Below are 57,671 nucleotides of genomic sequence, written 5' to 3'. Positions count from 1 at the left end.
TCTTTGCGGTCAGGGCAGCCGTGACAAACCACTGCCACCTGGTAGCGGCGCATCACGCTCAGTGGCGATTGTCCGGTTTCCAAACTCCAAAGCGCCATTTGCAAGCGAATTTCAGGATCGTAAGGAATCCCGAGTTCGTTCATAAAAGCCCGAAAATCCCCGTGCATTTCGGGAGTTAAGTATTGGCTCATTTTCACCTTTACCACCCAGCCGTCAATTTGGTGAATAACAGTGATAAATTGCAAGGGAAGATGATGAGCCGTGCGTAGGTAATCCACGACTCTCAGAGTAAGGCTAGTATTGGCGATGTAGTAGAGGTATTCCATAACGATCCTTATGAGCCTTATGAGCAAAGCTGATGCTATACCTCTATCGTCGCGGACTCTACCCGCCACCACAAGGGGAAAAGCACCCGACTTTGAATGGGGGTTTTTACCCAATTTGTTACCCAGTTGACAGATCGATCGCACAGGAATTCACTCGATGACAGAGATGGACTGGTCTTTGGACGGCTATGACTACGAACTTCCGCCCTCGCGCATTGCCCAAAATCCCGTAGTGCCGAGGGACAGTTCTCGCTTGCTGGCTGTAGATTCTCCCAGCACCCAGCAACACCGGATTTTCCGGGATTTGCCAGATTTGCTGGAACCAGGCGACTTGCTGGTACTCAACAACACCCGCGTGCTACCCGCGAGGCTCTACGGGCACAAACCCAACGGCCCGGCTGTGGAGATATTGTTGATGGAAGAACGGCAGCACAACTGTTGGCTGGCTTTGGTTAAACCGGGGAAACGCTTAAAGTTGGGATCGCAAATTGAGTTTGATCCCATCGCCCCTGCCGATGAGAACTCTACCACAGCTCCTTGCTGTTGCCGAACCGATGCCACGATCCCCGATCGTCGTCGATTGACTGCAACAGTTATAGAGAGGGACGACGCAACAGGAGGACGGCTGTTGGAGTTTGACATCCCCACAGATGAGAATCTGGTGAAGTTTTTGGACGAATACGGCCACGTACCCTTGCCGCCCTACATCGACCATTCCCAAGCTTCAGCGGAACAGTACCAGACTGTTTATGCCGATCGGCTTGGGGCGGTGGCTGCCCCCACAGCAGGCCTGCACTTCACCGAAGAATTGTTCAGCCGCTTGGAACAGCGGGGAATCGAAAAAACTTTTGTCACCTTACACGTCGGAGTAGGGACGTTTCGCCCGGTGGAGGTGGCAGACGTGACGGCTCACAAAATGCACGGCGAATGGGTGGAAGTACCCGCCGCCACCGTTGAGAAAATCCGGGAAACTAAAGCCAGAGGCGGGCGGATCATTGCCGTGGGTACCACAGCAGTCCGAGCTTTAGAGGGAGCCGCCGCCGCGAGTGGCGATTTTTCCTTGCAACCTTTTTGTGGCCCGACCGATTTGTTTATCTACCCTGGTTACAAGTGGCGGGTTGTAGAGGGGATGATTACCAATTTTCACTTGCCCCGCTCTACTTTGATGATGATGGTGAGTGCGATGATTGGAAGGCCTCGGCTGTTGGATTTGTACCGAGAAGCGATCGAGCATCAGTACCGCTTTTATTCCTTTGGCGATGCCATGCTGATTTTACCCACAGCAAAAAAGGATTGATCGATCGGGCATCGGGTTCGCCCCATGCCCGGTATTCCGTTTCTATTCTTCCTCCTCTTCTTCATTGCCAGGATACACGAAGCTGTTGGAACGTCCAGTCAGAACAGATTTGCCCAGAGACAGAGCTTTCTGAGCTGCCACTACAGCTTTGCGCTTCCATGTGGCCTTACGCATATTCTTCTTGGATTTGGAGGTTTTCTTCTTAGGGACTGCCATGACGCTAAATACTTTCTGCTTATATAGACAAACAAACATTCTAGCCGATTTTGTCGGCAATGCTTACTCAAAAAACGGCAATAACTGCTCACCAACCAATATCAAGTAGTAGGGTGCGTCAGCGATTAGCTTCTGGAAAAATAGACAAAATCCCCTAGATCACGCACCCGCAGCAGCTAAAGTTCGTGAAAGTGGTAGATCACGACGCCAGTTACCGCATCGTTCTCGATACTCACATAATCCGTTTTGAGCAGTGCCGTGAAAGCCTCTTCCACTTCGGCAAAAGTAGCGCCGGTTGCCATCACCCCTTGGGTGACAGATAATCTTCCGTTCTTGGTATAAGCTGCCTTCAGGAGTTTAACCCCTAACTGGTCTGGAGTTTGCTTGGGATATGTCGCGGCGATCGCCCCGTTGCTGGGATATAGCGGTATACCTTCGCGAGATACGCCGAGTTTGCCCCTGAGACTGGCGTTGTGTTCATCCACCATGTTCGGCAGCAGCAGCAAGTCAAACAATTGCCCAAACCCAAACAAACCAAAGGTAAACAGCCACAGCAAACCACTACCAATCTTGCCGTTGTAGAGGCGGTGGAGTCCGAAGGGGCCGAAAAAACAAGCTGCCCATAAAAGGTAACTAACACCTAAATTGCTCATTTTCTGACCGTCCTGCCTGATTATTCTAAGAATTGGAGTCCCTGTATACATTTTGTACTTTCTATCTGGTCTTTGAACAGTTTGACACCAGCAGATATTTGTGCATAGTCCGAAGTTATTGTTTATTTACTACCAATTCCCCATGCCCCATGCCCCATGCCCCATGCCCCATGCCCAGTGAGTAATTTTGCGTAGCAATTCTTAACGCCAGCAACATATTTGCGCGGGCGAGAGCTTGGTAAACTGGAGGGCGTGGAAATTACAGCAGCTTAGACTTAGATTCCACACGGAGCGCCAAACCAAGCGCGCCGCCAGCGCTGGCCGGACATACACGATCGCGATCGTCCGCAGTACCCGACAATGGAAACAAGCGAGTAGTTATAAGCAGAAATCCAATAAAAATATGGTAGATTCCCTCAAAAAACCCACTTTTGAAGAACTGCGGCCGGGAGTGAAAGCCCCAGCCAAAGAAACTATTCTCACGCCGAGATTTTACACAACCGACTTTGACGAGATGGCCAAAATGGACATCTCGGTAAATGAAGCCGAACTAGAAGCAATTATCCAAGAGTTCCGCGTTGACTACAACCGCAACCACTTCGTGCGTGATGCCGAGTTCGATCAATCTTGGGAACACATCGACGGCGAAAAGCGCCAGTTGTTCATTGAATTCCTGGAACGCTCTTGCACCGCTGAGTTTTCTGGCTTCTTGCTCTACAAAGAATTGGCACGCAAGCTCAAGGACAAAAATCCAGTGCTGGCCGAAGGTTTCTTGCTGATGTCGCGGGACGAAGCGCGGCACGCCGGATTCCTCAACAAAGCTCTCTCGGACTTTAATTTGTCCCTGGATTTGGGTTTCTTGACAAAGAGCCGCAGTTACACATTCTTTAAGCCGAAGTTTATTTTCTACGCGACTTACTTGTCGGAAAAGATCGGTTATTGGCGCTATATCACGATTTATCAGCACTTAAAAGCCCATCCTGAAGACCAGATTTATCCGATTTTCCGATTCTTTGAAAATTGGTGCCAGGATGAAAACCGCCACGGAGATTTCTTTGATGCGGTGATGAGAGCTCAGCCTCAGATGTTGAATGATTGGCGCGCTAAGCTTTGGTGCCGTTTCTTCTTGCTGTCAGTGTTCGCGACAATGTATCTCAATGATATCCAGCGCGCCGGTTTTTATCGATCGCTCGGACTTGATGCTCGCGAATACGACATTGAAGTGATTAAAAAGACCAACGAAACAGCAGGCCGCGTATTCCCCGTGATGCTGGACGTGAACAATCCAGAATTTTATGAACGGCTGGATATTTGCCTCAAGAACAATCAGCAGTTGACAGCAATTGTTGCTTCTAATACTCCGAAATTCTTGCAGTTCTTCCAAAAATTGCCTTTGTATCTGTCGAACGGCTGGCAATTAGTGAAGCTGTACTTCATGAAAACAATTGAATCACCTTCAGTACAGGGCGTTGTGCGTTAAGTTTTGATTTTTCATCCTCTGTGACGGCGGTTCTGCGACAAGCAGAACCGCTTTTTTTTGGTATGATGTTAGATTAGTTTTCATTGGCGGCGTGCGATCGGGTTTCAAATTCAATTAAGGAACTTTATGAAGGAGTTAATTGTGAGATGAGGAATGAGTGATATGAGTTCGGGAAGACGCAACTCTTTTGCAGACTACAAAGCAGATGGACACAACTGGATCACCTTGACTGCCGGAGAATACTATCCCGATATATTGCAGGAGGCTTGCCAACTTTACGAACCAGTTTTAGTAATGTTTGGGCAATTACTCAGGACTTCTGAATCATCAGTGCGTCTATTTATACAGATTTCAGAGGTTCCCAGCACATGGATGCGAGTTCAACTTTTTAGCGTGTTTCGCAAGTATGTCAGCCCTGAGCTTCCCGTGGAAATGCTCAGAAGGAAAAAAAAGGCAACGGAAATTTGCAATCAGTTCGGAGCACGTTTTAGGTCTGTTCAAGAAGTTCAAGCTGCTTATATGACTCGTCCAATTCCCGATGAGGCAATGTCGGCTCTATTGTGGGAATACAAAAGTCGCGGAAAAAAAGGATACGACCTAACTGAAAGATTTTTCTCCTTATTCCGCTTACACTTTCCCTACTTGGCAATCAGAGGGCCAGAGCGAGCTGGAAAAGATATCCTGATGGGAAATGTCTTCGTCAACTATCCCAACCCGAAACGTCCTGTTGATTTTGTGATTTACGATATTAATGAAAATGACTTGCTCGCAATAGGATTGGCAAGATATGATTCTGATAGAGGCGGTGCACAAGAAGACGATCGAACAGGTGGTTATCGTAGTTGCGCTGATGAAATCCTCAGTTATACACAAAATCATAACTTAAGAACTAAAGTAATTTTTCTGAATGATGGGCCCGGTCTCTTACTCGGCTCGATGTGGGACGACTACGCCAATATTGAAAATAGCTGGCCAGATAAGATTATAGTATTGACACTGCGTATGGTTCCCCATCGGATTACAGTGGAATGGCTGCGTTCTTGAAAATAGGAGTGACAATGGCTACTGGTATTTCAAAAAAACAATCGCAGGGTCAAGCTGCATCTAATTTTAGTGAAAGCCAATTAAACAATACCTTGGATGCGTGCTTTTCATATCCAGGAAAAGTGCCGGCAAGTGAAGTTTTAGACACTCATCAAGCTGAATGTGTAAAACTGTGGTCTAGCAATGACCAGCTAAGTCTGGCAAATGAAAACCGTCTTTACTATGGTGATAATTTACCAATCTTAGCATCTTTACTTAAAGATAGTTCCGTAAAAGGTAAAGTAAGATTAATTTATATAGATCCGCCTTTTGCAACTAAAAGTGTGTTTCAATCGCGTTCTCAGACTGAGGCTTATTCTGACTTATTAGGAGGGAACAGCTATATTGAATTTATTCGTCAGAGGTTGATACTATTGAGAGACTTATTAGCTGATGACGGCTCAATCTATGTCCATCTTGATGATAAAATGGCATTTTATATCAAGGTGATTATGGATGAAATTTTTGGTCAACGCAATTTTAGAAATTGGATTACTCGCAAAAAATGTAATCCAAAGAACTACACAAAAAAGACTTACGGCAATGTTTCAGATTTTATCCTGTTTTATAGTAAATCAGATACTTATGTCTGGAATCGTCCTGTTGAAGAATGGACAGATAAGCGCGCCAACAAAGAATATGAATACATTGAAAAGGAAACTGGACGGCGATATAAAAAGGTTCCGATTCATGCGCCTGGAGTGCGAAATGGCGAAACTGGAAAGTCTTGGCGAGGGATGAATCCGCCACCAGGAAAGCATTGGCAATTTCCACCTCAAACACTAGATGAAATGGATGCTAGAGGGGAAATATATTGGTCTGCAACAGGAAATCCCCGTCGCAAGATATATTTGGATAGCAGTAGCGGGATTCCCGTACAAGATATTTGGCTAGAGTTTCGCGATGCTCACAATCAGAATATTAAAATTACAGGTTATCCAACTGAGAAAAACCGTGATCTAGTTAGTAGAATTATTCGAGCTTCATCAAATCCTGATGATTTAGTGTTCGATTGCTTTGCCGGTTCGGGTACGACTTTGAGTGTTGCTTCGGAGTTTGGGAGGAGATGGATAGGAATTGATAATAGTTCTGAGGCGATCGCAACTACTTTGCGCCGTTTTGCTAAGGGTTGCGAACGGATGGGCGATTTTGTCAGCCAGCAAACATCCCTACACCAGAATCCATCGGATGACGAGTCTCGCCAATTATCGCTTTTTAACTTAGATGAATCTATATTTCAAGCTGAGTCTCCCTTAGAAAAAAGCGAGATGATTAATAACTTTGATCTTTATGCAACTGATTCGTTTGCTGGGGAACTAAAAAATATTGTGAGGCAATGGATAGAATGGCAGTAGCAGCGTACAAAAAAAATCACAAAAAGCATTCTGCCACATCGCAAAAATTTGCTAGACAATTACCATATAAGATTTATCAGCAATTAATTAAACTTGATATCATAACTGTTTTCCCTAAAATTTATCGCCATTCCCCCTGAAGAGTAAAAGCCGCCCAATAATAAGGAGAACGCCACTCTTCCTGCTTCAACATTTCCAGTTGTGCCGCCCTTAAAGCCGCCGCTGGCGTTAACCCTTTTTGCAGCATTCCCTGATAGAAACTCGACATTAACGTAGCCGTTCCTTCATCATCCACATTCCACAAACTCACCACAACTCGCTGAGCCCCTGCATACATAAATCCCCGCGTTAATCCTACCATCCCCTCGCCTTGAACGATCTGCCCCATTCCGGTTTGACAGGCACTTAACACTACTAAATCGGCTGCTAATTTGAGATTGAAAATATCAGTAAGTCTCAGGAATCCGTTTAAGGGATTGCCCTTTTCATCTACCAGTGACAAGATGATTCCCGATAGTTCCGGGTTAGTGCTATTCGCTAAACCATGAGTTGCAAAATGAATGATTTTATATTGGCTTAAGTTCTGACTGGTTGCTGCGGCGCGGCTGGCTGCAAAATCCAAAGATGCGGTGCGAGAATTGGCTGGTACTAATGCTTGAATGATTTGAGCTTCTTGGCGTGTAAATTTTAAACGGCTCAACTGTATGTTATTGGCGCGGCTAGAGCGGCTTAAACCGAGATTTACTGATTCTATTGCTTGGGGATTGCCGCTATTAGACTGGGTTCTGACTCGTTCATCGTCACCGCTAAAAACTGGATCGGCGAGCATTGCTAAAGTCCGAGTTGGGGGTTGTCTGTCATTGTAGTTTTGTCTTAAGATTCCCAAGGTGGAAGCGGAAGGCAGCAGCACAATTTCATGGTCTACAATTAAAGGCGAATTCCGATTTTTACCGGGTGTTTCGGGGAGCGAGAGGGCGGCAAAGGGGAGGTAATTGAGAATGCCATCGCCAACTATCAGGAGGCGTTTTTGACCGAGTTGTGCTGCTACAGGTTGTAAAATAATTTGACTAAGCGTGTTGTTAGCTTCAGCAACTCGATCGGGAATGTTTCGGTAGCGCGGGTTAGTCACAGCATTGCGGAAATTGCGGGCGACTTTTTCGATGTCAACCTGTTTGGGCAATTCATAACTGGTGATACTGGTTTTAGTCACAGCCCAGAGATAGCTACGATGTTTCCCTAAAGAATACTGGAGTAAAATGGTATTGTCATCGAGGATTTGTTGTTGAATCTGTGCCAGCGTTAAAGGTTGCGGTTGGGTGAGAGTGGCGTACCGGGGACTGGTGGAGCGGATTTGGGCTTGAATGTCCTGATATTGTCCTAGTAAAGTTTGCCGTTTTTGGTCTAATTCTACTTTCTCTGCGGGGGTATGATTGGGGCGGCTTAGAGTTTCGATTCGGCGTGTTTCTAAGGCATCGAGTTGCTGTTGTAAATTGCGTTCTTGCTGCAATAATTCCGGGGCTACACCTTGGCGAATATCGGCGTTTGCTTCTTGAAGAAGTTCTAGGAGGCTGCGGGCACGGGAACTTTCGCTGGCTTCTAAGGCTTTGCGATCGTAACCAGAGTTGGGATTGGTTTTGTGCAGTTCCATTAACAGATCAATGTATAACTGGTAATAGTGTTGTACCGTGGCAAAGTATGAGATACGGAGTTCGTGGTTGGTAATTTTGGTGCGGAGGTTTTCGATGATTTTGATGGAGCTTTCAATGTCAGTGAGGGCTGCGATTAAATTGCCTCGATCGCCTTTGAGAATAGCCCTATTGTAGAGGGTGAGGGCTTCCCCAGGACGATCGCCCACAGTGCGAAACAGCGGCAGGGCTTGGTTGAAATATTCTTCTGCTTTCTCCAGTTTTCCCAATTCTGAGTAAGTATTACCTACATTGTTGAGGCTGTTGGCTTCTCCACGCCTATCGCCCGCTTTTTGTCTCAAATCGAGGGCTTGTTTGTAGTAGTCGAGGGCTGTTTGTTTTTCTCCCAAATCATAGTAGACTATGCCAATATTGTTGAGGATAGTGGCTTCCTTAGTCCGATCGCCCATAGCCCGGAATAAGGGAAGGGCTTGGTTAAGATACTCTTTTGCTTTCTGTTTTTCTCCCAAATCGTTGTAGGCTAAGCCGATGTTGTTGAGTGTGGTGGCTTCCGCAGTGCGATTGACCAAAGATTTGTCGCTGTTTGCGGGTAGGTTCGAGATGTTGCTGAGGTTGATACTTGCTTCAGGGCGATCGCCCATTTCCCGAATTAAGGAAAGGACTTGGTTATAGTAGTCGATGGCTTGCTGTTTCTCTCCCAAAGCATAGTAGAAGGCGCCGATATTGTTGAGGATGAGGGCTTGCATCTGGCGATCGCCTACAGTCTGAGACCCAGAAAGGGCTTGCTTGTAGTAGTTCAGGGCTTGCTGTCTTTCTCCTAATCTATTACTAATCAAGCCCATTATATTCAGCGTCTCAGCTTCCTTGCCCCGATTTCTAAGCATTTGATAAAGCGAACGCGCTGCATCAAACTTTTGCAATGCCTCCTGGTAAGATGCTGCTGTTTCCTGAGCCAATAGTCGCTTAGCTTCCTGAAGCAATCGCTCGGCTTCATCTGTTTTTTGATTTAATCGTTGTTTGTTTTTCTCAATTAATCGATCGGCTTCTCCATCCGGGATTTGATTCCTACTGACATCGAGGGTGGTCAGATATACCAATCCCGCTAAAGGTTTGATATCTGCGATTTGATTTCTACTGAGGTGTAGGGCGGTCAGATTTGTCAATCCCGCTAAAGGTTTGATATCTGCGATTTGATTGGATTCGAGGAAAAGCAGTATCAGATTGGCAAATCCCGATAATGGTTTCACATCTGCAATTTTATTGCCACTCAAATAAAGAAAATTCAACTCCGTCATTGTCGATAAAGGTGTCACATCTACAATTTGATTAGATGCGAGGGACAGCCCTGTTAGATTAGTCAATCCCGCTAAAGGTTTTACATCTACGATTTGATTAGCTTCGAGGAAAAGCTCTGTCAGATTAGTCAGTCCCGATAATGGTTTCACGTCTGAGATTTGATTGAATTTGAGGACGAGGGATCTCAGATTAGTCAGTCCCGATAAGGGTTGCACATCTGTTATTTGATTTACACTGAGGTTGAGCATTCTCAGATTGGTGAATTTTGATAATGGTTTGATATCGACTATTTGATTGTCAGCTAGGTAAAGTAGTGTGAGATTAGTCAGTCCCGATAATGGTTTCACGTCTGAGATTTGATTTGAAGTGAGGACGAGAGATCTCAGATTAGTCAGTCCCGATAAGGGTTGCACATCTGTTATTTGATTTGTACTGAGGTTGAGCTCTCTCAGATTGGTGAATTTTGATAATGGTTTGATATCGACTATTTGATTGCGAATCAGGGAAAGTTCTGTGAGATTAGTCAGTGCTGTTTGAGCGCGATCGCACTCTTGTGTTTTTGCTTTTGATAGCAACACCTCCACCGTATGTCTGGTTTCAGGGGTCAAATTCTCTTTGTTGGTACAGAAATCAGCAAAACTTTCAAATGTCTGGGGATTTGGCGCGGCGGCAGATCCCATCAGGATAGTCGCACCTACAGCTAACCCCCAACGCCCCCAAATCGAAAGTATGGGATTCATAAGCACTCGCTCAAAAAAGACCTAATTAGCTGCTATCATAATCTATCGCACCTTGTGATGCACCCTTTTCCTTCCTGCTTGCCAATTAGATCGGGAGCATTTGGTGAAACAATAGTCCCTCCTGGTTCTCGCTGCACTCTCCAAGGATTATTAGAAGCCGGGTTTAAGAAACCGGGTGTTTCCCAAAAACCCGGTTCCTCATGAAAAATTCGGTTTCTGCACAAGTCCTATTTTACGTTACTCTCAAGTGAAGAATTTTTAATTAGCGATCGCCCTCAAATTTAGTATCTATTATTGGCTGCTGTTTTATGAAAATCAAGAAAAAACAATTAAACCAATCGAATGTTATTTTTTCCCTAGCAATGCTCGGTGTCTTCCTCTTTTCCTTAAGTCTACGCTTTTGGGAACTAGAGCGATTTAACACTTTAGTATTTGACGAGGTTTATTACGCTAAATTTGCCAACGATTATCTCACCAAAACTCCGTTTTTCAACGCTCACCCGCCTCTAAGCCAGTACATAATTGCGATCGGAATTGCGATCGGCACTCACCTTCCCTTCGGCAAAACAGCCGTCAACAGTATGGCTGGCTCCCTGCTTTCCCCTTGGGATTACCGCTGGCTGAATGCTCTCACAGGTTCCTTTATTCCCCTAGTTGTGGGAGCACTAGCTTATCAGCTAGTTCCCCGCCGCACCTTTGCTTTTCTTGCTGCTTTATTGATTGCCTGCGACGGTTTGTTTTTAGTTGAGTCTCGCTACGCGCTGAACAACATTTATCTAGTTTTGTTTGGAATTTTAGGTCAGTTATTTATTTTAAAATCCGTAGAAGCAGAAGGCAAAAAGCGCTGGCTTTGGCTGGTTATTGCCGGAATAGGTTTCGGCGCATCTGCGGCTATCAAATGGAACGGATTATGGTTTCTTTTCGGTACTTATCTAATTTTAATCTGTGCTTGGACAGTTCGTTTTATCCAGGGTAACAGAGGAAATGAAGAACAAAGCCGCGAGGTAGATTCACCTCTAATTCCTGCCGAAAGTCCCGTACAAAAACTGACTAAACTCAATTTTATAGAACTCTGCTTAAGTCTAGCTATTATTCCTATTTTAGTTTATAGCATCTCTTGGATTCCTCACCTGCACTTTAATCCAACTCCCAATTTCTGGCAGATGCAAACGGAAATTTTGACTTATCACCAGCGGATTAAAAGCGGGCCTGATGTACATCCTTACTGTTCCACGTGGTACAGTTGGCCTTTGATGCTGCGCCCCATAGTTTACTTCTACAAAACTGCTAGCAGCAATGCCCAACCAGATCCGGTTTTGCCACCTTTACCTGAAGGTGCAACTCAGGCAATTTTTGACGTTCACGCAATGGGAAATCCCTTTCTTTGGTGGCTGTCAACCTTAGCTTTACTGCTAGTAATAGGAGTTTTAGTTCACCGGATTTTGGTGTGGCTGCAAACGCGCAGCGAGGCTTCTGTTGACACGATAGAACAGCAGCGGCCGATTTTGTTTCCGCCGACTGCTGAAATGTGGCTGGGGTTATATTTAATAGTTAATTGGGCCGCTAATTTGCTGCCTTGGGTGAAGGTGACTCGCTGCATATTTTTGTACCATTATATGGGCTGTTCTGTGTTTGCAGCTTTAGCACTTGCTTGGTGGGTTGACAGGTGGCTGCACAGCCCTCAAACTCGACTCCGAGGAATGGGGGTAACAATTATTTTTCTGGTTTTGGGTGCTTTTATTTTCTGGATGCCTATCTATTTGGGACTGCCTTTGTCGCAAATGGAATGGAAAATTAGGATGTGGCTGCCATCTTGGGTTTAAGTTAGAAATAATTCCTTTGTGAACGGGCAAGATGCCCGTTCCACAAGAAAATTAAGTTTTGTGGAACAGGCATCTTGCCTGTTCCTAACAAAGGTGCAAGATGCCCGTTCCACAAGAAAATTAAGTTTTGTGGAACAGGCATCTTGCCTGTTCCTAACCAAGGTACAAGATGTAAGTTATAACATTTATGACAAAGGTGAGTTAGCGAAAGCAAGCATTATTTTTGATAGAGTGCTCGATAAACTGGTTCACCCCGTTTCAGAGTAGCAATTTCTCTTTCAGTAGCCACAGGTAGGGGATTTTCGGCTAACCATTCGCCCCCATTTTGACGTTTAAAACTAGGGTGAGATGAAAAGCGATCGCACATTTCCCTTTCTACTTCCTCAATATCAGATTGAATGAAAACTTCACCGCCAACTGCGAGATAAGTTGCCAATTCATTCACTAATTCCTGCTGCACCACGCGCCGTTTGTGGTGCTTTTTCTTGAACCACGGATCGGGAAATTGAATGCTAACTTGCTGCAAAGTGCCAGCGGGAAAAGTTTCTAAAATGGGCTTCAGGGAACTATTCGCATTGCAAAACAAATAATGCAAATTTGTCAAGCCTTTTTCGTCCCGCCAAAGATTCGCCTCCTCTACTAGAGGTTCCCGAATTTCTAATCCTAAAAAATTCCAGTCTGTTTGGATTTGCGCCATGTGCCACAAAAACCGTCCTCTGCCGCAGCCAATATCTAAATGCAGCGGTAAATTTAAGTCGGCATAGATTTTAGTCCAATCCGGGGGACTTGCAGATGCTTGATATCTAATTGATAGGGGATTGACGTGTTCCCGCACTCTTACTCTTGCCAATTTTGCTGTCTCCTGAATGTATTTTTTAACCGCTGAGGAAGGCTGATTAACGTGGATTAACGCAGATAAATATTGATTTTTGCGATGTTGTTCAATACTTTTTAATTAATGAGCAATCTTAAATTGCAAAGGGACAATTTTAAATTGCTCATTATTGCACTAGGCCTCTGGTTCCATGCCTGCTGCTCTTAATTGTGCAGCTAGTCGATCGGCCCGCTGCCGTTCCCTTTCTACCATTTCTGCTCCCCACAATAACATCTCTCCGCTCTCATCCCACCACCGCAACCAATATCCGGTTCTTTCGGCCTTGGTTCCCTGCCAAACACCCAAAAATAACCCCACTCCTCCAATCCAATAACGATTGTTTGAATCCGGCTGCTGTACTTGATATCTTCCTGATGAATTCAACTGATAGACTTCGATAACTCCGGCGGCTGGTTCAAAAAGTGCATAGCTTGGCACTCGCAATACTTGCTCGTAAAAAAACCATTTTCCCGGCGGATAAGTTGGTTTTATCGAATATTCATCGTTGGGACTAGCTGACAAAAATTCCATCACAATCGCCGGGACTTCTCCTTCTAAGTTGGGGGTGTAACTGCGGCGAATTTCTGGACTAGAAAGCGGCTGGACGTTGCGGGCATAAAACCAATCTGGAGCTTTGATAACTAGCTTGCCGTTTAATGTAGCGCAAATTCCCATGTTTGGGGCAACTAATATTCCTGTTAAAATTAGCCCTGCGATTTCTAGGATTTCGCGCAAGGCGGCGGCTAGCAAGGGTTGGTCGATATTTTCCACAGGTTCCTCGTCTAAAATGAAGTCGTCTGGCAATTTTTCCCAGGTAATTTTTAATTCGGCTGTACTGATTGTCATTGTATTTCACCTCTAAATGAGATTACTGGAGTGCAGTTTGCAATACTTCGCGGTGAAAGAGCGATCGCCCTACAATAAATTTTATCCTTTCTGGCGATAATGCGTCGCCGTTGGCATAGTGTTCGATCCAGGTTTTGCTGATTAAATAAGGATCGTCTGGCAATTCTGATAATAAGTATCCCGGCATTTCTAGCTCTTCCATTAACTGGCTGACTTTCGGATCGTAGCTGAGGGCAAAACAGCGGCATTCTTCCGATGCTGCCATAATTAAACTGTGGTAGCGCATCCCGATCGCCATTTCGACTCCCCGGAATACTCCTTTCAATTTTCTCGGATCGTCTAAACTGAGGATGCGGCTCCTTTTTGGCAGGGCTTCGTGCAAATGTTGGGCAATTTCTAAGTCGTGAGACGCTTGAAAAGGCAGCAGCAAAATTAAGGTGCGAGTTGCTTTTTGAAAGTCAACTAAAGCTTGAGTTAAGATTGACAAACGCGCGGGAGTTAGTGTATAATGAGAACGCAAACAAACAGCAACTCTGGGCGCAGGTAAATCCCACAAACCCGACACGGGAGAATTCTCCAAAGCCCACACAGGATCGGGCGCTAAAGTAAAGGGAATTTGCCAATCCGCAAGTAAAGTAGCTGAACCTTTATCCCGCACGCTGACGGCGGTGCATCCAGCAAAACAGCGCTGAGATAACTTGCGAGTCATTTCGCGCTTCAAAGGCCCAATTCCCTGGGCCCAGGCAACAGTTTTTAAGCCCATCCGCTGCGCTAACCCCATCAAACCCCCATAATAGAAAGGGCTCGCAATGCTAGTAGCGTCTTGGATTAAACTACCGCCGCCCCAGATTAGGGCGTCGGAGGTGCGGAGTGCTTCGAGAACTTGGAACGCATTCATGCGATCGCGCGCAGCTACCCCGTACCGCTGATTTGTCTCGACAGGATTGCCAGACAGGACGATCGGCGTCACGCCATCTGGTAACATTTGCAGTAGCGATGCCAACAGCGCCTCGTCGCCGCCGTTGCCTTTACCGTAATAGCCGCACAAAATTGCTCGCATTTCTACTCTTTTCTTTGTTTGTGATGGAGGATCTAACTATTTTAGATTTTAGATTTTAGATTCTTTTGATATTTGAGATTTGATTTTACTACCAAAAAAATGCTACTGTCAGCAAGCTTCAAGGCTTTACGTCATCAGTCAGCTCAAATCGCAAATCTAATAAAATCTCGAATCGCTAATCTAAAATTGTATGACCAGCCCAAAAACAGGTACAAGCCCCGACTTAAGTCGTGGATGCTCCTAAAATTTTAGACCAAAGCTCAAGCTCCAAGATTCATCTGTGGAGTAAATCTAAAATCTAAAATCTAAAATCTAAAATCGACTGACTCATCATACTTTATATGACAGTTGCGTAAGTCCCGATCGATAAATCTTTCATCTTCGTTCACAATACAAAAAATGCACGCTTTGTCAATTCCCACCTGGATTATTCACGTCTCTAGCGTCGTCGAGTGGATTGCCGCCATCTGGTTAATTTGGACTTACGGCGAAGTCACTCAAAACCGAGCTTGGTGGGCCCTTTCCGCCGGAATGCTGCCCGCTCTTGTCAGCGCTATGTGTGCCTGTACGTGGCACTATTTTGACAACTCCCCAGCCCTAGAATGGATCGTTACCCTGCAAGCGGCGATGACTCTCTTCGGCAATTTTACTTTGTGGGCGGCGGCTTGGTGGATTTGGCGATCGGCTCAGCCAGCAGAGAAAATTAAAGATTAAAAAAAGGGAGAAACTAATTGAAAAATAGCACTATTTGCGTAAAATTGGCGGCCAGTTTGCTTTTGTTGACAGCCGGGTTTTTGCTTCCCAGCAAAGCCAGCAACATTCCCGTACAAGTCGCCCAACAACCTAACTGCAAAAATCCTCAAACCACGCTAGATTTGACACTCAAGCGGGCTGAAGCCGCTGACATTCTGCTGACAGAATAACTTGATTATTACTAAAGTCTGATTCTCGCTACGGTAGCCAAACACCGTCTACTCAGTCGGTCAAGTTTTACACCTAACTTACTGGCTACTTTTCTTTGAATATTGGCGGCACCGTGAAGATCCGCGTTAACTACAGTCCCGTCAGCAGAACGATACAATCCACGTTTAATTCGCCTTCCAGATGCTTTCCACCCAAGCGGTTTTTCACCGTATCTGGGTAGGGAATCTCCATCAAGAAAGCTAGCCTTGGAACTGTATGCTTCTTCTGTTTCAGTGAACCTAATGCCGTGCAAATTACCAAGTTGCTTTAAGCGCTCTTTTAATTTACCTAAAGGCATCTGAACAAACTTTTGATTGCTCAGTTGGCCCATATCAACATTGTATTTAAACCCTTGGTTCCATCCAATTACTAGATTACCAATACCGTGTTTCAAACAATGATCAACGATTAACTTTGCAACTTTGTTGACACCATCGCGCATTTGATGATTGCGCTTGCGGGTTGCGCGGTCTAACCAGCTATCCCAATAGCCTGTGGGCTTCCCTTCTTTCCTGGTTGCTACTTTTTTGTTCCAGAGTTGATTCATCGCCTTCATAGCGCGAGCGTCAATCAAGAAAGAATTTCCCAGCGTGTCAACACAAGCTGCCAAATTGTCGGCAGTCCCCAAATCAATTGATAATGCTTGACTACGATCTAAATCATGCTGCTGGCATTCTACTTCGTAAGACACTTCCAAGTAGAAAGCACCGTTTTTCTGGAGAATCGTGAACTCTTTAACCTTTGAGCAATCAATGTTTGACGGCATAGGTAGAAGAAATTCTGAAATCCCAAACCAGCGCCGAATTGTTAAGCCCAAAGAAAATCGCAACTGATTACCGACAATGGCTGGCTTTAATCCTCCAGAATTTGGGTAAGCTACTTTAAACAGTTTAGACCCCGTTAGGTAGTTCGGCGGTTTAGGTTTAAAGTGTAAATTACCTTGAAGGTACAAGTTTTTCAATTCCTTGAAGCTTTTAAATGCCTCCGTCACTGACATCAGAGTTTGCTGCATGGGTGTTGAAGGCAACGACTTAGCAACCATCGACTTAGAAATTGACGGTTCCAAAGACAAGTCAAATTTTCCTGTCAGCAGTTTTCCAGTTTTAAAAAATGTCTGGCGAGCGAAATATACGGCGCTATTGTATAGCTTTCCAGACTGCCGACAGAGATACTGCAACACGGCTTCAACTTCTTTGGTGGGAGACAGCAATACCTGCTGCACTCCCATTGTTTTTTTGATTCTAGCCACCTCTTTTTCCTGAAAATAAATTGATTTATGTAGTTTAGGGGATTATAGTGGACAAGTCAACTCATAACAACAAAACTTTATGTTGCCCCTTCCAGAATATCAAACCCACAACCACGTCAAGTTCCTGCTCAACTACCATTTCGTGTTCATCCCCAAGCGACGAAAAAAAGTTCTAGTCGGTAACGTAGCAACTAGACTTCGATAAATATTCTTAGCACTCGCAATTGAGAAAAATTGGGATATTCTAGCTTTGGAAGTGGCACCAGATCACGTACACCTATTTGTAGCGGTTAAGCCGATGGACACCCCTGCGCTAGTAATTAAGGCATTCAAAGGACGTTCTAGCCATCATTTGAGAGCTGAATTTCCAGAATTAAAAAAACTGCCGTCTTTATGGACGAGCAGCTATTTTGTTAGTACCGCAGGCAATATTAGCAGTGAAGTTGTTAAGAAATATATAGAAGATCCACACCATTCTGCTAACTAAGAAAGACACTCTTGACTGAAGTCCCCCGAGCCGCTTCCCACGAGCGGGCTAAAGCCACGCTCGTTTCCCGCATCCCCTATGAATTTTTATGAATGTCTGTTCCAGTCAAGAGTTTGAGGTGCCAGACAAAAAGCTCAATCAAGTCTATCACCAACTGCAAGCAAAAATCAGCAGTAGACAAAAGCAGAGATTGGTAAGGATTCCAGGGTAAACGCATCTAAATTAATTTGACAAAAGCCTGAATTTGTGCATTACTAAATAACTTAAAACACCTTCTTAAAATCATTAATTTTAACCCCACTTAAGCAGATTACATCAGAACCTTAAGATTTTCTAAACTTCTTAAAGCCGGATAATCTTTCTTCTTAGATAGGTATTAGATTTCGAGCATTAACTGGCCGAGTTTAAAATTTTAACTAAATAATTATTGTCCATTGCCGCTCGATATCGCTTCATTTTTATACTTTGTGCCGGAAGTTTTTTCTTGTTTCAGTAAATTTATTGCTAGCCGACGTAGAAGTGCAAAATTTTCGGGAGAGTTCTGTTTCCGAATCCGGCTTTCATCTTCACAAAATGTAACATCAAGCGTCCAATGTAAGCTATTTTTAATGCCCCAATGACTGCGGATCGCCCCAGCAATTCTCTCAGCATTACTGCTTAAACTACTAAGCGTAAAAACGAGCTTCCGTGGTGGTTTTATTCCACAATCGTCGTTCACTAAGTATCATCACAACTGTTTTTAATCCCGTCCATAATTCTTGATTATGCAGAGGGGGTAACTCGGATACATCCACAGTCCAGACTTGTCTTTTTTCCACTCGATGATGTCCGGATTCTACTCGTTCATAATAATCATACTTTTTGTCTAAATAATCGGCTTTTTTAGCTACTTCAAACCACTCTTTTACGGCTTTATAGAGTAGTTTTTGATTGCCTTTTAAGGCTAAAACATAATCTCCTTTTTTCTTGATAATCAGAGATGTTATGTCTTTTTGACATCCCATAGCATCGATGGTTATTACACTTCCAGCAATTTATAACATTTCTATTAATGCCGGAATTGCTGTCAGCTCGTTAGAGTTTTTATCGACTTTTTTTTGCCCTAAAACTAATTGATGAGATGAAGACCAAGCAGTAACTATATATAGCGCTTTTCGCTGGTCATTTCGGTCATAAGATTGTTTCATCGTTTTGCCATCAATGGCAATCACGTTTAGTTCTAATTCCCCGACTATCGCATTTACCCAACTCAAAAAACATTCTTTAAACTGTTGTGGTTCAATTCGGGCAAATACCCGACTAAATGTGTCATGAGATGGTATACCATTCGGTAATTCTAGAAAGCTTTTCAACCATTCATGTTTGGCGTTACCATAGGCTTCTATTGCCACCCATCCGTCGGCACCGCTGAGGACAGCTAGAATCGCAATCGATCTAATATCTTTAAGTAAGTGTTCTTTACTTCTTTCTCTTCTTGGGTCTTTCAAGTTGGCAAAATGCTCTAAAAAACTGGTATTTAAAAGATTCATGGAAGGCAATGAATCTTTTTGTTTTTGTTGCGAAGTTACAGCTTTACTAAAACCTCTTGCCATTGATAGCACCAATAAACTACCATAAACTACATTGAAATTTAGTCGGATTTAACTGTAGCATATTTTGGGTTCAAGTTAAGATGCGTTTACCCTGGATCGACAGGTTTAAATGCTTGCCATAACAAAGGCAGAGAAACCCAGTGAGGTGGATATTTGAAACGGGCAACATCCAGCAGAAGAACTAGATCCCGCTGTGGATGATAGCCACCAATTGGTGAAAAGTGACCATCACCCGTTTGTCGCAATACCTTTCGGCTATAGGAAACAACTAGATGAATATCACCTGACGCCGTAGTCACCTTTTCAACTGCTTGCCGAAAGTTTTCCAAGCTGCTTTGGTGGTAACGGTTAGGTTTTACAACAGCACCGTTGCAACGTGCTATACAGACAAACTCATCAAAGGTGATACCGTTTTCTTTAATGACTGAAAGAGGTAAGCAACAGTCTAAAAATTCCTCTCCATACCATCTCCACACCCCTTTCCAAATGCGGCCCGGATCGATGGATAAGGCATTAAGAACAACAACTAAACTACCCAATCCACAAAAAGCGGGTTCTGCTTGAGTATGAAACTGTTCCGCTAGAGCAAAATACCCTTCCATACCTCCCAATGCCAACGCTTCTCGAAATATTTGCTTTCCCTCTACCGAGGAAAAGGCAATAGCAGAATCGGGAAGTGAACGACGATAAAACCCTTGAGCAGACATTGAGTGTTTTAACCCTGATTGCTTATGGTGCTAATAAATATTATGCAAGATCGTCACCTTGATAATGATGAATGCACTTATTTACTATTTTTTTCAATTTTAGCAATAAAAGGCTCCGAAGGTTTGACTTTCGGGGTGCAGACTTAAACAACGTGACCATTGTTATTAGATAACATTCACCCAAAAATCTGCCGTCACAACTTCACCATTGCGCTGGAACTGCCCCCAAAGTTTGTACATTCCTGGTTGCGGAAACCGAGTCATAAAATGAATTTTCCCAGGAGGGGTTCCTTTCAGGGCATGAGCATGAATGTAATTCGCTTCTGTGAGAACCGGAGATTGACGTAAAATGACCAAATGCCCTGCTTCTCCTAAGTAAGGTTGTAAATCGGTTACAGGCTGATTATTCGTAGTATCTTCTAGGTGAAACATGACTGTTACTTCCTCACCTGCCTTGACTTTTGTATCAGAAGAGAGGATTAAGTCAACTTTAGTATGGGCTAATGTTTTGGTGTGACTCAGGTTTATTTCTGAGGGAGATAGAGTATTTCCCGGAACCTGAACTTTAAGCACAGAAATTTGTTCGGACTTTCCTGACGGTTTGTAGTCACTGAAAAAGGTATAATTTCCGGCTTTGGGAAACTGAGCTTTAATTTCAAAGCGCCCATTATTTTTGTAGTTTGGGTGAAGATGAGAGAAAAAGTGAAGGTCATCACTCACCATAATTAAGTGCATGAGTTTTTCTTGAAATATGTCAAAATTTTTAATTGCCTTACCCGTTGAGTCTTGAATGTTAATTGTTAGAGGCACATCAGTATTGGGAGCAATATTTCCTGGGGTGGTAAGTTCTGCTTTGGCAAATAAACTCTGGTTTATATGACTGGCGTGATTTATTGAATGTGCATCATGTCGGTGATTTGTGTCTTTCATTTCATGTTCTTCTTGGTGATTAGTTACAGCCTCTACTGCTGTTGGACTGGTTTTAGTAGATAACGAGCAACTTTGGGCAATTAAGAAAGTAGTTACAACAGCAATCGCAGTGTTGAAAGTGTTAAAACGGTTCATTCGACTTCCTCCTAAAAACTGGCTAAACAAGTAAGGTAACTGTACTAACGAATGTCAAATATCACTAATTGAACTTCAACTAAAAATATCTTAAATTCTCCATTCAACTGGAGAGTCAAGAGGTAAATTATAAAAATCCCAAAATTTTTTATCGCAGAAGGTGAAGAGCAAGCCCAACAATGGTTTCAGCAATTAATGATAACCTAATTACCTAGACCCGATAAAAGCTATCTCATTTTTTTGGTTAAAAACAGTCTGTCAACTTCTATAACCTCCGTTGACAGACTGCTTAAAATAATTCAATTGTCGAAGAGTCTAATGTTTTTGAATCAGAGGACAAATGATGGAATCAACCTTTTCTAGTAAGCTGGGCGAACCTGAAAGTAATCCTTCCAACTCTAGTTTGAGGATAAGTAGTTGCTGAATTTGTAGATCGATACCGATCAGTTTATCTTGCAACTGGACTTTGATGTGTTCACAAGGCAACTCTCCCCCATCGTGAACCGTCAATAATTCTTGAATCTCGGCTAAAGTTAATCCCAAAGTTTGGGCGCGTTTAATAAAGCTTAGCCGATTCAAAATATCAGAATTAAATAATCTATATTTCCCTTCGGTTCTGCCTGATGCCTTGATTAAACCGAGTTCCTCATAGTAGCGAATGGTTTTGATCGGTACGCCGCTTTCCTTCGCAACTAAACCAATGAGTTTTTGCTTTTCTTGGACTAACATACTGATTTCCTCTACTGAATCCAACTCTCAGCTTATGATAAACTATCCAGTGGGATGGAGAGTCAAGAGGGGCTAGACATTTTTTTGAATGACTGAGTGGCGATCGCCTGAATGTCTCGACTTTCGGTAGCAGTAGGCGTTCGGACAAGCCATTCGAGCGATCGCCCTTGGTTGATGGTCAGTTATTTAAGGCTTGAGCAGCCATGTCATCCGGGTCAGAGACATTAGCGGCTTGCACTTCTATGATACCGCGAAACATATTCATGCCACAACTAAAAGTGTGTTCTCCCACCTCTTCGGGAGTCAATTCAATGGTTGTTACTTGATTCAAAGACAAATCGGTAGCAATGTTAAAATCGGGAATCAGCACTCTCGCTAAACAACCACTGGAAGTTTCGCGTAAAAAGTGGAGTTGAACGGGTTTACCTGCTTTAACTACCAGATGATTAGGCGTGTAGCCTTTGTTAACAACGATAGTTACTTTCTGGATTCCCTGGTCAACAGGTGGATTGATTTGCATCGCTTCAGGTTCGATTTTTGTTTCATGCGGATGTGTTGACAGGGATGAATTGAACTGCGATTCTGTTAGTGTTTGAGGCTCATTTAACCCCGTTGATTCAAGTTGTTGGTCTTCGGCGATAATTTCGCCTCGAAACATATTCATGCCACAGCTAAAGACATAACTGCCAGCTTTTTTAGGTGTGAATTCAACAGAGGTTACTTGATTCAGATGCAAATCGGCTGCAATATGAAAATCGGGAATTAAGACTTGTTCCAAACAACTGCTAGGATCTTGGCGGTGAAAGTTAAGACGCACGGGTTGTCCCGCTTGCACCACAAGGCGGCTGGGTTCATAGCCACCATCAACGGTGATGGTTACTTCTTGAATTCCTCCACTGGCTGTAACTGCTTTCTGAGATTTGGGTTTGCTAAGGAGAAACCACCAAAGTTCTAAACTAATTAATCCGATTCCAGCCAGAGTAACTAAAATCTTGTTACTTAAGGGTTGTTCAATGCGCTGAAACTGACTTTTTTGCTGTGTTTGAGTTGGGTGTGTTTCATGGGTATTTTGCGCTATTCCTTCACCAGATAACATTCCTACTACAACACCGAGACTAGCAATAGTACCGATAATTCTTGTTCTGCCGATCATTGGAAAACCTCCTAATAAATACAAAAGATTATGGGAGTAACAGCGGGTTTTGAACAAAGATATTTAGTAAATTTCCTTCGTGATTGACTAAACCCGCGCTATCGTTCGATGTTTCATTCATCAGAGTGCAAAAATAGGCTAGGTTAACACTCCAAAAATTGAACCGGAAATTACCCCAAGCAGAAATCCAAATCCTGCTAATGTTCCTAGAAATGTCAGTTGGTTGTTCATCATTATTTCCTCTTAAGCAAGAATCAAATTAGCTAACAGTTTTTGGGCTAAAGTTACGGAGACGCAACGCATTTGTTACTACAGAAACGGAACTAAAAGCCATTGCTGCTCCGGCAATAATTGGACTGAGAAGCCATCCAAACACCGGGAAAAGAATTCCGGCAGCGATGGGAATGCCGGCCACATTGTAAACAAAGGCAAAAAACAGATTTTGTTTGATGTTTTGCATCGTAGCGCGAGACAGTTGAATGGCAGTAACAATGCCTTGTAAGTCACCAGAAATTAGAGTGATATCGCTAGCTGCGATCGCGACATCTGTTCCTGTGCCAATTGCCATGCCTACGTCAGCTTGAGCAAGTGCAGGTGCATCATTGATTCCATCCCCCACCATTGCGACAATTTTTCCCTCTGCCTGAAGATTTTCGATTTGAGCGGCTTTTTGATCGGGACGAACTTCTGCAATAACTCGTTTGATGCCGACTTCCCGCGCTATGACTTCCGCCGTGCGACGGTTATCACCTGTTAGCATTACCACTTCTAACCCCATCTTTTGTAAAGTGCGAATTGCATTAGCAGAAGAGGGTTTGACTGCATCCGAGATAGCGATAATTCCTTCTATGTTGCCATCAATTGCCAGCCAAACTACGGTTTTACCGAGATATTCCAAGCGCTCCCAATCTTGTTGTAAAGCTTTGGTATCAATTCCCAATTCTGTCATCCAACGATGCGTACCAATTTGTACCCATTGATGGGAAACATAGGCTTGTACACCACTACCTGCGATCGCCTCAAATTCCTGAGCCTCTGTTACCTCAACGCCTTGAGATTTAGCATATTGCACAACGGCTTCGGCTAAAGGATGTTCAGAATTTCGCTCAACTGATGCGGCTAACTGCAAAAGTTTTAACTCATTGCTGTGGGCTGTACCATTGACTGTTAAAAAATGGGTAACAGTTGGCTTTCCTTGGGTAATAGTGCCTGTTTTGTCAAGAACGATAGCCTGCAATTTATGGGCTAATTCCAAGCTTTCTGCACCTTTAATTAAAATGCCATTTTCTGCTCCTTTACCAGTACCCACCATGATAGAAGTTGGTGTTGCTAAACCCAACGCACAAGGACAAGCGATAATCAAGACACCGACGGTGGTAATTAACGCCATCGTGGCATTACCCATGAGGTTGTACCAGAGGATAAAGGTGGCGATCGCAATGGTAACGACCACAGGCACAAACCATCCGGTCACTTGATCTGCTAATCGTTGAATCGGTGCTTTAGAGCCTTGTGCTTGCTGGACTAACTGCACAATTTGTGCTAAAAACGTGTCTTTACCAACTCGCGTGGCCCGGAATTTAAAGCTACCTGTTTTATTAATAGTAGCTCCAATCACTTCATCACCGACTTGCTTTTTCACAGGTAAACTTTCGCCTGTCACCATTGCTTCATCTATCGTTGAGGAGCCATCAACAATCTCGCCGTCTACCGGGATTTTTTCACCAGGACGCACCAAGATTATTTCCTCTAAAATAACTTCAGAGATGGGAATATCTATCTCTTGGTCGTTGCGAATTACACGGGCAGTTTTTGCTTGTAATCCCATCAGTTTACGCATCGCCTCTGAGGTTTGTCCTTTAGCGCGATTCTCTAGTAGCCGTCCCAACAAAATCAGGGTAATAATCACCGCCGATGCTTCGTAATAAACATCGGCTGTTAACCGCTGAGTGGTAAAAAATGTCGGAAATAGGGTGGCAAAGATGGAGTAGAAATATGCAGCACCCGTACCCACTGTGACTAAAGTATCCATCGTGGCTGCATGACGCTTGAGAGCTTTCCAAGCATTAATATAAAAGGCACGACCACACCAAAGTTGCACGGGTGAGGTTAATATTAATTGCAGCCAGGAATTGTGCAACCATGTCGGGATGAAAGGAATTGATAATCCTGTCATCATTGGCAGAGAACCAATTAATAGAATGGCGCTGACTATGCCACCAAACCAAAGTTTTTGGAGTAACTGTTGAGTTTCTGCAAGTCTTTCCTGCTGTTCGGCATCATTATTTGTAGATAAATCTTCTGCTTTCAGCGGTTTAGCAACATATCCGGCTGCATCAACTGCATCCTGAATGATACCTAAATTGGTTTGTTGCGGGTCATAGATGACTGTCGCTTGTTCAGTGCCAAAGTTGACGTTACAGGCCTCCACACCCGGAACAGAACTAATTGCATCTTCGATTGTATTGGCACAGGAGGCACAACTCATGCCCCGCAGTTTCAGAGTGGCGTTTTCCATACAAAACCTCCTTATTTTTCATCCTTAAAATGGGTCTGAGAAATCTTTAGTGACAGGTAACGGAATAACCTGCCGCTGTAATTTCCTCTGTAATGGTGGCTTCAGATGCTTGAGTTTAGATATTGACCAGTTTGGTCTTGGGATGTCTCTGAACATTTGCGGCGGCATCTACTGTGTTGATGGCTTTGGTAATGGTTTCACCGCAAGCTGAACACGCCATGTTAGAGACTTTTAGCTGTAGTGTTGTGGTTGTATTTCTCCTTTCCTTTGAGGGGTTAATCCTATCTTGCAGTATCCAGTCCACTGGAGTGTCAAGGGGGAATGAAAAGAAATTTTTGAGAACCTCTAAAAAGGAGAAGTCAACACCCAGGACACCATGATCCGCTGTCTCTTGAATCCCTAGGGCGTGTTTTCAAAGCCGTTGTATCCTAGATTGGGACGATCGCACGCAGGGAGTCATGCTTCCCTTCAATCAAGCTGAAGTGTGCACCCGTCCCTCCTAGGGCTTAATTCAGGAGTCAATCTACGATCGTCGATTCATGGAAAGGGCGATCGGGCTGGCAGTTATGCGATATTTCTGACGGTTTAGAAAATACTCTTTTGTTGTTGCAACACGGCTGGCGAGGGAAGGCGAGACATCAAGCTGATGAAACAAGTCGGCAATTTGCCACAGATTGAGTGTGATGCAGGTCTACTCAATCAAGCTTTTCTGAATATTATCAATCACACGACCGATGCTTTAAAAGAGTCAGCTCAACAGTTGTAAGAGTTGCAATCAATCAAATTTAAACTGGTGATTTGGGTGGGAACTCAGGTGGTTGATACTCAGGGGATTTATATTGAGGTGGCTGATAACGACAGGGCAATTAGCAAAGATATCACAGCGCCAGTTTCGGCTCCCTTGTTGGTTGCCAGAACCAGCCATGTCGTCAATAATTCCTCTCAGCTATCGGATAATTGTAGAGCAGAAAAAAGGAGAGATAAAGTGTTTTTAGCAACCTGGTAAAGGTACTAAATTTCGGATAGAGCTTCCGCTGCGGCACAGTTAATTAATAGTATTTACCGTTGGGTGGGGGCGGGTTTTTGAGATGGTTGGTTTTAGACGGGGATTGTTTGTGAACCCGCCCCTACAGGGACTGCAAAATATTGGAAGAATGTAAAAATTTGTATATGAACTGACCGAAGTTCAGGAAAATAGACGATAGTTGATATGCAAGAGATTTTAAGCGTCCGCGAAAACAAATTTTAATCAGGTAATAAAATGGTAGTAGCAGCACCTGTTCAATCCGGCAGTCAGTCGATTTTTCAAACTCGCTACGACAACTTTATCGGCGGCAAGTGGGTGCCACCGGTGAAAGGGAAATACTCGGAAAACCTGTCTCCAATTACAGGCAAATCAATTTGTCAAATCCCCCGATCGAGCGCCGAGGATGTAGAATTGGCACTAGATGCCGCCCACGCCGCGAAAGACAAGTGGGGTAAGACTTCCCCAGCCGATAGGGCGCGGGTTTTACACAAAATAGCCGATCGCATCGAAGAAAACCTCGATCGCCTCGCCATCGCCGAAACCTGGGACAACGGTAAACCAATTCGCGAAACCCGCCTCGCAGACATACCACTGGCGATCGACCATTTCCGCTACTTCGCAAGCTGCATCCGAGCTCAAGAAGGCTCGATCGGCGAACTCGACGGAACAACAGTCGCCTACCACTTCCACGAACCCCTAGGCGTCATCGGACAAATCATCCCGTGGAACTTCCCGATATTAATGGCCGCCTGGAAACTCGCCCCAGCCCTCGCCGCCGGCAACTGCGTCGTCCTCAAACCAGCAGGCCCCACCCCCGCCTCAATCTTGGTACTGATGGAAATCATCGCCGACTTAGTACCAGACGGCGTAATCAACGTCATTAACGGGCCCGGCGCCGAAATCGGCAAAACCCTCGCCACCAGTCCCCGGATTGCCAAAGTCGCCTTCACCGGCGAAACCACCACCGGCAGGCTAATAATGCAATACGCCTCCCAAAACGTCATCCCCGTCACCCTAGAACTAGGCGGCAAATCCCCCAACATTTTTTTTGAAGATATCTGCGCCCAAGACGACGAATTCCTCGACAAAGCAGTCGAAGGATTAGTCATGTTTGCCTTTAATCAGGGCGAAGTTTGCACCTGTCCCTCCCGCGCCTTAATTCAGGAGTCAATCTACGATCGATTCATGGAAAGGGCGATCGATCGCATCCGTCAAATCAAACAAGACAACCCCTTAGATCCGACAACCGCCCTCGGCGCCCAAGTCTCCGTCAACCAGATGGAAAAAATCGCCGAATACGTCAAAATCGGTCACGCCGAAGGCGCAGAATGCCTGATTGGTGGCGAAAGAAACATCTTATCCGGCGACTTGGAAGACGGTTATTATTTCCAGCCGACAGTCTTCAAAGGAAACAACAAAATGCGAATTTTCCAAGAAGAAATCTTCGGCCCAGTATTAGCAGTCACCACCTTCAAAGACGAAGCCGAAGCATTAGAAATTGCCAACGACACTCTCTACGGTTTAGGTGCCGGAGTTTGGACTCGCGACATCAACACCGCCTACCGCATGGGCCGCGCCGTTCAAGCAGGCCGCGTGTGGACAAACTGCTATCACCTATATCCGGCCCACGCAGCATTCGGCGGCTACAAATCATCTGGAATCGGTCGCGAAAATCACAAAATGATGTTAGATCACTACCAGCAAACCAAGAATTTGTTGGTCAGCTACAGCCCCAAAGCTTTAGGTTTTTTCTAAGGTTTTAGTCATTGGGAAGGAAGAAAGAAAAAAGACACACTTCAAGGATTCGTCAACTCCTTCTTTCTCTCTTTCCTCTCTTTCTCTGCGTCCTCTGCGCCCTCTGCGGTTCATTAAAAAAATCTCATTCATAAACTAAATAAAATTGCTACACAAACAGACTGCAATGGAAACTGCAAAAGTCACCGCAACAGAAGCCGCTTTAAAATTAATCAATCATCTCAAAACTCAACACGGAGAATTGATGTTTCACCAATCCGGCGGCTGCTGCGACGGTAGTTCCCCCATGTGCTTTCCCGATGGCGAATTGATAATCGGTGATGGTGACGTATTGCTGGGCGAAATAGGCGGTTGTCCCTTTTATATTGCAGCCCAGCAATACAAATATTGGCAGCACACGCAGTTAATTATAGACGTGGCATCGGGGCCAGGAGGCAGCGATTTTTCCCTAGAAGGGCCGGAGGGAGAGCGTTTTATTACTCGTTCTCGCTTGTTTGTTAATGCTGATTAACTCTGTTTATCCTTAACTTGCCTGCCGTTTCTCTAAAAACATGAATTTGCTTAAGCCTGCAACCCGGTTTCTTTCAGGGGAGCGAAAAAACCTATTTTATTTAAGTTTTTATCTAAGTTTCTCGCGTGGGCTAACGATGACCAATTTTCTGACGAGGGCCAAAGCATCTTATTTTAGAATACTTACTGGACAAAAGTTTCAGCCATTATTTGAGTTTAGTTGCCAAAAATCAAACCCTTGTTGAATCAGCAAAATTGCCAGATAAGCTCCTGATGTTCCTGCGCCGATAATACCTATCCTGCTTTGGGACGAAACCATTTGTGCTTCTCCTGATTTAAGATTGCCGATCGCTTCTCAAGCACTATTGTAATTAAGGAAAATCTAATTTGCGCGATCGCTCAATTGCGGATTGAGATTTTGCTGATAATAGCGACAGCTTGAAACCTGCTGCTATTATCAGTATCTGACCTGATGCAGGATTAATTATTAAGGGGCGACTTCAAAATTCACGAACTCAAAACTTAAGACTACTTTAAGCTTGAGTATTTTTAATTAAAGCCAATTCTATTTTGTCACCAGCCTTTTGAGTCACTTGTGCGCGCAAACCTGGCCCAAAAAAAGTAGCTATTTTGTCTTGCTTTTCTTCCCATAAGTCGATCGGCATTAGCGGTGAATAAAACTCTAAAATTAACCCATAAGCACCATCAACATCAACTTCCCGCAACCCTTGCAGAAGCGGCCGTTCCTCGTCTGTCGGGGCCAGGCCCAAGCGCTCCAAAGCATCATCTAAGTGCGCGGGTTGGCCGTAGCGAAATCGAGTGATATCTTTGCGGACTTGGTTTTGAGTATCTGTGGCCTGACTTTCTCGCAAGAGGAGAACTTCAGCAGAGGTAGGTTCGGTGAACTCCACTGGTTCGAGTTCGGCGGCTTTGAGAGCCAAACCTCCCAGCAACAGCGGAATTCCATAAAAAAACCCGGCTAGGTTCAGGGTAGGTCTGTCTGTGAAGTAGGCTCCAAACCCGACTGCTGCTATAATACCGCCAACAACTAAGGCTAGGTTTGCTAAAGAAATTTTACGTAACATATTAGTGAGGTAAGTAGTCGGACAGAAATAATATACTTTAATTATTATCTGTCAAAAAGTCTTGAATAAATTTAGTTTTTTTGCCAAAAGACCTGCAAAAACTGCTAGCATCTATGAGCGCGGGAGCGGTGTGCATCCACAGTCTTGTCTCTAGCTTCAGAAGCTTATCCAGCCGGACTCGTCCGGGCGCGCCATCGGTAAATATCCGTGTTAATTGCGGGGCTTTGGTTCCAGAAGGCAATCGAGATCGGCAGTATCATCAAAGTATACAGAGTGGCGATCGCGATCGACACTCTTGCCCTTTCAACCATTTTTCGGACATGATTAAAGACGAAGACAAACAAACTGCTGGAGCAAACAAGGCGGTTCTGGAGCAGATTAACTCGCTCAAGCGCGAAGATGAAAGGCTTTATAATATCTTAGCGATCGATGTCTGGGCCCTAGCCAAGACAATGGATGAATATCAACCGGGATTTTGGGCGGCTTTTATGAAAAACCGGGAGAAGGCCCTGAAGCGATTTTTAGCTGGAATGATTAAAAATAAACCCGCAGATACCAAACGTCCGCCTTTTTTGCGCTAAAATGTGGCTGAAGTTGGGCTGCACTTTTGATGTACAATCAAACTATAACACAGACCCAAAAACCCTGAGCAGGTTCATCACTTCCCATAGAAAAACAGTGAAGGATTTGCCCAAAAAGGGATGTCGGTGAATTAAGAATCCCCGTCTGTTCGCAGGGGGGAATGTCAAATATTTTTGTTAATAGTAGCAAAGGAAAAAAACAATGGATGCACAAACAATCAAAGAGCGCGTAGCACAGATCGAGAGCAAGCGGGAATCCCTCGTGCGGCTGTTAGATCGATCGGACTTGGGAGCCATGAGAATAGATGTGAGTCAGGCGATCGAAGAAATTGACGATCTCTTAGAAGAATTCAAGCGTACTTTTAACAGTTAAGTAGTCAGTAGTCAGTAGTCAGTAGTCAGTAGTCATTAGTCAGTAGTCATTAGTCAGTAGTCAGTAGTCAGTAGTCATTAGTCATTAGTCAGTAGTTGTCATTAGTTGTCGCGCATTTAATTTGGATAGTTATGTTACTAAAAATCTTGTGGGGTGGGCCGGAGAACCCGCCCAAAAAGTCAAAATTAAATGCAGTACAGCTTAATAGCTAACAAGAACCGACCACTGCTAACTGCAAATTTGACAACTGACAACTGACAACTAATGACTAATGACTAATGACTAATGACTAATGACTAATGACTAATGACTAATTCATCACCATATCCATCAAAATTTTACGATAACCGTGCTATATTGTTTCTGTGCCTCCATTCACGCTATGCACATAGTTCGATTAACGGGCTATTGCTAGAAACTTGATAGAAGGCTAAAACCCTTACAGAACCTTGAAAAACCAATATGTACGCTAAATCACAATCCATCCCTGAGACAATCAAAGTGCAGTCTGATAACGGTTCACTCCGGTTGCAGTTCAGCACCAAGTACAATCCCATCTTTGGGGGGAAACGAAAGCATCAGGGTTTAGGGATGAAGGATACTCCTGAGAATCAGCAAAAGGCGATCGCTATCGCATGGCGGATCGAAGGAGACTTGCAGCATCCAGAGTGGCAACAGTTGTTTGACCCTACTTTTGCCAAGTACGGCTTAAAGACCAAGTACGCTGCTGAACTAAAACTAGCAGCACCCATACTAGAACCTGAACCGGAGATGACAGTAGGTGCAATGTGGGAGGATTACTTAATTTGGAAACAACCGCAGTTAGAGCCAACTACTTTTAAATTGAATTATCAAATTGCATTTACTAATGCTGTGAAAGGTCTAGTCTGGGACAACCGACTGCGATCGCATACTGTTGCCGACTGTGGTTCGATCTGGGATATGCCTGTAAACGCGATAGATATTGATCGAATCAAGCAATCTCCTTTGAGTCCTACGACAAAGCGCAAAGTCTTAGCAGCGTTGTCGGAAGCGTTTACCCGATTACAATCACTAGGTAAAACCAAACTTTCGGCTAACCCATTCATAATAGTAGGGGGCATTACCGAAAACAAAACTGACAAGTACAAGTCAACAATTAACGCCGATGGTGAGACACAAGAATGGTGGAACACGAGCAATCATGAGTTGAACTTAGAAGATACCGATACCCGTGCTTTTACCAGGGAAGAACGCGACATAATCATTAAGGCATTCTATGAGTCCGATAAGCCTGCTACCCGTCAAGCAGCACCTTTAGTTGAGTTTCTGTTCTTAACTGGTTGTCGTAGCGGGGAAGCGTTCGCCTTAAGGTGGCAGGACATATGGAAAGGAAAAGATAATCAATACCTGGTAATTGGAAAATCCTACAACGGCAGAATTAGAAACACGCAGGTTACAAAAACTAAAGAAATTCGATTGTTTAAGCTTTATCCTAAGCTTAACGACTTGCTGTTGCGTATCAAGCCTGTTAACGCTAAGTCTACTGACTTGGTATTTTTCAACACTCAAGGTGCATCGTATAACTCTGGTAGTTTAGACGCTGTTTGGAGGGAATACAGGGGAAAGAAAAGTAATAAAACCTATACCTATCCCGGTATTGTCCGGCAACTGGCTGACGAAGGTAAGATAAGTTGCTATCTCTCCCCTTATCATACCCGCCATACATTTATCACCCTACAAGCTCAGTCTGGTACAGATTTACTACTACTAGCCACTGCCTGTGGTAACAGCATAGAAGTCATACAGCGTTACTACCTAGGGGTCGATACCACAGTAGAGATGGTAGATATCTAACCCTACTCTCCCTTACCGACCGCCCCCCTTAATAAGGGGGGTTTTTTATTGGCTATTTTTATCCTGCCTGTTTGTATCTTTGCCTCTATTTTCTGGCGTAGCCGCCTAACATAGGCGGCTATTCGTAAAAATAGAGATAAATAAGCAGTGAACTTAATATCAAGTATTCACTTGTGTCACGTGAGTGACGCTATCCCGTCCCGTTCTGTTGGCAACAAAACTTAACAGTTGCAGTATTGACACTTTAGCCTGAATACTGCGATCGTCAAAAATAGAGAAAGCAACACAGCCACCGGGTTGGCCCCCGATGACTGCTGTTTTCTCAATTGTGTCACCAATTGAGAATTATATTATGTCACAACAGTCCGCTTCACGTACCCCACGATCGGCTTCTTTTAACTATTCGTGGGATAAGCCCCTAGCTTTGCGCTGGTATCGAGATGCCGTGTTCGATAACATCTCCCACACCGTAGCTCTTCAAATCCTTACAGTTTGCCGTCCCGCACACTGGTTGCACTATTATCAAGCGCCCGTACTGCTACCCGAACAGGTGGATGCACTTTACTGTGTTGAGCCAAAAACTACCGATCGCCTTATCCGCAATTTTGAAGCTCAACTCACCAGCGACGGTCTGTTTGCTTGCCCGGAAACCTTTGTGCAACACTCCGAGCCCGTACTGGGACTGTGTTGGATAGGGAAGCCTCACCTTAACTACCTGCTACCCCCACGGGCTGTACTTAAGCTGGCTTGCTGGATGCCAGCCACTCAAGCAACCATTTGGGCTTTAGGGGGGATAGATGCGATCGCAAGCAAGCCTTGCGAGCCACTACCCGAACAAGTGAGGATGAGCCAACACTACAAGGTAGTCGAACGGCGTACCGCCCCCAAAGATAAAATAGCGCTGGTAGCCGAAGCACAAGAGCTAGGGCTTTACGCTTACGCCAAACACTTTGGGGACTTGAAGTCGGGCATCACCTACAGTCGGTTGCTCACCCACTACGAACGGAGTGGACAATTCCCACCTACCCGGCAAGAGCTTAATGATTTGTTAGTCGAGTTTTAGGTATTGGGTATTGGGTATTGGGTGCGATCGGTAGGCACGGAAAGTAAAAAGCTAGAGTCACATCATCTGCATAGTGTGACTCTAGCTTTCTCTTTTCTCTTCATTTTTACGAATAGCCGCCTATCATAGGCGGCTACTCTAGAAAATACACTCACTTGCTTAAGCACCTGTTATACAAAGTAAGAAAAATGCGTCTTGTGTATAAATTTTGTGAGATTTAGTGTAAATTTCTCTCACGCTGTATAGACTTTAATATATGAGAAAATAATCCTAACCCCTATAGGGTTCCGGAAGAAGTATAACACTGTATAAGCTTTATTTGTGGGATATTGCCATCCCCCGACAGGTTACAATTTCAACAGCAGAATTTGCCCGCTTGTACCCGCAGGCAAAAAAAAAGGCTCTCGCTGTCCCTAAATAGCGTTAGCTGGTGAAGAGAGACAACAAAAACCCAAAAAACCTGAACCAAATTTAACTTATTTTCTAGACTTTTTCTGAAAAGTCCCCTCGCCGGAAGGGTATATCACGGCATCAATTCACTAGCCAAGCACTAGGGATAGCGGTTACTCACCCTTATCAAAGGAACAACCGCTATGGATAGTGTACCATCATCTTCTCAAACTGTTGCCGCTACCCGCAACAAATCTTTACTCAATGCCGCTGACAAGGACTATTTAAGAATCGAGCGAAAACTTCCTCTGGATTGGATATATGCAAACTGTGGCAGTGCCGATATCCCGAAAGCCACGGTATTGTTGGGGTATGAGGCAAAATCTCCTTGCATCGTTTTTTATTCCCACGACCTCAAACAACTGCAACTACGGCCAATTAACCCGTGGCCGTCAAAGGATAGAAAGCTTCCTAAATATCGCACCCCTAAAGGTGAATACGATGCTTTCCTTGCCAAACATCCAGAAATCGAAACGTACTGGACTGATTTAGAGGCTCTTAAAGCCCGGTGTTTCACCTTAAATGGCAAACCTTATCTGCTAATTACCGAGGGGTGCATAAAGGCAATAAAAGGCTGTATGTGGGATATCCCTACGGTAGCGGTAATGGGAGTTGACATGGCCCTAACACCAGCGGCAAAGGGTACACCCGACTTGATACCAGGGCTGAAACGATTAGCCGAAGCGGGTTTTGGTTTTATCATCGCTTACGATTCCGATCCACCTGAGAGAGTGGAAACCATAAAGAATGTTCGCCGTGCAGAAGCAAAGCTCGCTAAACGCCTGAAAGCCTATGGCTGCGATGTACTATCGGTTACGGGGCAGTGGCGATCGGAGGACGGCAAGGGGATGGATGATTTCATCAACAATCAAGGGATCGAGGCTTTCAGGGCGATATTGATGAAGGCTAATGTAGTTGAATCTTTTTACACAAGTGACAGTAACTCGACAACTAGGAGTAAAAAACCACCAACTCCAAAGCAGATTGCTCAACTGCTAGAGGCAGAGTATAAGCGGCACTGGAAATATCACGAAGAACAACAAACGTGGCGCGGGTTTGATGGCAAGTGCTGGAAAAAAATAGGGGTAGGTGAATTCAAGAGCCTGATTGTCAGAACCCTTGATGCCAAAGGGATTTACTATAGTGGTATCGAATATGTCAATAATGTCGTAGAGATGCTCAAGTGTTACCTGCGAGAGGTTCACTGGCAAACGTGGGATAAGTCCCGATATATCAATTTTGACAATTGCGTACTCGACGGCGATACCCTTGAAACCTTGCCACACTCACCCGGCATGAGGTTTACTTCCTATTTACCCTTTCCCTACCAGCCACTAACAGGCGATTTAAGCGCCCCCTTAGAAGCTTTACGGACAAACTCCCCAAACATCCATCAATTCTTCCAGACGGCGATGCAGGGTGATATCAAGAAAATATTCAAGCTACTGGCAATCGTTAACAGTTGCCTTCGTTTCAGCTTCTACGGCTATCAACAATTTGTTCATCTGATAGGGGTTCCCGGTAGCGGCAAGGGTACTTTTGCTCGGTTGATGGAAAAAATTGTGGGCAAGGGGAACAGCCAGCCTTGTAGTCTCGACAACCTGAAGGATGGCTCCACCTTAGCCAGCATCATCGACAAGCAATTGGTAGTGTTTGGGGATGAACGTAAACCTGTGGGGGTTGACTCAATTCTCCGGCTAACTGGTGGGGATAGCGTCAACTATCGGGAAGTGTACCAGCCAGCGGCAAGCGCCCATTTTTACGGCTTATTACTCATCTGTTCCAATGACCCCATATTCATGGGCAACACTACGGGACTAGAGCGGCGGCTATGCTTGGTCAACTTTGAAAATGCCATCCCAAAAGCCCTACGTAATTCCGAGATGGAGGCCACCTTCGACAGCGAGATTGCGTCGCTAATTGCGATCGCGCTTTCACTCCCAAGTAGTGAGGTAAAGCAGGTAATTCAGGGTATCGGCGATGCTGAGATTGCAGATTTCAAGGCTGCTGAATGGGATATGAAGGTACGGATGGACAGCCTCGCTGCATTCTTCGAGATGGAGCTAATTGTCGAGGACGACGCACAAACCCGCGCGGGCGATCTGTTTGATAGTTATAAAGATTTTTGCGAAGAAATTAAAAAACCTGCGATGAGCCTGACAACTTTTTCACCGGGTCTGGAGAAACTTTGCGCTGAACTGCACCTGCCAGTCGTTCGCGATCGGAGTGGCCGGCACGTCACCTTTGTCGGTTTAAGGTTGAGGGGTAAAAATGATTACCATCCCACCTACTCCCAACAACTAGCGCCGCTTTGCAGGACTTCCGACAGCACTAGCAGCACTTCTGCAGGACTTGGTGCAGGACTTCCGCCCATACAGGATATAGGTTTGCAGCACTTGCAGGACTTATCCCCAAACATTTTGGCAGAAAGTGAAATTGCCGAAAAAACAGAGGGTGAACCGGAAAACCAAAATCAGGAAAACCAGAAAAAAGTAGAAGTAGAAGAAGTTTCCCTTTCAAGTCCTGCAAGTCCTGCAAACCCTATACAAGACAAGGGTTTAAGTCCTGCATCAAGTCCTGCATCAAGTCCTGCAAAAACCCCCCAAAGTCCTGCAACCGCACAAAGTAAATTTCGTGGCGAAAAACTAGCAGACCAAATGCGAGAGGCAATAGCTAAAGGCAGCCGGGAAGATGCAAAAGAAGTTATGGAGCGTGTCGCTGCGTCGGGGCTGCAAGTAAGGGGCTTTTTTGCTAAAGCTTTTACTAAGGAGGAAAATCTTAATATCCGACTCTTAAATTACTTTGGCTTGACTAAAGACGCATCGGTTCAATATGTCGGGGCTAAGTTTGCGGAACAGTATAAAGGGGTCGTGCTAACAGTTGAGGGAGCTAACGCCCAGAACGAACTTTGCTGCTCACTTCCGGATGGTGGCGGATACACAACTTGGTTGAAGCCGGAGGACTTACGCAAGCTCTAGTAGTTTTTGGTTTTAGCTCCCTAAAACCAAATTTTTTGCCTTCAATCACTTGTGTCACGTGAATAAATACTTGACAGAACTAAAGCATCCGTGCCAACCTGTTAATAGTAAATCACGTGACACAAGTGAAATGACCAAAAACGTTAATGACACTAGCCTAGCCAACCTCAAGCACTATGAGGGTAAATGGAGGCACGGCAAAACCCGCACCATCCGAGTTCCGATCGCCCTAGCGGATCGGGTGCTGACTATAGCTCGACAACTAGATAACGGTAGTTCGCTTAACACAAGTGACTTACCTGATGCCGCTACCCTGCTCAACCAATTGAAAGCTAAGCGCAAAAAGTCTAAATGCGACCTAGCGGACGTACAAGCAATCTTGGATATGCTGGGTAGCCTGTTACCTTAACTGATGACGATCGGCTGGCACGGTAATTCGATCGCGTCAGTCACGCTATGCGTATGTTGTGATTGTAGGTTTTCGGCTTCCGTTCGGGACGGGATAGCTTCTGGAACAATAGCCGCCTATCTTAGGCGGCTAAGCCAGAAAATACAGGCTAAGACTCGCAGGTAGCGGGTTTTTTTTTGCGTAAAATCCCAAAAAGTAAAATTTAAAATGGCAATTACCATCGAAAATCACATTTTGTTCTGCAGGCCTGCAGAGCGATCGCAAATATCGCTAGGGGGTGCAAAGTAGAAGATTGATAGAAGAGCTTGCTTGTAAGTGACTACTGGATAAGGGACACTGGGACAGGTGGACAGCCAAAAACAAGGCCCAAAAAGCCCCTAAAATGGCTGTTTTGCTAGAGTGTTGATAGAAATCAGGTACTTAGAAGCTGAAAGTATTGATAAAGCGTTACAGAACCATATCCATCAAAATTTGCTGAGAACTCACTTCGGGGCAATTAGCAGGTGGCCGCCGCTGAGAGTAGTGTCCCCCAGACTGCAAATCCCAAGCTTGGCGGTTGTCAGCCAGCATTACCCCCAAAATTTCTTGCAATTCCTTGGCAATTGTCGGGTCTTCCACTTGAACTATGGCCTCAACCCGTCTTGTGAGATTGCGCTGCATCCAGTCAGCAGAACCAATATACACCTCTTCGTCGCCACCGTTGAAAAAATAAAACATCCGAGAATGCTCTAAAAAGCGGCCGATAATACTGATAACTCTGATATTTTCGCTAACACCCTCAACGCCGGGACGCAAACAGCAAATTCCCCGAATAATCAAATCAATTTTAACTCCCGCTTGCGAAGCTTCGTACAAAGCAACAATGATTTGAGGGTCAACTAAAGCGTTCATTTTAGCGACAATGCGGCCACAGCTACCGCTGCCACCTTCGGCCTGCAAGCGGCAGAATTCTGCCTCGCGGCGGATTAAAGCTAAAAATCGATCGCGCATATTGACCGGTGCCACCAACAATTTGCGATAAGATACCTGCCGCGAATAACCAGTCAAATAATTAAACAAATCCGTCAAATCCGATCCCAAATCCTCGCGACAACTCAACAAACCCACATCGGTATAGAGTCCGGCTGTTTTGGGATTGTAATTGCCAGTGCCGATGTGGACGTAGCGGCGGATGTAATCGTCCTCGCGACGCACTACCATCACAATTTTGGTGTGGGTTTTGAGTCCCACCAAACCGTAAACTACGTGGACTCCCGCTTGTTCTAACTTGCGAGCCCAATTAATATTATTTTCTTCGTCAAACCTAGCTTTGAGCTCTACTAAAACGGCTACCTGCTTGCCGTTTTCTGCTGCTTCAATTAAGGCGCTGACGATCGGCGAATCTCCAGAAGTGCGGTATAAAGTCATCTTAATCGCTAACACGGAGCGATCGTGGGCCGCCTCAGTAATAAACCGCTGTACCGTCGCCGCAAACGAGTGATAAGGATGGTGTAGCATCAAATCCCCCTGGCGGATGGCGGTGAAAATATCCTCGCCCTCCTCAGCATCCAACCTCGATTTGTCTAAAATCCTTGCCGATTCCCAGTTCCGCAAGCGTGGTGGCACAACCGGAGTCCAAGGCGGGTCTTTCAGTTCCGGCACCGGCAGCCCCACAAAAGACATCAAATCCTTGAGGCCTAGCAGCCCCTCTACGACGTAAACATCTTGCTCACCGAGCTCCAGCTCCTCCATCAGCATATCTCGCAGCGCAGGGGGCATAATCGCTTGAATTTCCATCCGCACCGCAGAACCTCCAAACCGGCGCTTGCGGAGTTCTTGTTCTATTGCCAGCAGCAAATCCTCCGCCTCATCTTCCTCCACCGTCAAATCGGAATTGCGAGTAATGCGGAACGGGTGATATTCCTCAACGTCCATCCCCGGAAACAAAGCTTCTAAATTGTGGGCAATCACCTGTTCTAGGGGCACGCCAGTCCAAACCGGAGATTTGCCCCTCTGCTGCCACTGCAAATCCGCCGGTAGGGGCAAAAACCTCGGCAAAACCTGCGGTACTTTGACGCGGGCAAACAATTCTTCGTGCGTGTCGGGGTCCCTGACTACTACTGCTAAATTAAGGCTGAGATTGGAAAGGTAGGGGAATGGGTGGCTGGGGTCAACTGCTAGGGGAGTGAGTACGGGAAATACTTGTTCTTTGAAGTAGCGGTGCAAGTAATTGCGCTGTTCTTGATTGAGGTCAATGTAGTCGAGAATGTAGATTTCGCTTGCTGCTAGTTTCGGCCGCAGGGTTTGCTCAAAATACGAGTGCTGCTGAGTAACCATCGGCAAAAGCCGCTTGTTCAAGGCATCTAGCTGTTGTTGGGGAGTGCGGCCGTCGGAGGTTAATTTGCTGACTTTTGCGTGTACTTGTTGTTTGAGGGCGCCCACGCGCACCATAAAATATTCGTCTAGGTTGGAGCTAAAAATAGCGAGAAATTTGAGCCTTTCTAGGAGGGGCGTGCGGGGGTCGAGGGCTTCGTGGAGCACGCGGTTGTTGAATTCTAGCCAGCTTTGTTCTCGGTTGAAGTAGTATTGGGGGTCGCTGAGGTTGATTTCAGTGTAGGTTTTGGCGGGGGTCTTTTTTGGCTTGGGCATGGTTTGAGGGAGTCTTTGGGAGGCTCGGTGATGGCATCTCTAGAAATAGTATTGTAGGTTAAAGGATTGGTTCGCATCTGCTTTTGGTCGATCGCGCGTTTTTGTGATACCTTTCGGGAAACGGCATTGCCGTGTCCGGCGCCTGGATGTGCGACTTATCCCCTCGCCCCAATCCAATTCTGTACCGCATTCAGCAAGTCCTCTTGATTTGGCCCAAAACCTGTTAAGGGCAATTCCAGCGGTGGGTTAAGCGTGCCATGCTTGATAAAATTCTGGGTAAGTCATATTTTCGGCACACTCCCAGATGACTCCGTAGCACTTCTCATTGCGACCCAAATCATTTTTGTAGATTTCCGAAGTTAGGCATTTTTTTAAACCTGAAACTGCGGTAGCGAAGTGTTTACCTGTCATAATTTTCCCTAAGCAACCTGCTGGGTCATACACGGTATCTTCATGACGTGACTTGCGGATTAACTCTACTAAGGTGGCGATCGCAACTGAGTTACCTATGTCTATTTTCCCTAAGCTAGATGCCGCTACACACCGGGTATCGAGTTCCCGTGAATTGCGGATTAACTCCTGTAAAGCGGAAATAACTTCGGGGTAATCTTTCCCTACTGCCCCTAACATTAATGCCGCGCTCCTCTGGGTATATTCATCACCAGAATTGCGGATTAACTCGACTAAACCGAATATCGCCACTGGCTGATCTTTGCCTATTGTCCATAAACTATTGCTCTCTACAAAACAATCGTCGTGACAAGTACCGATTAACTCGACTAAAGTAGAAATCGCAAGTTGCTGCTCTTTGCCTGTTTTCCCTAGACTATTTGCAGCTCGCCAGCGGGTACTTTCATTCTGAGAAGTACGGATTAACTCGACTAAAGCGGAGATTGCTTCTGGGCTATCTTTACCTATTTTACCTAAACTTGCTGCCGCTTGCCGCCGAGTAACTTCATTCTCAGAAGTACGGATTAACTCGACTAAAGCAGAGATTGCTTCTGGGCTATCTTTACCTATTTTACCTAAACTTGCTGCTGCTTGCCATCTAGTATCTTCATTCTGAGAACTAGCGATTAACTCGACTAAAGCGGAGATTGCTTCTGGGCTATCTTTGCTGATTTCCCCCAAGCTTCTTGCCGCTAAACGCCGAGTAAATTCATCACCTGAATGGCGGATTAACTCGACTAAAATAAAAATTGCTTCTGGGCTATCTTTGCCTATTTTGTTTAAACTTTCTGCTGCTGACCCCTGGGTTATATTATTGTTTGAATTGCGGATTAAATCCCCTAAAGCTGAAATCGCTACTGTGTTACCTTTGTCTATTTTCCCCAAACATTCTGCGGCTCGCCACCGGGTAACTTGATTGCGGGAAGTGCGGATTACCTCGACTAAAGCAGCGATCGCAACAGGGTTATTTTTGCCGATTGTTGCTAATCTTTCTGCCGCTTGATAACGATTATCTTTAGGACGGTAGTTGCGGATTGAATCCAATAAAGTTTCGAGCGCTACCGGGTTATCTTTGTCTATCTTACCTAAAATTTCTGCCGCGAAGCATTGAGTAACTTTATTATCTGAAGTGCGGATTAACTCGACTAAAGCCGCAATCGCCACTGGATTATTTTTCCCTATTTTCACTAAGCTATATGCCAATATTATACAGGTAGGTACCTTATGCCGAGAGAAATGCGGGTAGAAATGGTTATCAACTGAATTGCGGATTAGTTCTACTAAAGCGGCGATCGCTTCTGGGCTATCTTTGCCTATTGTCCCCAAGCTATATGCCGATCGCTTCCAGGTGTTTTTATCAACAGAAGTGTGAATTAACTCTGCTAAAGCGGAAATCGCTACTGGGCTATCTTTATCAATTTTACCCAAGATATCTGCCGCTTGCCACCGAGTAACTTCATCCTGAGAAGTATTGATTAATTCGACTAAAGTGGCGATCGTGTCTGGGCAATTTTTGCCGATTTCCCCCAAACTTCTGGTCGCTTCCCTCCGGGTATATTCATCACCTGAATTGCGGATTAACTCGATTAAAGCGGAGATAGCCCTTTGGCGATCTGTTTCTTTCAGAACTTCCCTTGCTCTATCGACAATTGGATCGAGAAATGTCCGCAAATCCTGTTTTTGCTTATTAAAATAACCAAATCCCCAAATAACAATCTGCGACACAATCTCATCAGCAAGACTACAATCTTTAAACTCAGCAATCCCCGCAGCAGCTAGAAAATATGCCCGATATCCATAAAATTTATCCCACCCAACCTTAAACTTAACCAACGCCTTAATAAACGCTTCCTTCTCATTCTTCCCTACATCCTCACGCCCCAACCACAGCAAAATCACCTCTTTCCACTGCTTCTCAAAAATGCGATACCTAGCATCAGGATGTTGCGGATTCTTAGGAATATGATTCAAGAAAAAGTGCCAATCCTCAACCGCCAACGCCGCAAAATATTCCTGAAACGTCGGATGGTAAAAAGCATAAATCCCCTCCAGCGTCTCCGCATCCCTCGCCACTAAATTCAGCCAACCCAAACGACAAGCTAACTCAAACTGCGATGCACCCATCACCCGATATCCCACACTTTCTCGCAACTGAAACCGCGACGTTTCATTTAACATCCCAGAAAGTGCCAATTTCCCCAAAGCCGCATTCAATTCCTGCTGCTGAATCCAATTCAAGTGCGGTTTTTTCCACTGATACAAAGTTGTCACAAACCGCTGATAAAGCTTCGCCTTAGTATCCGGTAAATCCCCATCCAACGACTGCCAAGTGCCGCACAATAACGAACATCTCAGGGGATTTTTCACTAAATCTCGAATTCGCTCTTTTCCTGATGCTGCTAATGCTTCCCGTAGCTGTTGAGAAAGCACCCCCCCAGCCCCCCTTGCTAAGGGGGGAGCAAGAGTTTCATCTAATTCTTCCCCTGGCTGTTGAGAAAGCACCCCCCCAGCCCCCCTTGCTAAGGGGGGAGCAAGAGTTTCATCTAATTCTGTACTCTCATCTTCTCTTGTCCCCCCCCTTACCAAGGGGGGGTTAGGGGGGGTTAAAAACTGATCGATAGTTTCCCCATCTTCTCTTGTCCCCCCCCTTACCAAGGGGGGGTTAGGGGGGGTTCCAAACCGGGGGTTAGGGGGAGTTCCAAACCATTTATCAATAAACATTTCCACCTGTTCGGGATAGGAAAACTCCAGAGTGCGATAAGTATCAAATGTATCCAACGCAGAGCCGATCGCATCCCAAACATTCTGCCGACAACTTAGCACAATTCGCGCCCTTTGAATACAGCCGCCGGTTCTAATTTGCCGCTGAATTTCCGCCAAAGGATTGCCATCTCCCACCGCCATCTCATCCGCCCCATCCAACACCAACCAAACGCGACTAGCATTAAACTGTGCTAAAAAATCATCCTTAATTTCCGCCGTCGCCTCAGCCTTCCCAATTCTCTTAATTGCCGCCAACAACCAACTATCAAATAAATAGGTTTCTAATTCCTTCCCCTGCAAATCTGCCAAGGATACCCAAATTACAATCGCCTCCGAAATTTCCGCCGCTACCCAATTCGCAATCTGCCGCAACAGCGTTGTTTTTCCCGCCCCCGGTTCCCCAATAATTCCTAACCGCTTGCCATTGCTTTTCGGGCTACTTCCTTGCTGGATAACTTGCTCAATAAACTCGCTGTGTTCAAAACCTTGAGTAACTTCTTTTTCCCGGTACAAATCCGAACCTTCCTCAGCCGCAACATCCTCGCCTCGCTGAGTCACTTTCTGCAGTTCCACCAATCCCAGCGGCACGTAAACATCATCTATTTGATGGTTGCCAAAAGTTAGCTGATTGCTACTCAGTCGCTGCTGTTCTTTTTCGTCTAATATCTGCTGGCAAATAGCTTGCCAGTCAATCGGACGATAAGCAATGCGGCTGTTTTCAACTATCTCCTCAAGCAAAGCCTTTAGCTGTTCAATAAAAGCGTGAGTTTCGGCGGTTTGGGTATCATTCCGCGTTAAACTTTGCGCTGTAAAAATCTGGAACACCTTTTCATTGTCCTTGATTACCTCGGCAAAGTACGCAGATACTAAGCTAAACAAATTTTCGGTTAATTTAGCTTGATAAAGTGTGACTTCACAATCTTTGAGGGCAACTTCCAGCAGTTTATCTTGAACTTCTTGAAAGCGATTTTGGCTTAACTCGTGGCGGGAACTTAGCAGCAATTCTATCTCATCTAAACCTTCTATTGGAATACCTGAAGGGGCTGTTTCTTCGTTAACCTGGTTTAATTCAGATTTTAACTGCTTATTCTTCTTATCTAGCCATTCTAAATAAGGACGGTCTTGAGGCAAGTAAATCAGGAGTGCTTTAGAAGCCCTGCGAGACGGCTCAACCAATTCTTTATAACATTCTGAGGCGATTTGTTGCTGAGCTTTCAGGAAAGAATGTTTCAGCGCTTTTTCTAAATCGTGATTGACAATTTTACCGTTTCGTGATAGCTTATTTACTACCTTCAAACAGAGGTGCTTGAGTGCATCATTGGCTTGAGCGCCCACTATCCCATCGAAAGCGACCTTCAGAAGACCTGCCAATATAGCAGCTTCTAGCATTTCACGGTTCTCCTAATTTCAGGCTCCAAGCGGGTTACTTTAATGATAGGCGATCGAGTTTGGTTGCGATCGACAATTGCTGAAATCATTACATCAAAACTTCGATCGTCACATCAAAAGTCGATCGCACACACATTAGAATTTAAGCAAAACCTTCAACTATTTTTCGAGGATTACCACGAAATCCTCAATCATCACATCAAAAGTTCGAGCCAACTTGTGGACTGCTGCAAAGTCAACCATTGCCATACCCTGAGAACGGGCATAATTGCTAATGGTACTGTAGCCCACGCCCGATCGCTCCGCAACTTCCTTGAGCGTCCATCCCTTCTCGGCAGCCAACTCTCGAACCCGCAATCTGACTAAGCCTTTGCTCATATTCACTATTTACAAAATTTTGGATTTAGTATAATATATCAAAAAGCGATCGCCCCGGCCATTCGATTTTAGATTTTAGATTTTAGATTGACTCTAAAGATGAATCTGGGAGCTTGAACGTTGGTCGAAAATTTTGCGCCTCTCATGGCAGAAGTCGGGGCTTGTCTCCGTTTTGCGGCGGAGTCAACGAAACTAAAGACGATCGCCCGTTATAATTAATCCCGACCGATAATTTCTGTCTATCGCACTAGCAGAGATAGATTTAGCTACCACCACCAGATGCAACTACAATGATATCAGAAAATCAGTTAAGATCGTCAACGATCGGCGCCTCAAAAATTATTCACAAATCGTCTCGAGTCAATCCGCGATCGAGATTTGTCACCGAAGAAACAGTCGCACTCCTGTTCAACATATCACCCGAACAGATATACCGGATCGAATGCTGCCACAACGTGGTGTACGTTCATGCCAAAGGCCTGAGTCGATTTGTCAGCTACGCCGATTTCCCCCCAATCTTAGAAGTAAAACCGCCCTGTGCTCAAGATTTTGTGGGATGGTACAAACGCTGGAAACGGACACAAGCACCAGAATTTTGGACTAAATTCTATACGTATAACTTCAAAGCGGCTGTTTCAGTTGACAGCTTACTTGAGTGGGGTAAATTAGTCGCTACAGTTAAATCGGTAATTTCTGCCTCAGCGCTGCAACAGCTACGAGATGTTTACGCTCAAGAAAAAACATTGATGGAGAATTTTTAAAGCACGCGCAGCGGCTCAACCTGCAATTGTTGGTAGCCAGCAAATGTAAGGTGTGTTTCGGCGCATCTTACGGCTTAGAAATGATCGTTTGTAAGGTGCGCTGCGGCGCACCCTACGAGATATAGCAATCCTTGCAGGATTCGTAAACTTTTTACCTTACCCCAACCCTCCCCTTATCAAGGGGAGTCCGTAAGAAATGCACAAATGATGCGAGGATTGCTATAGAGGTTCTGATCAAAACTCACCCTTTATCTGCCAATCCCCACATATTGGAAACCAGCCGCTTCTAAAGCCTTCTTGTCTAAGAAATTGCGGCCGTCAATCATCACGGGATGATTCATCAACTTCGCCATTTTCTCGTAATCTAAATTGCGAAACTGTTCCCAGTCAGTCACCAACACCAAAGCATCGCAACCGTCTGCCAGTCTTTCCGGATCGGTTTCTACCAAAACTCCCGACAAACCGTGACGCATCCCAGTTTGAGAAACAATCGGATCGTAAGCTTTAACTTTCGCTCCCAATCGATTCAAATTCTCGATTAAATTCAGCGCTGGAGCATCTCGCAAATCGTCAGTATCCGGCTTGAAAGTTAAACCCAAAAGTCCGACGGTTTTACCTTTGAGAATCTTCAAAACGTGCTGCAACTTTTCAATAGCAATCAACCGCTGGCGTTCGTTAACTTCCACCGCCGCTTTCAGCAAATGTGCCTCGTAGCCGTAATCCTCAGCAGTGTGAACTAAAGCTGAGACATCTTTGGGGAAACAAGAACCGCCCCAACCAATGCCAGCTTGCAGAAACTTGTTGCCAATCCGTGAATCTAAACCGATACCTCGGGCAACTTGAGTAACATCTGCGCCGACACGATCGCAAATGTTAGCAACTTCATTAATAAAGCTGATCTTCGTAGCCAAAAAAGCATTAGCTGCGTACTTAATCATCTCCGCTGAACTGATATCAGTCATCACCACAGGAACTTCCGGCAAAGACTGATTTTCTGCAAACTTGCGATCGACAATCGGCCGATATAACTGTAGCATCATATCCATAGCCCGCCGAGAGTTGCTACCGAGAACAATGCGATCGGGATTAAAAGTATCGAAAACAGCACAGCCCTCCCGCAAAAACTCCGGGTTGCTAACCACATCAAATTGAACACCTTTTTTTGCTGCTACTTCCTCACCAGTAACCCCGTCACCGCTGTGAGGTTTTTGACGTTCTGCTAAGCCGTCGAGGACAATCCTCCGCACCCAATCTCCCGAACCGATGGGCACTGTCGATTTGTTTACGATTACTTTGTAATCGCCGTCGAGGTGAGCTCCAATTCCACGAGCAACCGCTTCCACGTAGCGAGTATCGCTTTCCCCAGTAGGCAAAGGAGGCGTCCCCACCGCAATAAACAAAATATCCCCGTGAGACACTCCTGCTGCTAAATCCGAAGTAAATTCTAGATTGCCAGACGCAGATGCAGAGGACATTAATTCAGACAGTCCAGGTTCAAAAATAGGCGACTGTCCCGACTTCATTAATTTAACTTTTTCTTCGTTGTTGTCTACGCAAATCACGTGGTGGCCGATGTGGGCCAAACAAGTGCCGGTGACTAAACCAACGTATCCTGTACCGATGACGCAAACCTGCATAGAAATCTCCTCAAAGTTAGTAAATAAATCCGATGAAAACGAAGGAAGAAGGAAAAACGAAGAAGGAAGAAGGAAAAATATCTTGTAGGGGTAGCGCCCCCGTGCCTACCCCTAGAGGGCAACCACGGGGGGTTTGCCCCTACCCATCGGCCGTCTCTACTTTTGGTTTCCCTCAATGCGATCGCGAAAATCCTTTATAGTCAACTCTAAACCTTGATCCAGCGGCACAGTTGGCTCCCACCCCAACCAATTTTTAGCACGAGTAATATCCGGTTGTCGCTGTTTGGGATCGTCTTCCGGCAGCGGTTTAAAGATAATTTCTGCCCCTGGATTAATCGTATTTTGAATTTTTTGTGCCAGTTCCAATATAGTGTATTCGCCGGGATTACCCAAATTCATCGGCCCGATTTGGTCGCTATTCATCAAACGAATGAATCCTTCCACCAAATCCGAAACGTAGCAGAAACTCCGCGTTTGGGAACCGTCGCCGTATACAGTCAGCGGTTCGTTTCGCAAAGCTTGAGCAATAAAATTGCTCACTACTCTGCCGTCATTTTCCAACATCCGCGGGCCATAGGTATTGAAGATTCGTACAACTCGAATGTCTACCCCATTTTGACGGTGGTAGTCAAAAGATAGGGTTTCAGCTACTCGCTTGCCTTCATCATAACAGCTCCGAATTCCGATACAATTAACGTTGCCGCGATAATCTTCTGTTTGTGGATGTACGTCAGGATCTCCGTACACTTCGGAAGTCGAAGCGAGAAAGAATCTTGCTTTTACCCGTTTGGCCAATCCCAACATATTCATCGTGCCGATGACATTTGTTTTAATGGTCTTGACAGGGTTGTACTGATAGTGTATTGGGGAAGCGGGACAAGCCAGATGGTAAATCTGATCTACCTCTAACCGAATCGGTTCCGTGATGTCGTGGCGGATCAGCTCAAAATACGGGTTGTCCAGCCATTTGAGGATATTGCGTTTAGTCCCGGTGTAAAAATTATCCAGGCAGACTACCTCCTGTCCTTGGGCCATTAAGCGATCGATTAGGTGGGAACCGAGGAAACCCGCACCGCCTGTGACTAAAATTCTCATTGTGGAAACTGCCGTTCTGTTTAGGGGGAGGACTGGGGTACAAAAATTCAGTCGATCGAATGAAACTTACTAATAGAATAACAAAATTGCGATCGACGATGTAAACACTTCTGCGTCTCTTTCATCAAATCTTTAATTAACTTAGCATTTGCCAATACTTTGAACAAAGTGCTATAATTCGCAAATGTCAGCTAGCAATTTTTAGTGAAGTTTCAATATTTCCGAAAAAACACTCTTGACATTAGTTCTGTTATTTGTTACTGGTTATTGGTTATTTGATGACTTCTGTCTGAGGTTGGGCGATGCCCTAGGGGATAGCTGCGCTTCACGGGCTTATTTGAAAAAACCGGGGTCGATTTATCTGAAAAGCAATATGAGAGAAATTATGTCGATTTCGGGAAGAGAATGTCTGCCACTTTCAACCCTGGGTTGCACCCGTTCAATCGGGATTTGTGGAGATTGCAACCAGAACTAAATCAGGTTGATTGTCTAGCTTTTATTTTTACAATTTCTCAATAATCGACCAAAGTTACGATCGGCTAAAGTTGTCTCGAAGGCGAAATCGGTGCCAGAGTCTGATAAAGTTCCCAGTCTTTGTATGATTAAGCGTGCTGCGAGGATGGCGACTGACTCTGGATTGAATAGGGAAATTCCAGCCGCGCTCGAATCTGCATTTACATATTCAAAATATTCTAAAAAATAGGGTAATAATCTCAGGGAAACTGTAGTTTTACCTGAACCGTTAGGGCCGCCAATAATGTAAATATTTGGCATAATTGCGCTTCAAATTTTACTCATACTATTAAGCATCCGTATACGAATTATGGTGTGGCTTGAACACGATCGATTAATCTGGTTTTTTTAACGAGCGAATTTTGATCGATAGCTTACGTTCGGCCAGATATTCTGCACGATTAACCTGCAATAAACGCACAGTGACTCGACCGATCGCAGTTAGAGGTTGGATTGTACCACTTTCAGTTTGAAGTTTAAAATGGTCTTCCCAGCTATCTTTTCGAGGGTTGTAAAGTCGAACCACTTCATCTGTTTCTGGATCGATCGAGGCAATGTCGCTGCCTTTATTTTTGTTACAAATTGAGCAAGACAAAGCCAGATTATTTTCTACTGTTTCGCCACTGTGTTTCTCTGCAATGATATGGTCTATTTGATGAGACGAGAGGGCGAGTGTTTCTGGGATTAAACAATATTCGCAGTATCCGTTGGCGCGATCGCATACCATTCGTCGCAGACTAGCTGAAACGTAGGTTTTACTCATGCAGCCTCGCTCAGTTTCAGCAGGGCTTGCGCTTTGGCAATGCGTACTAAATGTTCGACAAATTCGTATTGCTGCCACAAACGCTGCTCCATCGGCGTGAGTCCTTCTGTGCGATTTTTCTCTAATAAAGTATCGATTTCAGCTTGAAGATCGTCGGATAAACGCAGGGCTAATATTTCTTGTGGCGAGGGTAAACTTGCTATAAATTCTAATATCTTCGTTAGCCCCGAAAATCCGCTTGAAGGATTGGCTTCGACTTCCCTCAATCCCAGCATCAAAATCTGTGGTAACTCATCTTTGAGAGTATCTAGCCGCAGTGCTAGTTCGTCGGGAATTTGAAGGGTAATTGTTGCCATTTTTTTACTCACTGACGCTCTCATTGAATGGTAGCACAATAGACGACGGGAATTATAATTATATAGTGTCGTTATTGGATAGCGGTGGAATCTCAGCAGCAGTTATAGTCACGATTTTACCATCAAGCCAGATACTAATTGATTGTCCTAGTCTGCAGTGTTTTTCATATGCTTCGGCAATTACTACTGTCACACCTGCATCAATTTTTTCATATAACTTAAGGAGTTCTTCTTCAGTCATTTGATTCCTAACCTATGCTCCATTCTATTCAAAAAAAGCTTCTAAATCCCGATCGCCTGTGATAATTCTCATAATTTCAATTCCATCGTTCGCGATGCGGTAAAAGATAATGTAGTTTTGCACAGGAATACCGCGCAAGTAGGGGCGAAGTTGACTATAAGTGCGTCCCATCAGAGGAAATTGTGTCAAGTAGCGGCATTTTTTAGTGAATTCATCGATGAATCGTTCGCCTGCTTCAACGTTGCGTGCGACGAAATAGTCTGCGATTTCGTCAAGGTCGCGAATCGCTTCAGGTGAGATGATATATTGGCTCATCAGGGATTATACCGATCGAGCTTTGTGAAATTTGGCTCTAATTTGAGCGATCGCCGTTTCACCATCCACCCCTTCACCGCGATCGAGTTGTGTGGCGGCGATGTCGATTTTGGCGCAAACTTCTTCTACCCAGCGATTGTATCGATCGCGTTTTTCCAGCAGCCGTAGCGCGTCAGCAATGATTTCGGTAACGTTGGTATAGCGCCCGCTAGCGAGTTGGGCTTGGATGAGTTGTTCTTGTTCGGGGGTGAGGGTGATACTCATAGGTAAAGATCGGCTGGCTATTGTTTTATTGCACTTCGGGGGGATTGCACGTTTGTCTCTATTCTATTCTAATCTATGACTGATGCGTTACGTTGCACTAGCAATACCTACTACTATTTATCGATCGCAATCGCTAGTTCGTCGCGAATTTGAATGGTAATTCTTGCTATTGTTTTTAGTCACTGATGCTCCGATCGAATCATAGCACAATAGAAGCGCGATCGCCCTTTTGTGAGAAATGCAGTGTGCGATCGTCCCGCGCGATCGGGTAAAGGTGCGATCGCGCTTCCTGATTTTAGTCGCTACACCCTACCAATCAGTTGAATAGCGGCAAAATTTTAGTTTGAGTTGTTATCGTTGATGTCTAGATTTTGTATTGACAATTCTGAAGGTAGCGGTACAGTTATTTGTAGGTATACACCAATTTTTATTTGATTGTTCTCAAAACTTATATTAGTTACATTAACTTTACTATTTTCAGATAAACCGTTTTGAATAGGTAATTTAGCAGGTGGCTTAGTTTTATATCCAGCATCCTCAAGCCATTCAGCAATATTTCTCCAGTTATCTATTTTGTCAGTGGATTTACTTACAAGGCTTTTGACATATTTGTACAGAGTAGCACAGAGGTCAGTTTCAACTCCCTTGGGGGTTTTTTGGAGTTTTTCGGCGATTTCGGTGGGGCTGAAACAGCACAGTAATCCACGTAAGTGTAGCTTCTCCATAGGGGTTAGGCGCTTTCCCTTTGCCGAGGCTAGGTCTGTGTAGAGGGTTTCTAAGTCCCAGTGGTTTGCTGCTTGGTTAAATTGCTCGTTGGTGAGTGCCATCGGTTACATGGTTAAACATTCCTGATGTAATCCTAACATAATTCCTGATATATGTCAGGTTATTACCAGGCTCAGCTACTGTATGATAAGTGAATGCCGAAGCGTAAGTAATGCAATTTACAAGTCAAAAGTTTTGTGGGAGGGCTTTTTAGCCGTCACTGACTACAGTTAGCGACATGACTGGGGAGTAAGGCTGAACTTTGGTAAATTTCTCACTTTGACTCTAGTTTCGGCCACTGCCAGTAATTTTTTTAATTTATTTTCTGGGTTTTTGCATAATTTTCTGGATTTGCCCCTGATAAATAAATGGGAGGCAGCCATGCGCCTTCTGCGGACTGAGTTCTTTGTGAGTGCGCTCGCGACGAAAGCTTTGCTATGCAAGAGTTTTGCTTACATAGCAAATACCTGACTTCGCATAAATTTAGGGCGATCGCAGGATCTAAAAATACAGGCTAGCAAGTCATTTTTTCAGAAATGGAGAAAGACTTGTAGCTCGAATAGGGATAAATCTAGTATTCACACTGAGATTGCAACATGAACATTAATGGAACGTTGGCTGACGATACTCTCAATGGCACCCCCGATGCAGATTTAATATTTGGACAACAAGGCTCTGACTTAGTGTTGGGCCGTGATGGAGACGACTTAATCTACGGCAAGCAAGGAGATGACAAGCTATACGGTAATGAAGGTAATGATACCGTCTACGGTGGCAAAGGTAATGATAGCGTCTACGGTGGCAAAGGTGACGATCGGCTGTTTGCTAATGCTGGAGATAATTTGATATACGGCAACGAAGGCGAGGATACAGTTAATGGCGGAATAGATAACGATACAGTTTACGGTGGTAAAGGTAATGACAGCTTGTTTGGCAACTTCGGGGATGACATTCTCTATGGAGATCAGGGAGCAGATACATTAACTGGCGGGAATGGTAACGACACTTTTTTTATTGGTAAAAATACTGGGGCTACTGAGCTTTCGGATGCCGATTTTATTGTTGATTATACAGAGGGTGAGGATGTAATTAAGTTAAGCAACGATCTTGCCTTTGATGACCTCAAGATTTATGTGGGTACAGGGGTTAATGCTGGCTACACGATTATTCAGGATGACTTAACAAGGCAATATTTGGCAGTTTTGGAGGGTGACGGCAGATTGACTATTGCTGATTCTAGCGGGATTGTGAGTCTGACGCCTGCGCCTTTGCCGACTCCGACGCCTGTGACGACTCCGACGCCTGCACCGACACCTGCACCGACACCTGCGCCGACTCCGACGCCCGCGCCTGTGACGACTCCGACGCCGGCGCCGACACCTGTGACGACTCCGACACCGGAGCCGAAGCCTTCAATCACCCCAAGTGCAACGACTCCGACGCCTGTGACGACACCTGTGACGACACCTGTGACGACGCCTGTGACGACTCCGACACCTGTGACGACTCCGACGCCTGTGACGACGCCAACACCTGTGACGACTCCGACACCTGTCACAACGCCGACACCTGTGACGACTCCGACACCTGTCACAACGCCGACACCTGTGACGACTCCGACACCTGTCACAACGCCGACGCCTGTGACGACTCCGACGCCTGTGACGACGCCGACGCCAGTCACGACTCCGACACCTGTGACGACTCCGACGCCTGTGTCACCTACCCCACCAGTGATACCACAACTGCCTACTCCGCCAGTGCCTAACGGATTTAATATCACGTTCGATTATCGTTACGATACGACAGGTTTCTTTAACGATCCTAGTCGCAAAGCAGCACTGGAAGCAGCAGGTAAAATCTGGACAGATGTCATTAAAAACGATTTTCCCGATCCACCTATTGGGATATCTGGGACAATAACCCATCCAATTACAGGACAACTGCAAAATGTTATCTTCGATTCCCAAATTGATGATATGGTTCTGTTTGTTGGCGGTCAATCACCAGTGTTTAGTAATCCAAACTCAAACGCAGCAGGACAGCTAGTTTCTGGTCAAATGACAAGATTTGGAGGTAGTGTTCGAGGAGCACGACCGGGCGATATTTTTGGCAGCATCTCTTTTGAATCAAGTCTTAACTGGTTCTTTGACCCAACACCTGCAACTGTTGATGATATTCCATTAACCCAAGGTGATTTCATTAGTGTTGCAGTACACGAAATTGGTCACTCGTTAGGTTTTTATCCCCAGCGATCGGAGATTGTCACTGCTAATGGTCAGAAAGCCTTTGATGGGCCTAATTCTCGAAATGTCAATGCGGGAAATCCTATTCCGTTCCAACAATTCACACTACCTAATGGTGAAATTTTGGCCGGGCCACATATTGCTCCGAACTTCACCATAGACGGACAAACACCAATTATGAGTCCAAGTAGTGCTAATTTAAGAACTCCTTCGCGAGCAGACTTAGCTATCTTGGCAGACATTGGCTATCAAATTCCTAGCCTTGCTGGTTATGTCTCACAAGAAAGACCACAGATTGCAAGCCAAAATAGTGACAGTTTTTCTGGTACTGATGGTAATGATACGATCGATCTTCTAGGTGGAGATGATGCCGCCTTTGGGTATGAAGGTAATGATTTGCTCTTTGGCGGTGATGGCAATGACTTTTTTGATGGTGGTCTCGGTAATGATAGCTTGATTGGCGGTGCTGGAGCTGATAATATACTTGGCACAGAAGGTAATGATTTGCTTTTTGGCGGTGATGGCAACGATTTTCTTGAAGGTGGTGTCGGTAATGATAGCTTGATTGGTGGTGCTGGTCAGGACTTTTTCCACTTTAATACCACTCAAGATGTATTAATAGGACAAGATGTCATCTACTCCTTCTCTGTCGCCGAGAATGATGTCATTCAAATTCGGGGTTCAGGGTTAACTGCAAGCACAGTTTTAAGCCAGGTCAACAGCACTGGTAAAATTACTTTTGCTTCGGGCGGTGAACTTACTGTGTTCTCTGATGCTCCTTTGACTGCAAGTAATTTGTTCCTTCTGTAGTTGAGCGATATTTTGTAAGCAAAATAGTAAGGGCGATCGCCCTTAATGTCCAAAAGTGCGATCGCCCTCCTAAAATTAGTTAATGGTATAATCATCAATCAAATACCATTTAGAGTAAACCAATTATTTTGAATAATGGGACAGATACTTCTGAAGACACTCCAGAAGTTATAGAACAGGATATAATAGACCAAACGATTGAAGTAGGAAGTGGTTGTGACTGAAGAGGCAGTGGAGTAGAACCTCAGTGGCATAATCCAAAATCCATCAAAGCCTACGACCATATCGATCGCCATCATGGCCCCAAACTGAAACCCCTTAATTTTAGAGCCAGGGCGGCATCCAAAAATCAGCCTCAAGGCCAGTGGCTAAATGCTCAAGACTGGCTAAAAGCTGAACAAGTCACACCGAAATATCCCGGTCGTTACATTATAAATTTCAAGCGTTCTATTGGGAAAGTTCACTATCCAGATGGAACAATAATTGAAAATGTTACCCATGCTTTTATTAAAAGGAAACCAGATGGAACATTCAAATCTGCTTATCCTGTTCTCAATGATGCTACGCTGTCCTCATTAGATAGGAGCGATGAAAATGAATAACTATATCAATTTTACAATTCACCTAGAAGAACCTAATGGCGAAAAATATGCTGACGCACCAGATGACACATTAGGAGAACTTTCGCATTTTGAATTAGGTCTGAAACTATTTTGCTTTGAATGCGATCGTCTAGTCTCAATAGAAATCGGTGAAGAAAAACTAAACGTTTTTTTAGACCCCGATATCTGTATGCTGCTAGAAGATGAACTCCCCAAAAAAATTACTGAGTTATCCCAAGGGAAACCCATCAAAATAGAATTTGTTGAAAGTGTGTGCCTTACTCTTGAATTGCAGCCATTAACCAACGATAAAATTAGCTGTAATTTCAAAGAATTTGGATATTTATCTCCAAACCAGTTTACCCTAAAATCCAGAAATCAACACTTTGAACTGAATAAAACTCAAGTTATAACAGAGTTAAAGGGATTTGTCGAACAACTCATGGAAATGGCTCTAAATGGCGGCTACATCACCCTCGAAGAAAAGCAAGAATTCCTGATGCCACTGGGCGAAATTGCTCCTGCTTCGGCTATCTCGTAATTAAGTGCGATCGCCCTTCATCTCCAAAAGTGCGATCGCCCTTAATCTCCAAAAGTGCGCGCGAGCGTAGCTATCCCGTAGGGAATCGCCCTTAATCTCACTTCCCTTAATTACAAAACAAACTCGGCTCTACATGAAAAAAACTCCCCAGAATCAAGGCCAACTCTTTACCAATATCTCGATCGCCATTAACCACTTCATACACTCTTTTTTCAGATCCAATGACTCCTACCAAATCAGCAGGTTGTAACTCTCTTTGTTCCATCAAAAACAGCAGTATTGAATGAGGCGTTGCTGTGGTTGCTGGTGCATAGAATTCTTGCTCAAACTTTTCAATCAATGCAATCAGCAATTCATATAACTCATCTTCTTCTGGAGTGCGATCGCCCCGGTGCATCAACTCTTCCACCATAGCCAGAGCCTTCTCATTATCCGCTTCATTTCTAATTATTTTCGGCTGATACTGAGACAATAACTCTTTGTATTTATCTGGATTAAAAGTAAGGGTCATTTTTCCATTTCTCCTTATCATACTCAGCATGGGTGAGAATATATTTGATATAAATTAATTTGCTTTCATAATCAATACTAACTATTAATCGATAATTATTACCTTTGATATTAAAAACTGTAAACCCTCCAACAGCTTCGGCTTTAGGAAAAACAGATTGTACCTCAATTAAATTAGACCATTTAGCCTTGCTAGCAATTTTAAACCAGTTATCCAAAGCTTCCCCGCAATCAGCATGAGTTTCGCTGTATTCACGCACCCGTTTATAGCTGATTATGTGCATCTACTATACGCAATTTAAACTAAATTTTAGTTTAGCTAAACCAATTTCTTTGGTCAAGAGCGATCGCCCGACCTGTCCAAAAGTGCGATCGCTCTTTTAAAAACCCTAACTCCTGCTCAGACAGTTGACGTGCTACACTCAGAGTATCGTCACAGCCACAAACAGAATGCAAACCATTACCATCACAATTCCAGACGATCGCCTGCACAAGCTCCAAGAAACCGCCAACCGCCTCGGCGTTTCCCTAGAAGCATTACTCCTTGCGGGTGCTGAAAACTTGCTCGCACCACCAGAAACATCGTTCCAAAATGCTATGGAATACGTCCTCAAAAAGAATGCTGAACTATACAAAAAGCTCGCGTAATGCGCTATCTAACTTTAACAGAAATCTTAGAACTTTATCGGCGCATTATTGAGCAGTCTGGCTGCGCTGTCATATTGTTCCTAATTCTATTTGATAAATTCTGGCTCTGAAAAGTAAACTTTATTATGCCACAGTGCGATCGCCCGACCTGTCCAAAAGTTCTCGAAGCGTAGTTATCCCGTAGGGAATCGCTCTTAATCTAACTTCCCTAACTCTTTGTATTTGTCTGGATTTAAACAGTCCTAGACGCACTCCGAAAAAGAGTTTCTGGACCCCCACAGGGACGGGCAAGATGCCCATCCCACAAGAAAACTGACTCTTTGTGGAACAGGCATCTGGCCTGTTCTAGATGACTGCAAACAACTACAAAAAACAGACTCTTTGTGGAACAGGCATCTTGCCTGTTCCTGACAAAAGACCACAATCAAACAGACTCTTTGTGGAACAGGCATCTTACCTATTCTAGATGACTGCAAACAACTACAAAAAACAGACTCTTTGTGGAACAGGCATCTTGCCTGTTCCTGACAAAAGACCACAATCAAACAGACTCTTTGTGGAACAGGCATCTTACCTATTCTAGATGACTGCAAACAACTACAAAAAACAGACTCTTTGTGGAACAGGCATCTTGCCTGTTCCTGACAAAAGACCACAATCAAACAGACTCTTTGTGGAACAGGCATCTTACCTATTCTAGATGACTGCAAACAACTACAAAAAACAGACTCTTTGTGGAACAGGCATCTTGCCTGTTCCTGACAAAAGACC

49 protein-coding genes and 2 pseudogenes (1 of these 51 running past the window's edge) are annotated in these 57,671 nt (G+C 44.7%); 22 read left to right on the top strand and 29 right to left on the bottom strand.

Features of this window, described 5'->3' with window-relative positions; translation table 11 throughout:
• A protein-coding gene (locus QUB11_RS01035; RefSeq protein ID WP_333057186.1) for a hypothetical protein crosses the window boundary here: on the bottom strand, window positions 1-326 show its 5' portion. It extends 64 nt beyond the left edge of the window; 326 of the gene's 390 nt are visible here — the first part of the coding sequence; the start codon lies at window positions 324-326; its stop codon lies off the left edge, out of view.
• A 157-nt stretch (window positions 327-483) separates the two neighbouring features.
• Here QUB11_RS01035 and queA point away from each other — a divergent pair, with 157 nt between their 5' ends.
• Window positions 484-1,623 carry a tRNA preQ1(34) S-adenosylmethionine ribosyltransferase-isomerase QueA gene (gene queA, locus QUB11_RS01030; protein WP_333199165.1) on the top strand — a complete coding sequence of 380 codons (1,140 nt, stop codon included), beginning with the start codon at window positions 484-486 and terminating at the stop codon, window positions 1,621-1,623.
• A gap of 42 nt (window positions 1,624-1,665) precedes the next feature.
• Here the strand turns inward: queA and rpmF are convergent, their stop codons facing one another.
• Entirely contained in the window at window positions 1,666-1,839 is a 174-nt protein-coding gene (gene rpmF / locus QUB11_RS01025; protein ID WP_006632406.1) for a 50S ribosomal protein L32, read from the bottom strand.
• 176 nt (window positions 1,840-2,015) lie between these two features.
• Window positions 2,016-2,492 carry a TM2 domain-containing protein gene (locus QUB11_RS01020; RefSeq protein WP_333199162.1) on the bottom strand — a complete coding sequence of 159 codons (477 nt, stop codon included), beginning with the start codon at window positions 2,490-2,492 and terminating at the stop codon, window positions 2,016-2,018.
• A gap of 403 nt (window positions 2,493-2,895) precedes the next feature.
• Here QUB11_RS01020 and acsF point away from each other — a divergent pair, with 403 nt between their 5' ends.
• The 3 genes from acsF to QUB11_RS01005 all read left to right on the top strand — a co-directional run bounded on the left by acsF (window position 2,896) and on the right by QUB11_RS01005 (window position 6,410).
• On the top strand, window positions 2,896-3,972 hold the full coding sequence (acsF, locus tag QUB11_RS01015; RefSeq protein WP_333199376.1) for a magnesium-protoporphyrin IX monomethyl ester (oxidative) cyclase: 1,077 nt from the start codon (window positions 2,896-2,898) through the stop codon (window positions 3,970-3,972).
• Between the two features lie 153 nt (window positions 3,973-4,125).
• Entirely contained in the window at window positions 4,126-5,016 is an 891-nt protein-coding gene (locus QUB11_RS01010) for a hypothetical protein (RefSeq protein WP_333256234.1), read from the top strand.
• Between the two features lie 14 nt (window positions 5,017-5,030).
• Window positions 5,031-6,410: a site-specific DNA-methyltransferase gene (locus QUB11_RS01005; RefSeq protein WP_333199157.1), complete on the top strand. Its 1,380-nt coding sequence runs from the start codon at window positions 5,031-5,033 to the stop codon at window positions 6,408-6,410.
• Window positions 6,411-6,531: 121 nt separating this feature from the next.
• Here QUB11_RS01005 and QUB11_RS01000 read toward each other — a convergent pair whose 3' ends face one another.
• Window positions 6,532-10,092: a CHAT domain-containing protein gene (locus tag QUB11_RS01000; RefSeq protein WP_333199154.1), complete on the bottom strand. Its 3,561-nt coding sequence runs from the start codon at window positions 10,090-10,092 to the stop codon at window positions 6,532-6,534.
• 308 nt (window positions 10,093-10,400) lie between these two features.
• Here QUB11_RS01000 and QUB11_RS00995 point away from each other — a divergent pair, with 308 nt between their 5' ends.
• Entirely contained in the window at window positions 10,401-11,915 is a 1,515-nt protein-coding gene (locus QUB11_RS00995) for a phospholipid carrier-dependent glycosyltransferase (RefSeq protein ID WP_333199152.1), read from the top strand.
• Window positions 11,916-12,132: 217 nt separating this feature from the next.
• Here QUB11_RS00995 and trmB read toward each other — a convergent pair whose 3' ends face one another.
• The 3 genes from trmB to csaB form a co-directional block, all read right to left on the bottom strand.
• Window positions 12,133-12,765 (bottom strand): tRNA (guanosine(46)-N7)-methyltransferase TrmB, encoded by a 633-nt coding sequence (gene trmB, locus QUB11_RS00990; protein WP_333199149.1) that lies wholly within the window; start codon window positions 12,763-12,765, stop codon window positions 12,133-12,135.
• Window positions 12,766-12,924: 159 nt separating this feature from the next.
• Entirely contained in the window at window positions 12,925-13,635 is a 711-nt protein-coding gene (locus tag QUB11_RS00985) for a Uma2 family endonuclease (RefSeq protein WP_333199147.1), read from the bottom strand.
• A gap of 22 nt (window positions 13,636-13,657) precedes the next feature.
• Entirely contained in the window at window positions 13,658-14,695 is a 1,038-nt protein-coding gene (gene csaB / locus QUB11_RS00980; protein WP_333199144.1) for a polysaccharide pyruvyl transferase CsaB, read from the bottom strand.
• A 399-nt stretch (window positions 14,696-15,094) separates the two neighbouring features.
• Between csaB and QUB11_RS00975 the strand changes: the two genes are divergently transcribed.
• A complete protein-coding gene (locus tag QUB11_RS00975) occupies window positions 15,095-15,409 on the top strand; it encodes a DUF2499 domain-containing protein (protein ID WP_242715849.1) in 315 nt (104 codons plus the stop codon).
• 17 nt (window positions 15,410-15,426) lie between these two features.
• On the top strand, window positions 15,427-15,618 hold the full coding sequence (locus tag QUB11_RS00970) for a hypothetical protein (RefSeq protein WP_333199142.1): 192 nt from the start codon (window positions 15,427-15,429) through the stop codon (window positions 15,616-15,618).
• A gap of 11 nt (window positions 15,619-15,629) precedes the next feature.
• Here QUB11_RS00970 and QUB11_RS00965 read toward each other — a convergent pair whose 3' ends face one another.
• Complete coding sequence (locus QUB11_RS00965) at window positions 15,630-16,907, bottom strand: transposase (RefSeq protein WP_333199139.1); 1,278 nt, start codon at window positions 16,905-16,907, stop codon at window positions 15,630-15,632.
• A gap of 79 nt (window positions 16,908-16,986) precedes the next feature.
• Here QUB11_RS00965 and tnpA point away from each other — a divergent pair.
• Both tnpA and QUB11_RS00955 read left to right on the top strand, forming a co-directional pair.
• Window positions 16,987-17,394: pseudogene (tnpA, locus tag QUB11_RS00960) on the top strand (IS200/IS605 family transposase).
• An 88-nt stretch (window positions 17,395-17,482) separates the two neighbouring features.
• Window positions 17,483-17,605: a lysozyme inhibitor LprI family protein gene (locus tag QUB11_RS00955; protein ID WP_333199136.1), complete on the top strand. Its 123-nt coding sequence runs from the start codon at window positions 17,483-17,485 to the stop codon at window positions 17,603-17,605.
• Between the two features lie 179 nt (window positions 17,606-17,784).
• Here the strand turns inward: QUB11_RS00955 and QUB11_RS00950 are convergent.
• The 6 genes and pseudogenes from QUB11_RS00950 to QUB11_RS00925 form a co-directional block, all read right to left on the bottom strand.
• A pseudogene (locus QUB11_RS00950) lies at window positions 17,785-18,986 on the bottom strand (ISAs1 family transposase).
• 86 nt (window positions 18,987-19,072) lie between these two features.
• On the bottom strand, window positions 19,073-19,693 hold the full coding sequence (locus tag QUB11_RS00945) for a phytochelatin synthase family protein (protein ID WP_333199133.1): 621 nt from the start codon (window positions 19,691-19,693) through the stop codon (window positions 19,073-19,075).
• A gap of 165 nt (window positions 19,694-19,858) precedes the next feature.
• A complete protein-coding gene (locus tag QUB11_RS00940; RefSeq protein WP_333199132.1) occupies window positions 19,859-20,758 on the bottom strand; it encodes a hypothetical protein in 900 nt (299 codons plus the stop codon).
• A 315-nt stretch (window positions 20,759-21,073) separates the two neighbouring features.
• Window positions 21,074-21,487: a heavy metal-responsive transcriptional regulator gene (locus QUB11_RS00935; RefSeq protein ID WP_333199130.1), complete on the bottom strand. Its 414-nt coding sequence runs from the start codon at window positions 21,485-21,487 to the stop codon at window positions 21,074-21,076.
• A gap of 178 nt (window positions 21,488-21,665) precedes the next feature.
• Window positions 21,666-22,640 carry a cupredoxin domain-containing protein gene (locus QUB11_RS00930; protein ID WP_333199128.1) on the bottom strand — a complete coding sequence of 325 codons (975 nt, stop codon included), beginning with the start codon at window positions 22,638-22,640 and terminating at the stop codon, window positions 21,666-21,668.
• Window positions 22,641-22,899: 259 nt separating this feature from the next.
• Window positions 22,900-25,158 (bottom strand): heavy metal translocating P-type ATPase, encoded by a 2,259-nt coding sequence (locus tag QUB11_RS00925; RefSeq protein WP_333199126.1) that lies wholly within the window; start codon window positions 25,156-25,158, stop codon window positions 22,900-22,902.
• 769 nt (window positions 25,159-25,927) lie between these two features.
• On the opposite strand from QUB11_RS00925, the gene QUB11_RS00915 reads away from it, so the two are divergent.
• From QUB11_RS00915 to QUB11_RS00905, 3 genes are all read left to right on the top strand, one after another.
• Entirely contained in the window at window positions 25,928-26,164 is a 237-nt protein-coding gene (locus tag QUB11_RS00915; RefSeq protein ID WP_333199124.1) for a hypothetical protein, read from the top strand.
• Between the two features lie 255 nt (window positions 26,165-26,419).
• Entirely contained in the window at window positions 26,420-27,940 is a 1,521-nt protein-coding gene (gene exaC, locus QUB11_RS00910) for an acetaldehyde dehydrogenase ExaC (protein ID WP_333389443.1), read from the top strand.
• Between the two features lie 166 nt (window positions 27,941-28,106).
• Entirely contained in the window at window positions 28,107-28,451 is a 345-nt protein-coding gene (locus QUB11_RS00905; protein WP_333389441.1) for a DUF779 domain-containing protein, read from the top strand.
• Window positions 28,452-28,983: 532 nt separating this feature from the next.
• On the opposite strand, the gene QUB11_RS00900 is transcribed toward QUB11_RS00905, so the two are convergent.
• Entirely contained in the window at window positions 28,984-29,535 is a 552-nt protein-coding gene (locus QUB11_RS00900) for a DUF2854 domain-containing protein (RefSeq protein WP_333199119.1), read from the bottom strand.
• 80 nt (window positions 29,536-29,615) lie between these two features.
• On the opposite strand from QUB11_RS00900, the gene QUB11_RS00895 reads away from it, so the two are divergent.
• From QUB11_RS00895 to QUB11_RS00870, 6 genes are all read left to right on the top strand, one after another.
• Window positions 29,616-30,116, top strand: coding sequence for a hypothetical protein (locus QUB11_RS00895; protein WP_333154785.1), 501 nt, complete (start codon window positions 29,616-29,618; stop codon window positions 30,114-30,116).
• A gap of 202 nt (window positions 30,117-30,318) precedes the next feature.
• Entirely contained in the window at window positions 30,319-30,489 is a 171-nt protein-coding gene (locus tag QUB11_RS00890) for a hypothetical protein (protein ID WP_333199116.1), read from the top strand.
• A gap of 462 nt (window positions 30,490-30,951) precedes the next feature.
• Window positions 30,952-32,325, top strand: a complete 1,374-nt coding sequence (locus tag QUB11_RS00885; protein WP_333389439.1) for a tyrosine-type recombinase/integrase — start codon at window positions 30,952-30,954, stop codon at window positions 32,323-32,325.
• A gap of 352 nt (window positions 32,326-32,677) precedes the next feature.
• Complete coding sequence (locus QUB11_RS00880) at window positions 32,678-33,388, top strand: hypothetical protein (protein WP_333389437.1); 711 nt, start codon at window positions 32,678-32,680, stop codon at window positions 33,386-33,388.
• Window positions 33,389-33,981: 593 nt separating this feature from the next.
• Entirely contained in the window at window positions 33,982-36,816 is a 2,835-nt protein-coding gene (locus QUB11_RS00875) for a DUF3854 domain-containing protein (RefSeq protein WP_333389435.1), read from the top strand.
• A gap of 130 nt (window positions 36,817-36,946) precedes the next feature.
• Window positions 36,947-37,225 (top strand): hypothetical protein, encoded by a 279-nt coding sequence (locus tag QUB11_RS00870; protein WP_333389433.1) that lies wholly within the window; start codon window positions 36,947-36,949, stop codon window positions 37,223-37,225.
• Between the two features lie 447 nt (window positions 37,226-37,672).
• Here the strand turns inward: QUB11_RS00870 and ppk1 are convergent, their stop codons facing one another.
• From ppk1 to QUB11_RS00855, 3 genes are all read right to left on the bottom strand, one after another.
• Window positions 37,673-39,853 (bottom strand): polyphosphate kinase 1, encoded by a 2,181-nt coding sequence (gene ppk1, locus QUB11_RS00865; protein ID WP_333389431.1) that lies wholly within the window; start codon window positions 39,851-39,853, stop codon window positions 37,673-37,675.
• Window positions 39,854-40,099: 246 nt separating this feature from the next.
• Window positions 40,100-44,455 (bottom strand): HEAT repeat domain-containing protein, encoded by a 4,356-nt coding sequence (locus QUB11_RS00860; protein WP_333389429.1) that lies wholly within the window; start codon window positions 44,453-44,455, stop codon window positions 40,100-40,102.
• A 159-nt stretch (window positions 44,456-44,614) separates the two neighbouring features.
• On the bottom strand, window positions 44,615-44,833 hold the full coding sequence (locus QUB11_RS00855; protein ID WP_006632503.1) for a helix-turn-helix domain-containing protein: 219 nt from the start codon (window positions 44,831-44,833) through the stop codon (window positions 44,615-44,617).
• A gap of 290 nt (window positions 44,834-45,123) precedes the next feature.
• Here QUB11_RS00855 and QUB11_RS00850 point away from each other — a divergent pair, with 290 nt between their 5' ends.
• Window positions 45,124-45,594: a hypothetical protein gene (locus QUB11_RS00850; RefSeq protein ID WP_333199109.1), complete on the top strand. Its 471-nt coding sequence runs from the start codon at window positions 45,124-45,126 to the stop codon at window positions 45,592-45,594.
• 248 nt (window positions 45,595-45,842) lie between these two features.
• Here the strand turns inward: QUB11_RS00850 and QUB11_RS00845 are convergent, their stop codons facing one another.
• The 9 genes from QUB11_RS00845 to QUB11_RS00805 form a co-directional block, all read right to left on the bottom strand.
• Window positions 45,843-47,231 (bottom strand): UDP-glucose/GDP-mannose dehydrogenase family protein, encoded by a 1,389-nt coding sequence (locus tag QUB11_RS00845; RefSeq protein ID WP_333199107.1) that lies wholly within the window; start codon window positions 47,229-47,231, stop codon window positions 45,843-45,845.
• A gap of 156 nt (window positions 47,232-47,387) precedes the next feature.
• On the bottom strand, window positions 47,388-48,326 hold the full coding sequence (locus tag QUB11_RS00840; RefSeq protein WP_333199104.1) for a UDP-glucuronic acid decarboxylase family protein: 939 nt from the start codon (window positions 48,324-48,326) through the stop codon (window positions 47,388-47,390).
• 489 nt (window positions 48,327-48,815) lie between these two features.
• A complete protein-coding gene (locus QUB11_RS00835; protein ID WP_333199102.1) occupies window positions 48,816-49,100 on the bottom strand; it encodes a hypothetical protein in 285 nt (94 codons plus the stop codon).
• A 73-nt stretch (window positions 49,101-49,173) separates the two neighbouring features.
• Window positions 49,174-49,602 (bottom strand): HNH endonuclease signature motif containing protein, encoded by a 429-nt coding sequence (locus QUB11_RS00830; protein WP_333199100.1) that lies wholly within the window; start codon window positions 49,600-49,602, stop codon window positions 49,174-49,176.
• Window positions 49,599-49,958, bottom strand: a complete 360-nt coding sequence (locus QUB11_RS00825; protein ID WP_333199098.1) for a hypothetical protein — start codon at window positions 49,956-49,958, stop codon at window positions 49,599-49,601. The genes QUB11_RS00830 and QUB11_RS00825 overlap by 4 nt, the downstream gene beginning before the upstream one ends.
• Window positions 49,959-50,016: 58 nt before the next feature.
• On the bottom strand, window positions 50,017-50,199 hold the full coding sequence (locus QUB11_RS00820) for a hypothetical protein (RefSeq protein WP_333199096.1): 183 nt from the start codon (window positions 50,197-50,199) through the stop codon (window positions 50,017-50,019).
• A 24-nt stretch (window positions 50,200-50,223) separates the two neighbouring features.
• A complete protein-coding gene (locus tag QUB11_RS00815) occupies window positions 50,224-50,514 on the bottom strand; it encodes a type II toxin-antitoxin system RelE/ParE family toxin (protein ID WP_333199094.1) in 291 nt (96 codons plus the stop codon).
• Window positions 50,515-50,520: 6 nt separating this feature from the next.
• Window positions 50,521-50,778, bottom strand: coding sequence for a type II toxin-antitoxin system ParD family antitoxin (locus QUB11_RS00810; protein ID WP_333199092.1), 258 nt, complete (start codon window positions 50,776-50,778; stop codon window positions 50,521-50,523).
• Window positions 50,779-51,116: 338 nt separating this feature from the next.
• Entirely contained in the window at window positions 51,117-51,605 is a 489-nt protein-coding gene (locus QUB11_RS00805) for a helix-turn-helix domain-containing protein (RefSeq protein WP_333199090.1), read from the bottom strand.
• 534 nt (window positions 51,606-52,139) lie between these two features.
• Here QUB11_RS00805 and QUB11_RS00800 point away from each other — a divergent pair.
• Together QUB11_RS00800 and QUB11_RS00795 are read left to right on the top strand one after the other, a co-directional pair.
• Window positions 52,140-54,599 carry a hypothetical protein gene (locus QUB11_RS00800; protein WP_333389427.1) on the top strand — a complete coding sequence of 820 codons (2,460 nt, stop codon included), beginning with the start codon at window positions 52,140-52,142 and terminating at the stop codon, window positions 54,597-54,599.
• Window positions 54,600-55,193: 594 nt separating this feature from the next.
• Window positions 55,194-55,742, top strand: a complete 549-nt coding sequence (locus QUB11_RS00795; RefSeq protein ID WP_333389425.1) for a hypothetical protein — start codon at window positions 55,194-55,196, stop codon at window positions 55,740-55,742.
• A gap of 106 nt (window positions 55,743-55,848) precedes the next feature.
• Here the strand turns inward: QUB11_RS00795 and QUB11_RS00790 are convergent, their stop codons facing one another.
• Both QUB11_RS00790 and QUB11_RS00785 read right to left on the bottom strand, forming a co-directional pair.
• Window positions 55,849-56,253, bottom strand: a complete 405-nt coding sequence (locus tag QUB11_RS00790; RefSeq protein WP_333389423.1) for a transcriptional regulator — start codon at window positions 56,251-56,253, stop codon at window positions 55,849-55,851.
• The gene (locus QUB11_RS00785; RefSeq protein WP_332955360.1) at window positions 56,237-56,536 is read right to left on the bottom strand and encodes a type II toxin-antitoxin system HigB family toxin; all 300 of its coding nucleotides are present in this window, start codon (window positions 56,534-56,536) and stop codon (window positions 56,237-56,239) included. The genes QUB11_RS00790 and QUB11_RS00785 overlap by 17 nt, the downstream gene beginning before the upstream one ends.
• Window positions 56,537-56,702: 166 nt before the next feature.
• Here QUB11_RS00785 and QUB11_RS00780 point away from each other — a divergent pair, with 166 nt between their 5' ends.
• The gene (locus tag QUB11_RS00780) at window positions 56,703-56,900 is read left to right on the top strand and encodes a DNA-binding protein (RefSeq protein WP_333389421.1); all 198 of its coding nucleotides are present in this window, start codon (window positions 56,703-56,705) and stop codon (window positions 56,898-56,900) included.
• Window positions 56,901-57,671 lie beyond the last annotated feature (771 nt).

Source organism: Microcoleus sp. B6-A1, from assembly GCF_036705085.1.
Classification (GTDB): Bacteria; Cyanobacteriota; Cyanobacteriia; order Cyanobacteriales; family Microcoleaceae; genus Microcoleus.
Note: the sequence above shows the minus strand (reverse complement) of the source record. Positions and strands in the feature narration are given on the sequence as shown.

Excerpts from the sequence above, each read along its gene's own strand:
- queA (WP_333199165.1), top strand. The coding sequence starts at position 484 with ATGACAGAGATGGACTGGTCTTTGGACGGCTATGACTACGAACTTCCG.
- rpmF (WP_006632406.1), bottom strand. The coding sequence starts at position 1,839 with ATGGCAGTCCCTAAGAAGAAAACCTCCAAATCCAAGAAGAATATGCGT.
- QUB11_RS01020 (WP_333199162.1), bottom strand. The coding sequence starts at position 2,492 with ATGAGCAATTTAGGTGTTAGTTACCTTTTATGGGCAGCTTGTTTTTTC.
- acsF (WP_333199376.1), top strand. The coding sequence starts at position 2,896 with ATGGTAGATTCCCTCAAAAAACCCACTTTTGAAGAACTGCGGCCGGGA.
- QUB11_RS01010 (WP_333256234.1), top strand. The coding sequence starts at position 4,126 with ATGAGTGATATGAGTTCGGGAAGACGCAACTCTTTTGCAGACTACAAA.
- QUB11_RS01005 (WP_333199157.1), top strand. The coding sequence starts at position 5,031 with ATGGCTACTGGTATTTCAAAAAAACAATCGCAGGGTCAAGCTGCATCT.
- QUB11_RS01000 (WP_333199154.1), bottom strand. The coding sequence starts at position 10,092 with ATGAATCCCATACTTTCGATTTGGGGGCGTTGGGGGTTAGCTGTAGGT.
- QUB11_RS00995 (WP_333199152.1), top strand. The coding sequence starts at position 10,401 with ATGAAAATCAAGAAAAAACAATTAAACCAATCGAATGTTATTTTTTCC.
- QUB11_RS00985 (WP_333199147.1), bottom strand. The coding sequence starts at position 13,635 with ATGACAATCAGTACAGCCGAATTAAAAATTACCTGGGAAAAATTGCCA.
- csaB (WP_333199144.1), bottom strand. The coding sequence starts at position 14,695 with ATGCGAGCAATTTTGTGCGGCTATTACGGTAAAGGCAACGGCGGCGAC.
- QUB11_RS00975 (WP_242715849.1), top strand. The coding sequence starts at position 15,095 with ATGCACGCTTTGTCAATTCCCACCTGGATTATTCACGTCTCTAGCGTC.
- QUB11_RS00955 (WP_333199136.1), top strand. The coding sequence starts at position 17,483 with ATGAATGTCTGTTCCAGTCAAGAGTTTGAGGTGCCAGACAAAAAGCTC.
- QUB11_RS00945 (WP_333199133.1), bottom strand. The coding sequence starts at position 19,693 with ATGTCTGCTCAAGGGTTTTATCGTCGTTCACTTCCCGATTCTGCTATT.
- QUB11_RS00940 (WP_333199132.1), bottom strand. The coding sequence starts at position 20,758 with ATGAACCGTTTTAACACTTTCAACACTGCGATTGCTGTTGTAACTACT.
- QUB11_RS00935 (WP_333199130.1), bottom strand. The coding sequence starts at position 21,487 with ATGTTAGTCCAAGAAAAGCAAAAACTCATTGGTTTAGTTGCGAAGGAA.
- QUB11_RS00930 (WP_333199128.1), bottom strand. The coding sequence starts at position 22,640 with ATGATCGGCAGAACAAGAATTATCGGTACTATTGCTAGTCTCGGTGTT.
- QUB11_RS00925 (WP_333199126.1), bottom strand. The coding sequence starts at position 25,158 with ATGGAAAACGCCACTCTGAAACTGCGGGGCATGAGTTGTGCCTCCTGT.
- exaC (WP_333389443.1), top strand. The coding sequence starts at position 26,420 with ATGGTAGTAGCAGCACCTGTTCAATCCGGCAGTCAGTCGATTTTTCAA.
- QUB11_RS00905 (WP_333389441.1), top strand. The coding sequence starts at position 28,107 with ATGGAAACTGCAAAAGTCACCGCAACAGAAGCCGCTTTAAAATTAATC.
- QUB11_RS00900 (WP_333199119.1), bottom strand. The coding sequence starts at position 29,535 with ATGTTACGTAAAATTTCTTTAGCAAACCTAGCCTTAGTTGTTGGCGGT.
- QUB11_RS00890 (WP_333199116.1), top strand. The coding sequence starts at position 30,319 with ATGGATGCACAAACAATCAAAGAGCGCGTAGCACAGATCGAGAGCAAG.
- QUB11_RS00885 (WP_333389439.1), top strand. The coding sequence starts at position 30,952 with ATGTACGCTAAATCACAATCCATCCCTGAGACAATCAAAGTGCAGTCT.
- QUB11_RS00880 (WP_333389437.1), top strand. The coding sequence starts at position 32,678 with ATGTCACAACAGTCCGCTTCACGTACCCCACGATCGGCTTCTTTTAAC.
- QUB11_RS00875 (WP_333389435.1), top strand. The coding sequence starts at position 33,982 with ATGGATAGTGTACCATCATCTTCTCAAACTGTTGCCGCTACCCGCAAC.
- QUB11_RS00870 (WP_333389433.1), top strand. The coding sequence starts at position 36,947 with ATGACCAAAAACGTTAATGACACTAGCCTAGCCAACCTCAAGCACTAT.
- ppk1 (WP_333389431.1), bottom strand. The coding sequence starts at position 39,853 with ATGCCCAAGCCAAAAAAGACCCCCGCCAAAACCTACACTGAAATCAAC.
- QUB11_RS00860 (WP_333389429.1), bottom strand. The coding sequence starts at position 44,455 with ATGCTAGAAGCTGCTATATTGGCAGGTCTTCTGAAGGTCGCTTTCGAT.
- QUB11_RS00855 (WP_006632503.1), bottom strand. The coding sequence starts at position 44,833 with ATGAGCAAAGGCTTAGTCAGATTGCGGGTTCGAGAGTTGGCTGCCGAG.
- QUB11_RS00850 (WP_333199109.1), top strand. The coding sequence starts at position 45,124 with ATGATATCAGAAAATCAGTTAAGATCGTCAACGATCGGCGCCTCAAAA.
- QUB11_RS00845 (WP_333199107.1), bottom strand. The coding sequence starts at position 47,231 with ATGCAGGTTTGCGTCATCGGTACAGGATACGTTGGTTTAGTCACCGGC.
- QUB11_RS00840 (WP_333199104.1), bottom strand. The coding sequence starts at position 48,326 with ATGAGAATTTTAGTCACAGGCGGTGCGGGTTTCCTCGGTTCCCACCTA.
- QUB11_RS00835 (WP_333199102.1), bottom strand. The coding sequence starts at position 49,100 with ATGCCAAATATTTACATTATTGGCGGCCCTAACGGTTCAGGTAAAACT.
- QUB11_RS00830 (WP_333199100.1), bottom strand. The coding sequence starts at position 49,602 with ATGAGTAAAACCTACGTTTCAGCTAGTCTGCGACGAATGGTATGCGAT.
- QUB11_RS00825 (WP_333199098.1), bottom strand. The coding sequence starts at position 49,958 with ATGGCAACAATTACCCTTCAAATTCCCGACGAACTAGCACTGCGGCTA.
- QUB11_RS00820 (WP_333199096.1), bottom strand. The coding sequence starts at position 50,199 with ATGACTGAAGAAGAACTCCTTAAGTTATATGAAAAAATTGATGCAGGT.
- QUB11_RS00815 (WP_333199094.1), bottom strand. The coding sequence starts at position 50,514 with ATGAGCCAATATATCATCTCACCTGAAGCGATTCGCGACCTTGACGAA.
- QUB11_RS00810 (WP_333199092.1), bottom strand. The coding sequence starts at position 50,778 with ATGAGTATCACCCTCACCCCCGAACAAGAACAACTCATCCAAGCCCAA.
- QUB11_RS00805 (WP_333199090.1), bottom strand. The coding sequence starts at position 51,605 with ATGGCACTCACCAACGAGCAATTTAACCAAGCAGCAAACCACTGGGAC.
- QUB11_RS00800 (WP_333389427.1), top strand. The coding sequence starts at position 52,140 with ATGAACATTAATGGAACGTTGGCTGACGATACTCTCAATGGCACCCCC.
- QUB11_RS00795 (WP_333389425.1), top strand. The coding sequence starts at position 55,194 with ATGAATAACTATATCAATTTTACAATTCACCTAGAAGAACCTAATGGC.
- QUB11_RS00790 (WP_333389423.1), bottom strand. The coding sequence starts at position 56,253 with ATGACCCTTACTTTTAATCCAGATAAATACAAAGAGTTATTGTCTCAG.
- QUB11_RS00785 (WP_332955360.1), bottom strand. The coding sequence starts at position 56,536 with ATGCACATAATCAGCTATAAACGGGTGCGTGAATACAGCGAAACTCAT.
- QUB11_RS00780 (WP_333389421.1), top strand. The coding sequence starts at position 56,703 with ATGCAAACCATTACCATCACAATTCCAGACGATCGCCTGCACAAGCTC.